The organism is Leifsonia sp. Soil_N53 (assembly GCF_057655165.1).
Map to the genome: position 1 here is coordinate 1 of NZ_JBDGMM010000057.1, position 57,517 is coordinate 57,517.

Annotated in this window: 52 protein-coding genes and 2 tRNA genes (1 of these 54 cut by a window edge); 41 read left to right on the forward strand and 13 right to left on the reverse strand. The window is 69.9% G+C overall.

From position 1 onward, the window contains the following. From AC3A3H_RS08295 to AC3A3H_RS08310, 4 genes are all read left to right on the forward strand, one after another. Positions 1 to 1,136: DNA polymerase III subunit gamma/tau domain-containing protein (locus AC3A3H_RS08295; RefSeq protein WP_487614085.1), on the forward strand; the 1,136-nt coding region annotated here is incomplete at its 5' end. Positions 1,137 to 1,140: 4 nt separating this feature from the next. Next, positions 1,141 to 1,737, forward strand: coding sequence for a recombination mediator RecR (recR, locus tag AC3A3H_RS08300; protein ID WP_370056432.1), 597 nt, complete (start codon positions 1,141 to 1,143; stop codon positions 1,735 to 1,737). 95 nt (positions 1,738 to 1,832) lie between these two features. Next, positions 1,833 to 3,119: an aspartate kinase gene (locus tag AC3A3H_RS08305; protein WP_487614174.1), complete on the forward strand. Its 1,287-nt coding sequence runs from the start codon at positions 1,833 to 1,835 to the stop codon at positions 3,117 to 3,119. Positions 3,120 to 3,200: 81 nt separating this feature from the next. After that, entirely contained in the window at positions 3,201 to 4,274 is a 1,074-nt protein-coding gene (locus AC3A3H_RS08310; RefSeq protein ID WP_487614086.1) for an aspartate-semialdehyde dehydrogenase, read from the forward strand. Positions 4,275 to 4,348: 74 nt separating this feature from the next. On the opposite strand, the gene AC3A3H_RS08315 is transcribed toward AC3A3H_RS08310, so the two are convergent. Next, a complete protein-coding gene (locus AC3A3H_RS08315) occupies positions 4,349 to 4,531 on the reverse strand; it encodes a hypothetical protein (RefSeq protein WP_487614087.1) in 183 nt (60 codons plus the stop codon). A 212-nt stretch (positions 4,532 to 4,743) separates the two neighbouring features. Here AC3A3H_RS08315 and AC3A3H_RS08320 point away from each other — a divergent pair, with 212 nt between their 5' ends. The 12 genes from AC3A3H_RS08320 (at position 4,744) to msuE (ending at position 18,870) form a co-directional block, all read left to right on the forward strand. Further along, the gene (locus AC3A3H_RS08320) at positions 4,744 to 6,246 is read left to right on the forward strand and encodes a malate:quinone oxidoreductase (protein ID WP_487614088.1); all 1,503 of its coding nucleotides are present in this window, start codon (positions 4,744 to 4,746) and stop codon (positions 6,244 to 6,246) included. Positions 6,247 to 6,503: 257 nt separating this feature from the next. Next, a complete protein-coding gene (locus AC3A3H_RS08325; protein WP_487614089.1) occupies positions 6,504 to 8,138 on the forward strand; it encodes an ABC-F family ATP-binding cassette domain-containing protein in 1,635 nt (544 codons plus the stop codon). Positions 8,139 to 8,183: 45 nt separating this feature from the next. Then, positions 8,184 to 9,335, forward strand: a complete 1,152-nt coding sequence (locus AC3A3H_RS08330) for an Rv2578c family radical SAM protein (RefSeq protein ID WP_487614090.1) — start codon at positions 8,184 to 8,186, stop codon at positions 9,333 to 9,335. 171 nt (positions 9,336 to 9,506) lie between these two features. Beyond that, positions 9,507 to 10,694: a sensor histidine kinase gene (locus AC3A3H_RS08335; RefSeq protein ID WP_487614091.1), complete on the forward strand. Its 1,188-nt coding sequence runs from the start codon at positions 9,507 to 9,509 to the stop codon at positions 10,692 to 10,694. Next, positions 10,691 to 11,896, forward strand: a complete 1,206-nt coding sequence (locus AC3A3H_RS08340) for a hypothetical protein (protein ID WP_487614092.1) — start codon at positions 10,691 to 10,693, stop codon at positions 11,894 to 11,896. Before AC3A3H_RS08335 ends, AC3A3H_RS08340 begins: the two co-directional genes overlap by 4 nt. Continuing rightward, a complete protein-coding gene (locus tag AC3A3H_RS08345; protein ID WP_487614093.1) occupies positions 11,893 to 12,573 on the forward strand; it encodes a response regulator transcription factor in 681 nt (226 codons plus the stop codon). The genes AC3A3H_RS08340 and AC3A3H_RS08345 overlap by 4 nt, the downstream gene beginning before the upstream one ends. Before the next feature lie 28 nt (positions 12,574 to 12,601). Next, positions 12,602 to 13,276, forward strand: coding sequence for a thymidine kinase (locus AC3A3H_RS08350; protein ID WP_487614094.1), 675 nt, complete (start codon positions 12,602 to 12,604; stop codon positions 13,274 to 13,276). Further along, entirely contained in the window at positions 13,276 to 14,583 is a 1,308-nt protein-coding gene (locus AC3A3H_RS08355; protein ID WP_487614095.1) for a UDP-glucose dehydrogenase family protein, read from the forward strand. Before AC3A3H_RS08350 ends, AC3A3H_RS08355 begins: the two co-directional genes overlap by 1 nt. Positions 14,584 to 14,657: 74 nt before the next feature. After that, on the forward strand, positions 14,658 to 16,508 hold the full coding sequence (locus AC3A3H_RS08360) for a DUF4012 domain-containing protein (protein WP_487614096.1): 1,851 nt from the start codon (positions 14,658 to 14,660) through the stop codon (positions 16,506 to 16,508). A gap of 49 nt (positions 16,509 to 16,557) precedes the next feature. Beyond that, complete coding sequence (locus tag AC3A3H_RS08365) at positions 16,558 to 17,103, forward strand: hypothetical protein (RefSeq protein WP_487614097.1); 546 nt, start codon at positions 16,558 to 16,560, stop codon at positions 17,101 to 17,103. 45 nt (positions 17,104 to 17,148) lie between these two features. Beyond that, a complete protein-coding gene (locus AC3A3H_RS08370; RefSeq protein ID WP_487614098.1) occupies positions 17,149 to 18,165 on the forward strand; it encodes an LLM class flavin-dependent oxidoreductase in 1,017 nt (338 codons plus the stop codon). Between the two features lie 111 nt (positions 18,166 to 18,276). Further along, entirely contained in the window at positions 18,277 to 18,870 is a 594-nt protein-coding gene (gene msuE, locus AC3A3H_RS08375; protein ID WP_487614099.1) for an FMN reductase, read from the forward strand. A 29-nt stretch (positions 18,871 to 18,899) separates the two neighbouring features. On the opposite strand, the gene AC3A3H_RS08380 is transcribed toward msuE, so the two are convergent. The 5 genes from AC3A3H_RS08380 to AC3A3H_RS08400 form a co-directional block, all read right to left on the reverse strand. Continuing rightward, positions 18,900 to 19,397 (reverse strand): hypothetical protein, encoded by a 498-nt coding sequence (locus AC3A3H_RS08380; RefSeq protein ID WP_487614100.1) that lies wholly within the window; start codon positions 19,395 to 19,397, stop codon positions 18,900 to 18,902. Continuing rightward, on the reverse strand, positions 19,397 to 19,552 hold the full coding sequence (locus AC3A3H_RS08385) for a hypothetical protein (protein WP_487614101.1): 156 nt from the start codon (positions 19,550 to 19,552) through the stop codon (positions 19,397 to 19,399). Before AC3A3H_RS08385 ends, AC3A3H_RS08380 begins: the two co-directional genes overlap by 1 nt. Before the next feature lie 73 nt (positions 19,553 to 19,625). Then, positions 19,626 to 20,123 carry a hypothetical protein gene (locus AC3A3H_RS08390; protein ID WP_487614102.1) on the reverse strand — a complete coding sequence of 166 codons (498 nt, stop codon included), beginning with the start codon at positions 20,121 to 20,123 and terminating at the stop codon, positions 19,626 to 19,628. Between the two features lie 11 nt (positions 20,124 to 20,134). Beyond that, a complete protein-coding gene (locus AC3A3H_RS08395; RefSeq protein WP_487614103.1) occupies positions 20,135 to 22,561 on the reverse strand; it encodes a glycoside hydrolase domain-containing protein in 2,427 nt (808 codons plus the stop codon). Further along, on the reverse strand, positions 22,561 to 23,502 hold the full coding sequence (locus AC3A3H_RS08400; protein WP_487614104.1) for a hypothetical protein: 942 nt from the start codon (positions 23,500 to 23,502) through the stop codon (positions 22,561 to 22,563). Before AC3A3H_RS08400 ends, AC3A3H_RS08395 begins: the two co-directional genes overlap by 1 nt. Before the next feature lie 152 nt (positions 23,503 to 23,654). On the opposite strand from AC3A3H_RS08400, the gene AC3A3H_RS08405 reads away from it, so the two are divergent. After that, positions 23,655 to 24,788, forward strand: a complete 1,134-nt coding sequence (locus tag AC3A3H_RS08405) for a sensor histidine kinase (RefSeq protein ID WP_487614105.1) — start codon at positions 23,655 to 23,657, stop codon at positions 24,786 to 24,788. Further along, positions 24,785 to 25,402 carry a response regulator transcription factor gene (locus AC3A3H_RS08410; RefSeq protein ID WP_487614106.1) on the forward strand — a complete coding sequence of 206 codons (618 nt, stop codon included), beginning with the start codon at positions 24,785 to 24,787 and terminating at the stop codon, positions 25,400 to 25,402. The genes AC3A3H_RS08405 and AC3A3H_RS08410 overlap by 4 nt, the downstream gene beginning before the upstream one ends. A gap of 39 nt (positions 25,403 to 25,441) precedes the next feature. Here AC3A3H_RS08410 and AC3A3H_RS08415 read toward each other — a convergent pair. The 4 genes from AC3A3H_RS08415 to AC3A3H_RS08430 form a co-directional block, all read right to left on the reverse strand. Further along, a tRNA-Pro gene (locus AC3A3H_RS08415) sits at positions 25,442 to 25,518 on the reverse strand. Positions 25,519 to 25,608: 90 nt separating this feature from the next. Next, positions 25,609 to 26,043, reverse strand: coding sequence for a hypothetical protein (locus tag AC3A3H_RS08420; protein ID WP_487614107.1), 435 nt, complete (start codon positions 26,041 to 26,043; stop codon positions 25,609 to 25,611). Positions 26,044 to 26,132: 89 nt separating this feature from the next. Beyond that, on the reverse strand, positions 26,133 to 27,116 hold the full coding sequence (locus tag AC3A3H_RS08425; protein ID WP_487614108.1) for a metallophosphoesterase: 984 nt from the start codon (positions 27,114 to 27,116) through the stop codon (positions 26,133 to 26,135). Further along, the gene (locus AC3A3H_RS08430; RefSeq protein WP_487614109.1) at positions 27,116 to 29,656 is read right to left on the reverse strand and encodes a transglycosylase domain-containing protein; all 2,541 of its coding nucleotides are present in this window, start codon (positions 29,654 to 29,656) and stop codon (positions 27,116 to 27,118) included. The genes AC3A3H_RS08425 and AC3A3H_RS08430 overlap by 1 nt, the downstream gene beginning before the upstream one ends. An 82-nt stretch (positions 29,657 to 29,738) precedes the next feature. Between AC3A3H_RS08430 and sp36 the strand changes: the two genes are divergently transcribed. Next, positions 29,739 to 29,906, forward strand: coding sequence for a Sp36 family protein (gene sp36 / locus AC3A3H_RS08435; RefSeq protein WP_487614110.1), 168 nt, complete (start codon positions 29,739 to 29,741; stop codon positions 29,904 to 29,906). Next, entirely contained in the window at positions 29,906 to 30,376 is a 471-nt protein-coding gene (locus tag AC3A3H_RS08440) for a RidA family protein (protein ID WP_487614111.1), read from the forward strand. The genes sp36 and AC3A3H_RS08440 overlap by 1 nt, the downstream gene beginning before the upstream one ends. Before the next feature lie 81 nt (positions 30,377 to 30,457). Here the strand turns inward: AC3A3H_RS08440 and acs are convergent, their stop codons facing one another. After that, complete coding sequence (gene acs, locus AC3A3H_RS08445) at positions 30,458 to 32,407, reverse strand: acetate--CoA ligase (RefSeq protein WP_487614112.1); 1,950 nt, start codon at positions 32,405 to 32,407, stop codon at positions 30,458 to 30,460. A gap of 463 nt (positions 32,408 to 32,870) precedes the next feature. Between acs and AC3A3H_RS08450 the strand changes: the two genes are divergently transcribed. The 5 genes from AC3A3H_RS08450 (at position 32,871) to AC3A3H_RS08470 (ending at position 36,524) form a co-directional block, all read left to right on the forward strand. Then, complete coding sequence (locus AC3A3H_RS08450) at positions 32,871 to 33,899, forward strand: TadA family conjugal transfer-associated ATPase (protein ID WP_487614113.1); 1,029 nt, start codon at positions 32,871 to 32,873, stop codon at positions 33,897 to 33,899. Between the two features lie 742 nt (positions 33,900 to 34,641). Further along, on the forward strand, positions 34,642 to 35,343 hold the full coding sequence (locus tag AC3A3H_RS08455) for a type II secretion system F family protein (RefSeq protein WP_487614114.1): 702 nt from the start codon (positions 34,642 to 34,644) through the stop codon (positions 35,341 to 35,343). A 118-nt stretch (positions 35,344 to 35,461) separates the two neighbouring features. Beyond that, complete coding sequence (locus AC3A3H_RS08460; protein ID WP_487614115.1) at positions 35,462 to 35,641, forward strand: DUF4244 domain-containing protein; 180 nt, start codon at positions 35,462 to 35,464, stop codon at positions 35,639 to 35,641. Between the two features lie 157 nt (positions 35,642 to 35,798). Next, the gene (locus AC3A3H_RS08465; protein WP_487614116.1) at positions 35,799 to 36,101 is read left to right on the forward strand and encodes a TadE family type IV pilus minor pilin; all 303 of its coding nucleotides are present in this window, start codon (positions 35,799 to 35,801) and stop codon (positions 36,099 to 36,101) included. Between the two features lie 60 nt (positions 36,102 to 36,161). Then, complete coding sequence (locus tag AC3A3H_RS08470) at positions 36,162 to 36,524, forward strand: Rv3654c family TadE-like protein (protein ID WP_487614117.1); 363 nt, start codon at positions 36,162 to 36,164, stop codon at positions 36,522 to 36,524. A 63-nt stretch (positions 36,525 to 36,587) separates the two neighbouring features. Here the strand turns inward: AC3A3H_RS08470 and AC3A3H_RS08475 are convergent, their stop codons facing one another. Then, positions 36,588 to 36,839, reverse strand: a complete 252-nt coding sequence (locus tag AC3A3H_RS08475) for a hypothetical protein (protein ID WP_487614118.1) — start codon at positions 36,837 to 36,839, stop codon at positions 36,588 to 36,590. Positions 36,840 to 37,068: 229 nt separating this feature from the next. Between AC3A3H_RS08475 and topA the strand changes: the two genes are divergently transcribed. From topA to AC3A3H_RS08550, 15 genes are all read left to right on the forward strand, one after another. Next, positions 37,069 to 39,900, forward strand: coding sequence for a type I DNA topoisomerase (gene topA / locus AC3A3H_RS08480; RefSeq protein ID WP_487614119.1), 2,832 nt, complete (start codon positions 37,069 to 37,071; stop codon positions 39,898 to 39,900). Then, positions 39,897 to 40,526: a dTMP kinase gene (gene tmk / locus AC3A3H_RS08485; protein ID WP_487614120.1), complete on the forward strand. Its 630-nt coding sequence runs from the start codon at positions 39,897 to 39,899 to the stop codon at positions 40,524 to 40,526. The genes topA and tmk overlap by 4 nt, the downstream gene beginning before the upstream one ends. A gap of 80 nt (positions 40,527 to 40,606) precedes the next feature. Next, positions 40,607 to 41,794, forward strand: coding sequence for a DNA polymerase III subunit delta' (locus AC3A3H_RS08490; RefSeq protein WP_487614121.1), 1,188 nt, complete (start codon positions 40,607 to 40,609; stop codon positions 41,792 to 41,794). Further along, positions 41,791 to 43,347: an alpha/beta hydrolase gene (locus tag AC3A3H_RS08495; RefSeq protein WP_487614122.1), complete on the forward strand. Its 1,557-nt coding sequence runs from the start codon at positions 41,791 to 41,793 to the stop codon at positions 43,345 to 43,347. The genes AC3A3H_RS08490 and AC3A3H_RS08495 overlap by 4 nt, the downstream gene beginning before the upstream one ends. A gap of 94 nt (positions 43,348 to 43,441) precedes the next feature. Then, positions 43,442 to 44,134 carry a TetR family transcriptional regulator gene (locus tag AC3A3H_RS08500; RefSeq protein WP_487614123.1) on the forward strand — a complete coding sequence of 231 codons (693 nt, stop codon included), beginning with the start codon at positions 43,442 to 43,444 and terminating at the stop codon, positions 44,132 to 44,134. A gap of 87 nt (positions 44,135 to 44,221) precedes the next feature. Further along, a tRNA-Thr gene (locus AC3A3H_RS08505) sits at positions 44,222 to 44,297 on the forward strand. Positions 44,298 to 44,408: 111 nt separating this feature from the next. Continuing rightward, positions 44,409 to 46,043 carry a D-alanyl-D-alanine carboxypeptidase/D-alanyl-D-alanine-endopeptidase gene (locus tag AC3A3H_RS08510; protein WP_487614124.1) on the forward strand — a complete coding sequence of 545 codons (1,635 nt, stop codon included), beginning with the start codon at positions 44,409 to 44,411 and terminating at the stop codon, positions 46,041 to 46,043. A 31-nt stretch (positions 46,044 to 46,074) separates the two neighbouring features. Then, entirely contained in the window at positions 46,075 to 46,647 is a 573-nt protein-coding gene (locus tag AC3A3H_RS08515) for an isochorismatase family protein (RefSeq protein ID WP_487614125.1), read from the forward strand. Between the two features lie 107 nt (positions 46,648 to 46,754). Then, positions 46,755 to 48,917, forward strand: a complete 2,163-nt coding sequence (locus AC3A3H_RS08520) for an MMPL family transporter (RefSeq protein ID WP_487614126.1) — start codon at positions 46,755 to 46,757, stop codon at positions 48,915 to 48,917. A gap of 155 nt (positions 48,918 to 49,072) precedes the next feature. After that, complete coding sequence (locus tag AC3A3H_RS08525) at positions 49,073 to 49,867, forward strand: thiamine pyrophosphate-dependent enzyme (protein ID WP_487614127.1); 795 nt, start codon at positions 49,073 to 49,075, stop codon at positions 49,865 to 49,867. Between the two features lie 29 nt (positions 49,868 to 49,896). Beyond that, entirely contained in the window at positions 49,897 to 50,622 is a 726-nt protein-coding gene (locus tag AC3A3H_RS08530) for an alpha/beta fold hydrolase (protein WP_487614128.1), read from the forward strand. A 51-nt stretch (positions 50,623 to 50,673) separates the two neighbouring features. After that, entirely contained in the window at positions 50,674 to 51,135 is a 462-nt protein-coding gene (locus AC3A3H_RS08535; protein ID WP_487614129.1) for an Lrp/AsnC family transcriptional regulator, read from the forward strand. 37 nt (positions 51,136 to 51,172) lie between these two features. Beyond that, complete coding sequence (locus tag AC3A3H_RS08540; protein WP_487614130.1) at positions 51,173 to 52,648, forward strand: NAD-dependent succinate-semialdehyde dehydrogenase; 1,476 nt, start codon at positions 51,173 to 51,175, stop codon at positions 52,646 to 52,648. A gap of 53 nt (positions 52,649 to 52,701) precedes the next feature. Then, positions 52,702 to 53,886: a thiolase family protein gene (locus tag AC3A3H_RS08545; protein ID WP_487614131.1), complete on the forward strand. Its 1,185-nt coding sequence runs from the start codon at positions 52,702 to 52,704 to the stop codon at positions 53,884 to 53,886. A 32-nt stretch (positions 53,887 to 53,918) separates the two neighbouring features. Beyond that, complete coding sequence (locus AC3A3H_RS08550; RefSeq protein WP_487614132.1) at positions 53,919 to 54,680, forward strand: 3-hydroxyacyl-CoA dehydrogenase; 762 nt, start codon at positions 53,919 to 53,921, stop codon at positions 54,678 to 54,680. A 3-nt stretch (positions 54,681 to 54,683) separates the two neighbouring features. Here the strand turns inward: AC3A3H_RS08550 and AC3A3H_RS08555 are convergent, their stop codons facing one another. Then, positions 54,684 to 56,141, reverse strand: a complete 1,458-nt coding sequence (locus AC3A3H_RS08555) for a helix-turn-helix domain-containing protein (protein WP_487614133.1) — start codon at positions 56,139 to 56,141, stop codon at positions 54,684 to 54,686. Positions 56,142 to 56,280: 139 nt separating this feature from the next. Here AC3A3H_RS08555 and AC3A3H_RS08560 point away from each other — a divergent pair, with 139 nt between their 5' ends. Further along, a protein-coding gene (locus tag AC3A3H_RS08560) for a phosphoenolpyruvate carboxykinase (GTP) (RefSeq protein ID WP_487614175.1) crosses the window boundary here: on the forward strand, positions 56,281 to 57,517 show its 5' portion. Its footprint extends 665 nt past the window's final position; the window shows 1,237 of its 1,902 coding nt (coding positions 1–1,237); the start codon lies at positions 56,281 to 56,283; the stop codon falls past the right edge of the window.

Genomic DNA, 57,517 nt, shown 5'->3' on the forward strand with positions numbered 1-57,517 from the left:
CAGCCGAGCCGGTCGCGCCCGCCGCGGAGCCGGTCGCCGAGCCGGCGCCGGCAGCCTCCGCTCCGGCTCCCGCCCCCGCGGCTCCCGCTCCTGACCCGACTCCCGTCGCTCCGGCTCCCGTCGGCGCCGTCAGCACGCAGCAGGTCAAGGACTCCTGGCCGCAGATCCTCGACGCCGTGCAGCGCGCCAAGCGCAGCGCGTGGATGGTCGTGTTCACGGCCCAGGTCCGCTCGCTCAACGGTGACGTGCTCACGCTGTCGTTCCCGAGCGACAACGACGTGCAGAGCTTCCGCCAGCCGCAGACCCCGGGCGGCCAGGGCGTGAGCGAGTACCTGCGTCAGGCGATCATCGACATCCTGGGCATCAGGGTCAAGTTCATCGCGCGCGCCGACGGCACCCCGTCCGACGGTGGCCCGGCCCGTCCCTCCGGGGGCGCGCCCTCGGCGCCCGGGGCCCCGACCTGGCCCGGCGCCGACGGAGACGGCACGGCTGCCGCTCGCCCCGCTTCATCGGAGGGCTCGGCCGCGCCGTCGTCGGCGTCCCGGCCTGCCGGTGGTGTGCCGTCCGCCGCGCCCGCCTCGGCACCGTCGGCCGCGGCGCCCTCGGCCTCGGTCACGGAGTGGGCGACAGTCACCATCCCCGCGTCCGTGTCGGTGGCGGCGCCCGCCGCAGTGGCCACGCTGGAGCGTCCTGATGCTCCAGCGGCGCGCGTTGCCGCTCCGGCCCCGGCTGCACCCGCGCCCTCCACTGCCGGGCTGCCCGACGACCTCCCGCCCGACGACCTCGAGCCGCCGGAGGAGATCGAGCCGCCCTACGAGTCCGCCGTCCCCGAAGAGCCGGCCGGCGACTGGGCCGCAGCCCCGCCCGAGCCCGACGTCGAGGTCGCACCCGAGCGCACGGCTCCGCAGCAGCGCGCCCCCGAGCGCCCCGCCCCCGCGCGGCAGGCTCCCGAGCGCCAGGCTCCCGAGCGCCAGACCGCTGAGCGCCCGGCTCCCGAACGCTCCGCCCCCGCCTCCGGCGCCCGCACGCCCACCTTCCAGGCCCCGCAGCGCTACGGCGAGGCGGTGGTCCGCGAGATCCTCGGCGCGCGCTTCCTCGAGGAGCAGCCCGCGCCTCCCACGATGGGCATGAGGTAGCGGCGTGTACGAAGGCATCGTTCAGGAGCTGATCGACGAGCTCGGCCGGCTGCCCGGCATCGGGCCGAAGTCGGCGCAGCGGATCGCGTTCCACATCCTGCAGACCGAGAGCTTCGACGTCACCCGGCTGGCCGAGGTGCTGCTGGAGGTGCGGGACAAGGTGCGGTTCTGCGAGATCTGCGGCAACGTCTCCGAGCAGCCGACCTGCACCATCTGCCGCGACCCCCGTCGCTCGCCCGACACGATCTGCGTGGTCGAGGAGGCCAAGGACGTCGTCGCCATCGAGCGCACCCGCGAGTTCCGCGGGCTCTACCACGTGCTCGGCGGCGCGATCAGCCCGATCGACGGCGTCGGCCCCGACGACCTCCGCATCCGCCAGCTCATGCAGCGCCTCGCGGACGGCACGGTCCAGGAGGTCATCATCGCCACCGACCCCAACCTGGAGGGCGAGGCGACGGCCACCTACCTCAGCCGGCTGCTGACCACGCTCGAGATCCGCGTCACCCGGCTCGCCTCCGGCCTCCCGGTCGGCGGCGACCTGGAGTACGCCGACGAGGTCACCCTCGGCCGCGCCTTCGAGGGCCGCCGCCAAGTCTCCTGACCCAGCTCGACTGAGGGCTCGGGGTTACGTCACATGACCGGGGCGGCATATCTCCGGCCGGTAGAATGGTCACTCCCGTGAGTTCTGGAGTGCCTGTGGCCCTGATCGTTCAGAAATACGGCGGTTCGTCCGTCGCCGACGCCGAGAGCATCAAGCGCGTCGCCAAGCGCATCGTCGAGACGCGCAAGGCGGGCAACGAGGTCGTCGTAGCAGTCTCGGCCATGGGTGACACCACCGACGAGCTGGTCGATCTGGCGCACGAGGTCACCCCCATCCCCGCTCCCCGCGAGCTGGACATGCTGCTGACCGCCGGCGAGCGCATCTCGATGGCGCTGCTGGCGATGTCGATCAAGAGCATGGGCTACGACGCCCGCTCCTTCACGGGCAGCCAGGCCGGCATGATCACCGACGCGCAGCACGGCGCCGCGCGCATTGTGGACGTCACCCCCGGCCGCATCAAGGAGGCGCTCGACGAGGGCGCCATCGCCATCGTCGCCGGCTTCCAGGGCTTCAACCGCGACACGCGCGACATCACGACGCTCGGCCGCGGCGGCTCCGACACCACCGCCGTCGCCCTCGCCGCCGCCCTCGGTGCCGAGGTCTGCGAGATCTACACGGACGTCGACGGCGTGTTCACCTCCGACCCCCGGCAGGTTCCGCTCGCGCGCAAGATCGACCGCATCACCAGCGAGGAGATGCTGGAGCTCGCGGCCGCCGGCGCGAAGGTCCTGCACATCCGCGCGGTGGAGTACGCCCGCCGCCACAACGTGACCCTGCACGTGCGCTCCTCGTTCTCGAACCGGGTGGGAACGTACGTCCTCAACGAAGCAGCAGCGGCCGAGGCCGCGAAGAAGGATGGAACAGTGGAAGAGCCCATCATCTCCGGAGTCGCCACCGACCTGAGCGAGGCGAAGATCACCGTCGTCGGCGTGCCCGACGTCCCGGGCAAGGCCGCGCAGATCTTCAAGATCGTCGCGAAGGCCAACGCCAACGTCGACATGATCGTCCAGAACGTGTCCGCCGCCGCCACCAGCCTCACCGACATCTCGTTCACCCTCCCGAAGTCGGAGGGCCAGCGCGTGCTGACCGCGCTGAGCAGCGAGCGCGACGAGGTCGGCTACCAGGCCCTCCAGTACGACGACCAGATCGGCAAGCTGGCGCTCGTCGGCGCCGGGATGCGCACCAACTCCGGCGTCTCCGCGAAGCTGTTCGAGGCGCTGTACGAGGCCGGGATCAACATCGAGATGATCTCCACCAGCGAGATCCGCATCTCCGTCGTCACCCGCGCCGACACCGTGGCGGAGGCCGCCCGCGTCGTGCACACCGCCTTCGGGCTGGACGGCGGCGAGAAGGCCATCGTCTACGCCGGCACCGGCCGCTGAGCAACCCGACCCGGCGTGCGGGAATGGCCGCCGTCGCCATCCCGTTCACCTCTTCAGACCAGACCTACGAAGGGCAACACCATGAGCGAGACCACTCCCGGCCTTGACATCGCCGTCGTCGGCGCCACCGGCCAGGTCGGCGGCGTGATGCGGCAGCTGCTGGAGGAGCGCGACTTCCCGGTCAAGAGCATCCGCTTCTTCGCCTCGTCGCGCTCGGCCGGCACGAAGCTGCCGTTCCGCGGCGAGGAGATCACGGTCGAGGACGTCGCGACCGCGGACGTCTCCGGCATCGACATCGCACTGTTCTCCGCAGGCGCCACCGGCTCCAAGGCGCAGGCGCCCCGGTTCGCCGAGGCCGGCGCGATCGTCATCGACAACTCCAGCGGCTGGCGGATGGACCCGGACGTCCCCTTGGTGGTCTCCGAGGTCAACCCCGAGGCCATCGCCGAGGCGCGCAAGGGCATCATCGCGAACCCGAACTGCACCACGATGGCGGCCATGCCGGTGCTGAAGGTCCTGCACGAGGAGGCCGGCCTCCAGCGGCTCATCGTGAGCACCTACCAGGCGGTCTCCGGCTCCGGTCTGGCCGGCGCCGAAGAGCTCGCCGGGCAGGTCCGCGCCGCGGTCGCCGACGAGAACCTGCTCGAGCTCGTGCACGACGGCTCGGCCGTCACGCTTCCCGAGCCGGTCAAGTACGTCCGCCCGATCGCGTTCGACGTCATCCCGCTCGCCGGCTCGATCGTCGACGACGGGTTCAACGAGACGGACGAGGAGAAGAAGCTCCGCAACGAGAGCCGCAAGATCCTCGGCCTCCCGGACCTGCTGGTGAGCGGCACCTGCGTGCGCGTGCCGGTGTTCACCGGCCACTCGCTGTCGATCAACGCCGAGTTCGCCTCGCCGCTCAGCCCCGAGCGCGCGACCGAGCTGCTCGCGAACGCCCCGGGCGTGAAGCTGACGGACGTCCCCACCCCGCTGGAGGCCGCCGGCCAGGACCCGAGCTTCGTCGGCCGCATCCGCGCCGACGAGGGCGCGCCGGAGGGCCGCGGCCTCGCGCTGTTCATCAGCAACGACAACCTCCGCAAGGGTGCCGCGCTCAACGCGGTGCAGATCGCGGAACTGGTCGCCGAGCGCCTCGCCACCCGCGTCGCCGGCTGACCCACCTCGCCGAGGGGCACGTCGTTGTCACTTTCGCACCCCGAAAGTGACAACGATGTGCCCCTCGTTCTGGTTTAAGGTGCTGCGGGAGCGTCGGGTGCGGCGGCGCCGAGGCGGCGCGCCGCCGCGTCCTGGTGCGCCAGGCGGCGCAGCGCCGCGACCACGGGGTCGTACAGGGCCGTCCCGAGCACCGCGTACGCGAGGGCCCCTCCGCGGCCGCCGTCCTCCGGCATCCGGCTGACGTCGAACTCCGCCATCGCGCGCCTCGCCGCTCGGCCGCGACCCGCAGAAGCCCAACGGCGCCATCGCGCTGGTCTGGATCGGCTTCGGCGTGCTGCTGGTCAGCCTGGTCGTCTCCGGCATCGCGCTGATCGTCGCCGGGGCGTCGGCGGCCTGAGGGATGTCTCGATATCGAGACAGATAACCGTGCAACGACGGCCCCCGACCCCACTCACCGTAGGATTGTCTGGTGAGCACTGACCCCATCGACGTCGTCCTGATCGGCGGCGGAATCATGAGCGCGACGCTGGGCTCCATGATCCAGCGCGTGCAGCCCGACTGGAGCATCCGCATCTACGAGTCCCTGGGCGAGGTGGCCCAGGAGAGCTCGAACCCGTGGAACAACGCGGGCACCGGCCACGCCGCCCTCTGCGAGCTCAACTACATGCCGGAGGCCGCCGACGGCAGCGTCGACCCGGCCAAGGCGATCAGCATCAACGAGCAGTTCCAGCTCAGCCGGCAGTACTGGGCCTCCCTCGTCGCCGCCGGCCACCTGCCCGACCCGCGCACCTTCATCAACGCGACGCCGCACATGACGTTCGTCCGCGGCCGCGACAACGTGCGCTACCTCCGCAAGCGCTACGAGGCTCTCAAGGACCAACCGCTCTTCGAGGGCATGGAGTACTCCGAGGACCCCGCCACCATCGGCGAGTGGACCCCGCTGCTCACCAAGAAGCGCAACGCCAAGCAGCGGATCGCGGCCACGCGGCAGACGGCGGGCACCGACGTCGACTTCGGCGCGCTGACCCGCGCGCTGGTGGACGACCTGGTCGCCAACGGCGCCGACCTGGCGCTCAACCACAAGGTCCTCGGCATCAAGCGCACCTCCGACGGGCTCTGGAAGCTGCGCGTCCGGCACGAGGTCGGTCACACGCCGCACGAGGCCCTCGCGCGCTTCGTGTTCGTCGGCGCGGGCGGCGGCGCCCTGCACCTGCTGCAGAAGTCCGGCATCCCCGAGATCAAGGGCTTCGGCGGCTTCCCGATCTCCGGGCAGTTCCTCCGCACCAGCGACCCGAAGATCGTCGCGCAGCACCAGGCGAAGGTCTACGGCAAGGCCGCGGTCGGCGCCCCGCCGATGTCGGTCCCGCACCTCGACACACGCGTGGTCGACGGCGAGACCTCCCTGCTGTTCGGCCCCTATGCGGGCTTCAGCCCCAAGTTCCTCAAGAGCGGCAGCTGGTGGGACCTGCCCGGTTCGGTCCGCGCCGGCAACCTCGGCCCGATGCTGGCGGTCGCCCGCGACAACTTCTCCCTCATCAAGTACCTGGTCGGCGAGGTGCTCGCCAACCGCGCCAAGAAGATGAAGGCGCTGCAGGAGTTCATGCCCACCGCGAAGTCGGAGGACTGGGAGCTCATCACCGCCGGCCAGCGCGTGCAGGTGATGAAGAAGGATCCGAAGAAGGGCGGCGTGCTGCAGTTCGGCACCGAGGTGATCGCCTCCGAGGACGGCTCGATCGCCGGTCTGCTCGGTGCCTCTCCGGGCGCCTCGACGGCCGTGCCGATCATGGTCGACCTGCTGAAGCGCTGCTTCCCCGACCGCTACGAGGGCTGGCTGCCGACGCTGAAGCAGCTCATCCCGACCGTGGGCAGCACCCTCAACGACCGGCCCGCGGAGGCCGAGCGCGTGCTGGCCGAGACCGCGGCCGTGCTCGACCTGGCGGAGAGCCCCGCCGGCCAGGTCGTCCGGGCCTGACGCCCGGTCGTCCGCAGCCGATCCATGCCCGAGGTGCGGATCGGCTGGACAGCCGTGCCCGCGACCTGTTATGGTCGTCCACGCTATGAAGTGAACCCCTCCTCTCGTCCCGCGCCCGAGGCGCCGTCGATCGAGTGAGCGACCCATAGGTCCTGCGCCGCCTGGTCATCCAGCACCGGGCGCTCCGGCGCACTCGTGACGGAAGTCCGCCCGGCGGGAGCCTGCTCCGTGATGGAGCGCCCGGAAGGTGGTTCACAATGCCAACACTCACACTCACCCCACTGCGCGCCGACGGTGTCTCCGTCCGCTACGGCGAACGGCGCGTGCTCTCGGACGTGTCCCTCACGGTGCCTCCCGGCGCCCGCGTCGGCCTGATCGGCGAGAACGGCGCGGGAAAGTCCACGCTGCTGCGCGTGCTCGCCGGCGCGGAGACCCCGGACTCCGGGGTCGTCGCGCGGCCGAGGCGCGTCGGCTTCCTCTGGCAGGAGGTCCGGTTCCGGCCCGACGACACGCTGGCCACACTGATCGAGGACGCCCTCGCCGAGGTGCGCGCCATCGAGCGCGAGCTGGAGGTCGCGGCTGCGGCGCTCGCGGTGGACGACCCCGCCGCCCACGCACGGTACGACGCCGCCCTCGCGGCGGCCGAGCTCGCCGAAATCTGGTCGATCGAGTCGCGTCGCGACGCGCTCCTCGACGGCCTCGGAGTGGGCGCCATCCCGCTGGCCCGGCGGCTGGACGAGGTCTCCGGAGGCCAGCGCAGCCGGTTCGCACTGGCCGCGCTGCTCCTCGGCCGGCCGGAGGCGCTGCTGCTCGACGAGCCGACGAACCACCTGGACGACGCGGCCGCGACGTTCCTGGAGTCGCAGCTCCTCGGCTGGCACGGCCCCGTGCTCTTCGCGAGCCACGACCGTGCGTTCCTCGACTCGGCGGCAACCGGCCTCCTCGACCTGGATCCGACGCGCACCGGCACGACGGTGTTCGGCGGCGGGTACAGCGCGTACCTCGCCGAGAAGGCGGCCGAGCGGCAGCGCTGGGAGAAGCAGTATGCGGATGAGCAGGCCGAGCTCGCGGCGCTGAAGCACGCGGTCGACGTGACCGCGCGCTCCATCGCGTGGTCGGGCAAGGTGCGCGACAACGACAAGTTCGTCAAGTCGTACAAGGGCAACACCCTCGACCGGCAGATCAGCAGGCGCGTCCGCAACGCGGACGGCCGGCTGGACGAACTGACGAAGTCGCAGGTGCGCAAGCCTCCCAAGCCGCTGGGCTTCTCCGGGATCCCCGCGGGGTTCCAGCGCCTGGGCGACGAGGCCGGGTCGTTGCTGCAGGCGGACGACCTCCACGTGCCAGGGCGGCTGAGTCTCGGCCGGTTCGCCGTGGAGGCCGACTCGCGCGTGCTCGTCACCGGGCCCAACGGGGCGGGCAAGTCGACGCTGCTCTCCGTGCTCGCGGGGCGGATCGTGCCGCTCGCCGGCACGGTGCACCGCCGGCGCGGGCTGCGGGTGGAGCTGCTGGAGCAGGACGTGCGCTTCGCGGACCCGACGCAGACGCCGCGGCGGATCTACGAGCTGGCACTGGGGGAGCGGCGCGCGGAGGCGGTCCCGCTGGCCGGGCTCGGTCTCATCGCGCCGCGCGACCTCGACCGCGAGGTCGGTGCGCTGTCCGTCGGGCAGCAGCGCCGGCTCGCGCTGGCGCTGATCATGGCGCGGCCGCCGCACGTGTTCCTGCTCGACGAGCCCACCAACCACCTGTCGCTCAGCCTCGCCACCGAGCTGGAGGCCGCCCTCGGCGGCTACCCGGGCGCGGTGGTCGTGGCGAGCCACGACCGGTGGTTGCGCGAGCGCTGGTCGGGGGAGGTGGTGTCGCTGCGCAGCGCCACGCTGGGCGACGCGTGACGGGCGTCGCTTGACGTTGATTCGAACGTATGTTCGAATAGACGCATGAGGTGGAGCGGGCAGGAGCTGGCGGTGGAGACGCCGTCGGCCCTGCCCGGTCTCGCCCGGCTGAACAACCTGGTGCGGTCGGTGCGCACGCCGGAGTTCGCGGGCATCACGTTCCACGAGGTGCTCGCCAAGTCGGCGCTCAACAAGATCCCGGGCGGGGGAGGGCCGATGCCCTTCGGCTGGACCATCAACCCGTACCGCGGCTGCTCGCACGCGTGCGTGTACTGTTTCGCGCGCCCCACGCACAGCTATCTCGAGCTCGACCAGGGCAAGGACTTCGATCAGGAGATCATCGTCAAGGTCAATGTGGCCGACGTGCTGCGCAAGGAGCTGACGAAGCCGAGCTGGGGACATCATCCCGTCGCGCTCGGCACGAACACCGACCCGTATCAGCGGGCGGAGGGGCGCTATGCGCTCATGCCGGGCATCATCGACGCGCTGACCGACTCGGGCACGCCGTTCAGCATCCTCACCAAGGGGTCGCTGCTGCGCCGCGACCTCGATCGGCTGGCAGACGCGGCGGGGAAGGTCCCGGTCGACCTGGCCATGTCGATCGCCGTCTACGACGACGAGTTACAGCAGTCGGTCGAGCCGGGCACGCCCACAACCAAGGCACGGCTGGCGACCGTGACCGCCGTGCGCGAGCACGGCCTCGACTGTGGGGTGTTCCTGATGCCGATCCTCCCGTACCTCACCGATACGCGCGCCCACCTCGACGAGGCCCTGCGCCAGGCGAAGGAGGCGGGCGCGACGAGCGTGCTGTACACCGCCCTGCACCTGAAGCCAGGCGTGAAGGAGTGGTACTACCTGTGGCTGGGGCGGGAGCATCCCGAGCTGCTCGCGCAGTACCGCAGCATGTACGGCCGCGGCACCTACGCCCCCAAGGAGTACCGCGCCTGGCTCGCCGCGCGCATCAAGCCGCTCATCCGGGCCCACGGCCTCGAGCGCGGGCAGGAGGATCCGCTCACCGGTGGCGTGCGGTCGTCGGCACTGGGGATGCTGCGCGACGGGGAGGGCGAGCGCCGGGTGCTGGACCGGTATGGGCCGGGCGGCGGCTCGGGCGGCGGCTCGGCGGAGCGGGTGGCTCCGGAGGAGGTGGCGCCGGAGAACGCGCTGGTGAGGTTGGGGGTGCAGCCGACGCTGTTCTGAGCGGGGTGGGATGGTCGTTGCGGACCCGCAAATCCCACGGGGTACAGCGCGCCGCCCCTCCCGGGGTACACAGCGGGCCGGGTTGCTGCCATAATCCCCTCTGGGACGCCGCGGACGGGTGGCGCCCACCGACGTCCTCGGCGTCGGTCCGTCTCGCGCCGAAGGAGTCTGGTGTCGCTCGGCCTTCCCAGCCACCTCTCCAGGGCGGCGAACTCCCGCGCGCTGGCCACCGCCGCCCGCTGGGCGGCACTGGTCTGCCTCGTGATGGCGGCGGTGAACGTCGCGGTCTCGACGGTCGGCGGGACGACCGGGCCGACCTCCTGGATCAGCACCCTTGTCCTGCTCCCCATGATGGCCTTGCTGGTCCTGCTGTCGCGCGGCCGGACCGTCGCGCTCACCGTGGCCTACCTGCTGGTCGGTGCGGTCTGCACCTTCTTCTACATCTACCTGCTGTTCGAGAGCACCCCCGAGTACCGGGACACCAATCTGCTCGTCGTCGCCCTCCCGGTCGTCGCGATGACCCTGGTCGGGGGCACGGGCACCGGGTCCCTCGTCGGCGTGCTGTGGGCCACGCTCGGGTTCGCGCTCGCGGAGGCGGCCGTCTTCCTGGGGGCGACCGCGGCCGGGCGCGTGTTCCGGCCCGACGCGGTATCGCTGAGCGCGTATCTCCTGCTGGTCGGGGTGCTCGCCTTCGACGGGCTCACCCGGGGCTCGCGCTCGCGGACCCAGGGCGCCATCCATCGGGCGGTCCGGGACGCGCGCCTCGTCGACCTGCGGCGCGAGCTGCTGGCGGAGTCCACCGCCGACCTCCATGACACCGTGCTGAGCGAGTTGGTGGCCGTCGCCACCGTGGAGCCGGGCGAGCTGCCCGCGCGCCTCCGCCAGCGCATCGAGTCCGACCTCCTCCGGCTCGGCGCCGCCGGTCTGCCGCCCGACGACGTCCCGACGGGCGACGACGACCCCTGGTATGAGAGCGAACTGCGCAGGGCCATCGAGGACGCCCGCGACGAGGGACTCGCCGTCGACGTCTCGGGCGAGCGGGAGGCGATCGGCCGGCTGAGCGCCGACGCGCGCCGTGCCGTCGGCCTCGCCGTGCGGCAGTGCCTGGTCAACGTGCTCCGGCACTCCGGCAGCGCGACGGCAGAGGTCGCCTTCTCCTGCGGGGACGCGTCCGTCTCCGTCATGGTCGTCGACGGCGGCCGCGGCTTCGCGGTCGGATCCGCGAGCAGCGACCGCCTGGGTCTGCGGCAGTCCGTGCACGAGCGCATCAGCAAGGCCGGCGGAACGGTGACCGTCTACTCCGCCGAAGACGTCGGGACCACCGTGATCATGACCCTCCCCGTCGAGGAGGCCGCATGAGCAAGGTGCTGTCCGAGACGATCGTGCACTACCGTTCGCTGCCGGTCGAGCGCACGCCCCAGCGGCTGGACCCGCTCGGCGTGCAGTCCGCGTGGCTCCTGGTCCCGCTGCTCGGCGCCGTAGCGGTGGCCTACGCGGTGTTCTCGACGGTCGTGCACCGCGATCAGCTCCGCGATCCCGCCCTCGCGGGGTGGGCCCTCGCCGTGCTGGTCGTGGCGGTCGTGGTCGCGGCGGTCCGGACGCATCCCGGCCTCCCTCCGGTCGGACTGTGGTCGCATCTGGCGATCATCGGCGTCGCCCTCGCCGCCGCGTGCCTGTTCGCCGCAGCGGTCTGGGGGCGCAACGAGCGCATCCAGGACGACTGGGGGCAGATCGCGGTCGCGCTGCTGCTGACGGCGATGCCGCTGTACCGGCCGGTCGCTGAAGTCCTCACCGTCGCCGGGGTGGCCGCCGTCGTGCTGGGCGGTCTCGCCTCGGCGCAGAGCCCGTCGCTGCAGATCGCCAACCACCCGCTCGTCTTCGCGACCGTCGCCGCGACGCCGGTGCTCGCCCTCGCGTGCGGGGGAGCGGGCTACGCGTGGACCATGACCGGCGAGACGCTCCGCTGGCGTGAGGTCGCACGGGCGGGACAGCTGCGGCTCGACGGCGAGCTGCGCCAGGTCGCAGCGCGGATGGTCGCGCAGGAGCGCGCGACCGCGCTGAACGCTGAGGCCGTGCCGTTCCTGACCGCACTGGCCGCGCGCGGCGTCATCACCGACGAGGACCGGGTGCAGGCCAGGAGGATCGCCGAGACGCTGCGCGCGGCGGCCGTGGAGGCGGTCCGGCGGAGCTGGCTGGCGGAGACCGTCGCGCTCGCCCTCTCGCGCCGCGGCGTGGACGCGGGCGGCGCGCCCCGCGTGGACGATCCGGACCGGCTCGAAGAGGTGCTGAGCGACGAACAGCGCGCGATCGTCGGGGCCCTCATCGCGACCGTCGCCGCCTTCCCCGGACTGGAGCCGGGCAGCCTCTCCGTGTCGGTCACCCGGCCCGGCTCGCCGGTCTTCCTGCTCACCGCCCGCACGAGCGAGCGCCGGCGGGCGCTGCGCTCCGAGCTCGTCCCGTTCCTCAGCGCGCTGCAGTCGGTGTCCATGGTGGCGTCGATGCGCGTGAGAGCGGACGGGCTCACCGTCCGATTCGCCTATCCTGAGAGGCGAGCACCATGAGCACCAGCACAGCACATCCCGGATCCTCCGCGCCCCCGATCCGACTCGCGATCCTCGACGACCACGAGATCCTCCTCGACAGCCTCGCCGCCTGGATCGACAAGAACGCCCCCGACTTCGACCTCGTCGTCCGCGCGGGCAGCTGGCTCGAACTCGTCCACAGCGACGCGTTCCCGACCGACCTGGTCATCATGGACCTCCAGCTGCGGGAGTCCGTGTCGATCGGCGCCCGGGTGCGCACCTGCCGCGCCGCCGGCGCGAAGGTCGTGGTGCTGAGCGCGGTCGACACGCAGGAGGACCGCGACGCCGCGCTCGCTGCCGGCGCGGTCGCCTACGTCACGAAGACGCAGCCGATGGCCGAGCTGATCGCTGCAGCGCTCGCCGCCGTCGGCAGGGACGGCGCCGCGCCCGAGCGTGAGTCGGTCCCGGTCTGGCGGCCGCGGCCGACCGTGCCGGAGGCCTCCCGCCCCAAGCTCAGCGACGGCGAACGGCAGGCGCTGGTGCTCTACGCCGACGGCCGGACGACCTCCGAGGTCGCCCGCGCGATGAACGTGCAGTACGAGACCGCCAAGACCTACCTGCGCCGGGTGCGCGAGAAGTACGGCAAGGCCGGCCGGCCGACGAGCTCGCGCGCCGACCTCATCCGCCGCGCCGCGGAGGACGGCTACCTCACCTGAGCCTCCGCCGCCCGCATAGGATTGCTCCGTGGCAAAACTGTATTTCCGCTACGGCGCGATGAACAGCGGCAAGAGCACCGCCATGCTGCAGGCCGCGTACAACTACGAGGAGCGCGGGCACCGGGTGCTGCTCGCCAAGCCGGCGATCGACACCAAGGGCGACATGGGCATCCTGTCGCGGCTCGGGGTGACCCGGCAGGTCGATTTCCTCATCGCTCCGGAGACCGACGCGTACGGCCGGTTCCAGCAGCATCGCGAGCGCACCGTGAAGCGCTTCGGCCGCGATGTGAGCGCGCTCCTCGTCGACGAGGCGCAGTTCCTCAGCGAGGCGCAGATCGACGACCTGCTCCGGATCGCGCTGCTCGATGACGTCCCCGTGCTCGCCTACGGCATCCGCACCGACTTCCAGACGGTCGCGTTCCCCGGCAGCCGGCGTCTGCTGGAGGTCGCCCACAGCCTCGAGGAGCTGAAGACGATCTGCCGCTGCGGCCGCAAGGCGATCTTCAACGCGCGCAAGATCGACGGCGTCTTCGTCTTCGACGGCGACCAGGTCGCCATCGACGGCGCCTCGGTCAGCTACGAGGCGCTGTGCGGCAACTGCTACCTTGACGAGAGCCAGGGCGTCCTGAACAACGGACGCCGGCGCTGGCCCGTCTCCTCACCCACCGTGTACGACAGCGAACCGGATCCGGACTTCACCTGATGCGCATCTCCGTCATCGGCGTCGGCTACCTCGGAGCCGTGCACGCCGCAGCCATGGCCGACCTGGGCCACACCGTCGTCGGCGTCGATGTCGACGAGGCCAAGATCGCCGCCCTCTCCGAGGCGCGCGCGCCGTTCTTCGAGCCGGGCCTCCCGGACGTCCTCGCCTCGGCCACCGCCAGCGGGCGACTGCGGTTCACCACGGATTTCGCCGCCGTCGCCGACGCGGACGTGCACTTCGTCGCCGTCGGCACGCCGCAGTCGGCGGACGGCGACGCCGCCGACATGCGCTTCGTGGATGCGGCGTTCGCCTCGCTGCTGGAGCACGTCTCGCCCCGTGACGTGATCGTCGGCAAGAGCACCGTGCCGGTGGGGACCGCCTCCCGGCTCGCGGAGCTGGTCGCCGAGCGGGTGCCCGGCGCGACGCTCGCGTGGAACCCGGAATTCCTCCGCGAGGGCTTCGCCGTCCAGGACACGGTGAGCCCCGACCGGCTCGTCTACGGAGTCCCGGAGGGCGAGCAGGGCGCGCGCGCCGCCCGCATCCTCGACGAGGTGTACGCGAGCGCGGTCGCCGCCGGGACGCCCGTCATCGTCACCGACTACGCCACGGCGGAGCTGGTGAAGGTCGCGGCGAACGCGTTCCTCGCTACGAAGATCTCGTTCATCAACGCGATGGCGGAGATCGCGGAGGTGACGGGCGCGGATGTGACGCAGCTCGCGGACGCGATCGGTCACGACGCCCGGATCGGGCGCCGCTTCCTGAACGCGGGGGTCGGCTTCGGCGGCGGCTGCCTGCCCAAGGACATCCGCGCGTTCAGCGCGCGTGCGCGGGAGCTCGGCCGTGGCGAGTCCGTGCGGTTCCTGGACGAGGTGGACAAGATCAACCTGCGCCGCCGGGAACGCGTCGTCGACCTGGTGCGCGAGGAGGCCGGCGGCCTCGACGGCGTGCGGGTCGCGGTTCTCGGGCTCGCCTTCAAGCCGCACTCGGACGACATCCGCGACTCTCCGGCTCTCGACATCGCGATCCGCCTGGCCGAGGGCGGCGCCGTCGTCACCGCGACCGATCCGGAGGCCGTCCCGAACGCGCGCCGGCGTGCCCCGCAGCTCGGCTACGTGGGGTCGGCGGCCGAGGCCGCGGCTGACGCGGACATCGTGGTGCTGATCACCGAGTGGCCCGAGTTCACCGCGCTCGATCCGGAGGAGCTGGGCGCGCTCGTCACGCAGCGCGTGGTCATCGACGGCCGCAACGCGCTCGACGCCGACCGGTGGCGCGCCGCAGGCTGGCGGTTCCGCGGGCTCGGCCGCTGATACGTCGGCGCCGCCCTCGTTCGGGGGGTCCCACAGGCCTGGGGTAAAAAGTGAGGATTTGTTATCTTTAGGTCATGTCGAACGGTCTCGCGGAGGACGACGACTCGACGCCTCCGGTTCGCGCAACAGAGCAGCGGCGCCGGCGCCCGGTGCTTATCGCCGTGCTCATCGTCGTCCTCATCCTCCTGCTCGGCGCCGGCTGGATCGGCTGGCGCGCGTACCTGGCGCGCCAGGAGCTGAAGGCCGCGCTCTACGACGTCGACGCCGCCCGCTCCGCCGTGGAGACGGGCGACACCGCCAAAGCGCGGGCGGCCGCCGCCGATCTCTCGCGGCACGCCCGAACAGCCGCCGACCTCACCAGCGACCCGGTCTGGCGAGCGGGGGAGGTTGTGCCGTGGCTGGGCGACGACCTGGCGGCCTTCCGCACCGTCGCCGCCGCGACCCAGACGCTCTCGACCCAGGTCGTCCAGCCGCTCGCCACGGTCGCGGGCTCGGTGGACCCCCGCCAGCTCCGGCTGTCCCACGGCAAGATCGACCTCGCGCCCCTCATCGCGGCCGCTCCGGCCGTCGAGAAGGCCCAGCGCGGGTTCGAAGCGGCACAGCGCCAGGTGGACGCGATCGACGAGGGTCGCCTCATCGAGCCGGTCGATCGGGCGGTCACCCGGATGCGGACGATGCTCGACAAAGCGGGCGGCCAGCTGGAGGCCGTCGCGAACACCGCGCGGCTGCTGCCGGGGATGCTCGGCGCGGACGGGCCGCGCACCTATCTCGTGGTCGCGCAGAATCCCGCCGAGCTGCGTGCTACCGGCGGTCTCATCGGCTCGGTCACGGAGTTCAGGACCGATCACGGCGTCATCACCATGGCCGCCCAGTCGCCGGCGTTCGGACCGTGGGCGGAGCCCGTGTTCGACGTGCCGGCGCCCACCACGGCCCTCTTCGGGACCGTGGTCGGACGCTACCTCCAGGATGCCAACGTCACCCCCGACTTCCCGCTGGCCGCGCGCACCGCGTCGGCGATGTGGGTCCACGATCACGGCGGAGTCGTCGACGGCGTCATCGCCCTCGATCCGGTCGTGCTCAGTGGCCTGCTGGGTGCGACCGGCCCGGTCTCGCTGCCGACCGGCGACACGCTCACGGCCGACAACGCCGTCCAGCTGCTGCTGAGCGAGGTCTACCGCCACTACGCGGATCCCGCGGATCAGGACCTGTTCTTCGCCTCCGCGGCCGCTGCCGTCTTCGGCAAGGTCGCCGAGGGCGGCGTCAACGGCTCGGCCCTCGTCGGCGTGCTCGCCGACGCCGGCCAGTCCGACCGCGTGCGCATCTGGAGCTCACGCCCCGCGGAGCAGCGCATCCTGGCGGGCACGACGCTCGCCGGCGGCCTCCCGGTCTCGACGCCGGACAACACGGCGCTCGGCGTCTACTTCAACGACGCCACCGGCGGGAAGATGGACTACTACCTCGGCAGCTCGGTCTCGGCCGGGGCGAAGGTCTGCCGGGCCGACGGCAAGGTGACGTCGCTCGTCGAGGTGACGCTGAGCAACCGTGCTCCGGCGGACGCCGCCACGACGCTGTCGACGTACGTCACCGGAGGCGACCTGTTCGGCGTCCCGCGCGGGTCCATCCTGACCAGGATCGCGTTCTACGGTCCTGAGGCGGGGCTGCTGGCCGGTGTGCGCAGCGGGGGTGCGAGCATGTCCTCCGTCACGGGCACGGATGGCGGCCGTCCGGTCGCGGTCGTGGAGGTCGAGCTCAAGCCGGGCGAGTCGAAGACGGTCGACGTCGAGTTTCTCGGCACGACGCAGAAGCGTGCGGGGGTGACGGTGGCCGTGACCCCCACTCTCGACGGCGACGGCACTACCCCCGTTATGGGGGCACCGAAGAAGGTCGGGACCATCGCGGTCCCGTGCGGCCCGGGTGTAAAGTGAGAATTAATCATTAATGCCACGTACGTCGGCCGAGGGGAACGTGAGCACAATGCTGAAGAGGATTCTGGCGGCTGCGGTCGTCACCGCAGGTCTCCTGCTCGCCGCACCCATGGCGGCGAACGCGGACGAGTACACGAACGGCGCGCCGTGCAGCGTCGACGTGAGCACCATCCAGGCGGGAGGCACCGCGGTCGTCACCTGTATCCCGGGGACCTGGGCGCCGAGTGAGCTCATCACCTGGACCGGCAGCGGCTTCGACGGGGCGAACATCCACATGGCGAGTTCGGTGACGTTCACGAAGCACGCCAACGCCGACGGGAGCGACCTCCTCCACGTGACCCTGCCGTCGAGCGCGAACGGCCTGTACACGATCACCGGTGTCGGGGCCGCGAGCGGCCACGTCTGCTCGGTGTCGATCACGGTGCTCCCGGCTGACACCACCGCGACGACTGTCAGCGACCCGGGCAGCTCCGGCCTGGCCGACACCGGCTCCGTGATCGCCGAATGGTCGCTCTGGGCCGGCGGGGGACTCCTGGTCGTCGGCGTGGTGGCCGTCGCCATCGCCGCGTGGGTGCGCAAGGTCCGCTCGTCCTGACGGGCTCGCCGGAATGGCGGGAGGGCGGCCGCGGTTGACCTCGGCGTGACCTCCTCCAGCATCCCCCTCAACGTCCTCGACCTCGCCAGCAGGCCCGCCGGCGGCAGCAACGCCGACGCCGTAGCCGGGACGGTCCGCCTCGCACAGCAGGCGGAACGTCTCGGCTACCGGCGGTTCTGGGTGGCGGAGCACCACGGGATGCCCGCGATCGCGTCCAGCGCGCCGGCGATCCTGATCGCGGGCGTGGCGGCGGCGACCGAGCGCATCCGGGTCGGCTCGGGCGGCGTGATGCTGCCCAACCACGCTCCGCTGGTGGTCGCGGAGCAGTTCGGCACCCTGCGCGCCCTGTATGGCGACCGCATCGATCTGGGCATCGGCCGCGCGCCGGGCACCGACGGCGCGACGGCGATGGCGCTCCGCCGCAGCGCGGAGGGCCTCGGCGTGGACGACTTCCCGCAGCAGCTCCTCGACCTCTTCGGCCTCTTCTACGGCGGCATGAGCGACGCGAACCCGCTGCACGGCATCACCGCCGTGCCCGGGCTGGGCGACGCCCCGCAGGTGTGGCTGCTCGGCTCGAGCGGGTACAGCGCCCAGGTCGCGGCCGCCCTCGGCCTCCCGTTCGCCTTCGCGCACCACTTCGCGGGCGAGAACACGGAGGCTGCGCTGGACCTCTACCGTTCGCGCTTCGAGCCGGGGGAGCAGCTCGCCCAGCCGCACTCGATGATCGCCGTGAACGTCGTGTCCGACGACGACCCCGACCAGGTGCGTGCGCTCTCGCTGCCCGGGCAGCTGTCGTTCCTGCGGATGCGGCGCGGCCTCAAACCGCAGCCGGTGAGCGTCGAGGAAGCGCTCGCCTACGACTTCTCCGCGGCGGAGGAGGAGTTCATCGCCGCCCGCAACGCCCGGCAGGCGATCGGGACGCCGGACGAGGTGAAGGCGCGACTGGACGCGCTGATCGCCTCCACCGGGGTCGACGAGCTGATGATCTCCTCCGGCGCCGCAACGGTGGAGGGCCGCATCCGCTCGCTGGAGATCGTGGCGGGGCTGTATCCGCAGGCGTGACGGGGCGGTGGCGGCTCCGTGACGGACCATGACGGCCGCAGGCGCGATCCGTGGGAGCCGGGGGTAGCGTTGGCCGCGTTCCCGACCCCACCCAGCGAAGGCGGTACCCGCATGGCACACGCACCCCACGTCGTCGGCGTGAGCGGCAGCCCGACCGCGCCCTCCCGCACCACGGTCCTCGTCGACGCGGTCGCCCGCTCGTTCGCGGAGGCGACCGGCGGGTCCGCCACGACCATCGAGCTCGCGCCGCTGCTCGGGGAGCTCGGGGCGGCGCCGTTCCGCAGCGGCCTGAGCCCGCGGGTCCAGGAGGCGCTGCAGAGGGTGGAGGCCGCCGACGTCATCGTGGTCGGCTCGCCCGCCTACCGGGCCACCTACACCGGGCTGTTCAAGCTCTTCTTCGACCACATCGGCCAGTACGCCCTCGTGGACAAGCCGATCGTGCTCACGGCGACGGGCGGAAGCGACCGCCACGCGCTGCTGGTCGAGCACCAGATGCGCCCGCTGTTCGGCTTCTTCCAGTCGCTCACGCTGCCGCTCGGCATCTACGCGAGCGAATCCGACTTCGAGGACTACGCAATCAGCTCCGACGACCTCCGCGAACGGATCAACACCACGGTCTCGCGCACCCTGCCCCTGATCCGCTCGCACATCGACCCGGAGTCGCTGTATGCGACGGCGGACTTCTCCCGGCCTGACGCGTTCTGAGAGGGGCGGTGGGGCGACGTTCGATGGCCTCAGCGCGAGCCGCAAACTCCTGTCGCAACGAGGAAGTTGACGACTATCCAGAGTGCCGGCAGGCCGAAAACGCCAACGCAGAGCATCATGATCTGGCGGCGTCGCCGTCGCCCGAATCCAAGCGTGGCAACCGTCACCGACCCTTGCAGAAAAGGAATGACCGTCGGTGAGCTCAGCACTACGGGAGCATCCGAACTCAGCAATACCGCCACACCGCCCCAGAGTCCCACCCAGAGTGTTGTCGCGCTGACGACAACCAAAGAGGCGATTCCAAAGAAGCCCCTCGCCGGCAGCTTGAGCAGGAGGTGCAGGGTCGAAAGTCCGAGCAGAGCCCCTGAAAGTAGTGCCGCCTGCAGCCAGCCGGTCCAGGGTTCGGTGATTGTGCACCAGGTGTAGTAGAAGGTCTGTGAGTAGATCGCGCGAAGGTTTTGTTCGAGTAGCAGGAAATAGCCGATGGCGAATCCGAAAAGTGCGACTATGCGCAACCAACGACCCACTACAAACCCTTGAAGAGCATGCCGGCAAACGCTTCGGCCACCGCATCCAGTTCCGTTTGACGCTCAGTCGCGCTCGGGCCATTGGATTTCTCTTCGCCAGGGTGCCTTACGGTGCCTCCGCCAAGTTCGATCGCGTGCGTCAGATCGACAGGCATGCTTATCCAGGCGTTGGCCGTGGTGAAGAGGTTGGGTCTCAGGAAACCTCGGTACGAGCCTGAACGATGCAACTCAACCACAGATCCATCGGGTCACTAGGTAGTTGATGACCAGCCACACCGCTGGAACGACGACGATCACAAGGATCAACACAACGAATTGAATACGCGTCGACCGGCGCCTGCAAAGCGTGTGGACTGCAACTATCCCGAGTCCTTGGAGCAGGGGAATCGCAGTTGGCGAGTTGAGAAAGTGGTCATCTGAGAGGCCGAACGCGTAGGCGATCAACGTGAGTACGCCCACCCAGAGCGAGTAGACGGCGACCACAAGTAGCGCAATGACGCCGACCACACCCCAGGTTGCTTTGCGTGCTTTGACGCTCACGGTGGCGCTGGCGAGCATCAAGAGAGAGAACAGGGCAAACCGTACCCATCCATCGGTGGGGTCGGAGACCAAACAACCCTGATAGGGAGTGGTCTGGTTGAAGATTTCCCTCGCGTTCAGATCGAGCAACACGCACAACAAGAGCGCGGATGCGGAGACAATGAACAACCCAAGGCCGCGCTTCACAAGGCGCTTCACTAGAGGTTGCGGAATATCATGTCTGCAAATCCCTTTGCGACGAGGCCCAGCTCTGCTTCATTGGGCCGACGGACATCGTCGAGAGTGAGACTTGTCGGTCCTTGAACCCAGAATGCCTGGGTGGTTGTGAAGAGGTGTCGCACGGCTCGGACTGCGACATTGGGGTCGAGGTTGAAGCGTTCTGCGGCAAACCGTCGCCGGCGAAAGAGGGGATCGCGCGAATTGGCCGCCCACAGTTCGCGCATGATCGACGGTAGCGAACCTCCCCGATCCTTGAACTGAATCGCCGCAAGGTACGCATCCAAGTCAGCGACGAGGTCTGCGAGACCAAATCCGCTTGCATTGCCTTCGGCTGATTCGGTCCCGATCCTCGTGAACCACGCCGAAACACCGGAGGAGTAACCGTTGAGGCGATCCTTCTCGTAGGCGCGCCAGGCCTGCACGAGATCGAGAGCCCAGGCTCCGAGGTCGCCTACCTGCACATCAGGAGAGCCGCCGTATGTTCCCCACTGTAGGTAGCCGCGGAGTGACGCTGCAAAGTGCGCAATGTCGTAGGCCCGGTCGTTCAACATCGTCTGCATTGTCGAGGCGCGAGCGGCAAGTTCGTCCGGGTCCTCACCGCGTTGAGGTCGCGATTCGGCTCTGGGCAACTGCGATTCGAAGAGGGACTGCGGATGCACGAGATTCGGTCGCAGCGGAGTGTATGCCATGAACTTGATGTCCCACTCGCCGGGCCGCTGCATGGTGTTGAGGACGATCTGGGCCAAATCGTCGTCGCTCAATCCCGCGAACTCCTCGGCCCGGAACACTTCTGCCTGGAAGCAGTATTCCTCGAATGCCCAGTGCAGCTTCTTTTCAAATGCTCCGCCGACGGTGGGAACCTGCAGCATCGACTTCATCCCCACCGGCTTGGCACGGCTCGATGATGCGTTCCGATCGATTTCGATGAACCGCGAACCGCTCCCGGTCGAGGTCTCGTTGATCTGGTCGTACGCCCAGTTCTTCGGCAACGGAAAACCGAGGTTTGCACTCCACCCCGTCGAAAGCCCAGCCACGAACGTGGATTCGGCGAGGCCGGCTTCGGTCACCTGGATGCCGACATTTCGGGGGCCGTAGCATCCGACCTTGTACGTGACAGTGCTGGAAAGTGCGATGCCTTTCTGGACTCCGCGGTAGTAGTCGAGAACGAGCGCTTCGATCTCGTCTGCAGTGGCGTCCGCATCAATGGGGAAGTAGATGGTCGTGCCAGCGGGGAAGCCGATCTGACGTGCTCTGAGCGACGCTGCTCGCCCTTGCCGATAGCCGAAGGTCTCAGCGCCATACTCCCGAAGCTCTTCGAGGCTGTTCCACTCTTGATAGATCGGGAAGATCGAGAGTCCCGCCTCTGCCGCGACCGTGAGCTCGCTCGCCTGTAATCCCTTGCCTGATCCGTTCAGGTAGCGCCCAACTGTTCGAAACCCTGCGGCCGCGAGCTGAGCAGCCGTGTCCTTTGTCAGTGGCGTGCTTGTATCGCAGGCGGTGACTGGTCGATCTGGGTCACCTGTCGAGACGAGCAGCGACGCCCAGGTCGCGAAGTCGGCCGAGCCATGCACGGGAAGCTCGCAGAACGACTGGAACGCCTTCGCGGCCGCCTGCGTCTTGCTCGAGTACTTCCCGTTGAAGTCGCTGTCGTAACCGTTGAATATCAACGCGCCTTGGAACAGCGAGACGAAGCGGCGCTCATCGTCGGACGAGCCGACGGAGAGGTTGGCTTTGGACTTGATGCCAGACTGCGTGCCCGGGCCGAAGTTGCCGTTGGCTGTGCCGTCCGCCATTCCCAGACCGTACTGAATCGCGTACATGAGGCCCTGCTGCACGTCGCGCGAGTACTGGCCGTCGCACGGCATGATCCGGAAATCCTCGCGCTCCCAGTACTTGCCGTTGAGGAACTGCTGAACGGTTCGGACCGTGGAGCTTCCGCCGTTCACGGTGACATACGCGTCCATGTTCAGAAGGCTCTTGAATACTTTGGGCGGGACGGAAGGCGAAGCTCCGAGACCCATGTCCGCTCGGATGGACGCCATCGCGGCGCCCACCTCGCTCGTGAACGCCCCGACGTTCTTCGCTGGGTTCGTCTCGCCGAAGGGGACAATAGTGCCGCCGGCGTATCCCTTGCACCACAGGGCGCATTGGATGATGGTCACGACGTTCTTGTTCTTGGTGAAGCCAACACCGATGGTGCCGAATTTCGATTCGAGCGTCGACATCGTCGTGGGGCCGAAGCTATCCGATGGTGTCGCGATGCCGAGCTCGATCTGAAGGGCTCGTGTGAGGGCGTACATCGTCTGCCACCCTGTTGAGCCGTCTTCGCCGATCCGCGCGAATCCGGGTTTGCCGGCATAGGTCGCGTTCAGCCACTTCTGGGATTGAAGGACGAGGAGGTCCATCAGATCGTTCCTTTCGCTGCATCAGGCTGTTCGACAGTCCCGGAGTCCGTGACATCGATGAAGGTCCCGCGGCCAGTTCGTCGTCGCGGACGCTCGGACACGGATTCGGCGATGAATTCAGCGCGCGCGAACACGAGGCCCTCAGAGACAGTGGCCTGCGCGGCTTTCTCGATCGGCTGAGCGAAGACCTCCAGTACGCTCCCACTCGGTAGTTCGATTCCCGGGCCCACCTCTACACGCATTTCGTTGCCGACCCGGGTCTCTCTGACAGGAATCCCAGCGAGGTCGACCGAGGTGCCGTCCAGCGAAACGCCCTCGATCCCGACCTGCTCGATGAGAGAGCCATCGACGGTGATCGACACGGTCCCGGCCGGGGCGGGATGTGGTCCTATGCTCGTGACGCGAACCAAACTTGGGGCGCGGTAGAAGCGCGTTTTCGACTTCTCTCGAACTTCGGTGCTGGCCCACGCGCCCGAGACCTCGACGCCCCATGGAGCGACCGTCCGGGTGGCCGTCGGCCCGAGAAGGTCGAACCGCTCCGGAGCATCGCTTCCCGGCGCCGCGAGCGAGAGGATTGCCGGCGTGAAGTCGCCGATGTTCTCCGTGGGATAAAGCGGACGCGGTGTCATCGGCAGCCCGATTCCGACCGTTTTCGACTTCGGTCCGAATTCGCGATCGATCTCGAATGACACCTGCGTTCGCCCGTCCGCCGTCTTGGCCGAACTGGAGACCGACCGGACCGTGGCACCAGCGAACAGGACCGCTTTGCCGGCTGCGAAGAGCCTGTCGTCAAACTGCACTACCGCGCGAGTGCCCGCATCGACCGGCGCTTCTGCGGCCAGCTCGATGACTGCCGCCCAGTCGACCGAGTTCTCAGCCGAGAAGTCCTGGCTGAAGCATTCCAGCCTGTGCGTAGCGAGATGTGAAACGCTGACGGGCACTGGCCCGCCTGGCTCGGTGACCGCCCAAGCGGCTCTCGACTGGAGCAACTCGCTGAGAACTGCACCGCCGCCACCCGCGACCAGCATCCGCCTACTGACAGTGAACACACGACCTCCGAAGCTGACGATCCTGAAATGTATAGTCCTACAGTATGGATGCCAATTTCGAACAACAATGTGTCGATAGGGACATGCCCGAGCCCGACGAGTGGATCGACCGCGAGGAGCGAGCGATCGGGGTCGATGGCCGTGTTTTGGATGCCGTTGGCATTCTTGACCAGACGCTGCAGCGCTTGAGCACGCTCGAGCTTCCCGTCCCTGTGGCCGTGGACGATCGGTGTCGGACGATGGTCGAGGCGATCATTCTGGAGGTCGTTGAAGAATTGTCCGCGCAGTGCTCGGCGAGAGCATCTCGGGGACCGTTCTTGAGCTACGACACCGAGAGTGAGCATCTCGATTTCGGCGAGCATCAGGCCGAGCGCAGGGCCCACCCTGCCGAGGCGCTGGTCGTCGCCGACGTTCTCTTCGATGTGGCGCTACCGCAGTTCGTCGCATGGGGGTCTTCTGGGTTCAGCCTCAGCTCGGTCGATGTCGTCCGTGTGCTTCACCATGTGATCTGGCGGCGATTTCCAGCGGGCGCGGTCGGGTACACGGAGGGACTTCGTCAGCGCTTGTTGGAGGCCGACCGAGAGTCGCGTCTACGGGTTTCGCGAGATCTCCACGATCGAGTCGCGCATGGGATCGCCGCCGGTATCCAGCGAGTCGAACTGGCTGCGGCCGAATGGGGACCCGACGATCTTTTCGCGGGAGCCGTCGATATACTCCGAGACTCCCTCGACCAGGTTCGTGGGATCGCGACCGACCTGCGTCGGCACGTCGGCACGGGAACGCTGGAAGCATCCCTGCGTGAACTGGCGGTGGAATCCGGTGGGGACGCACCTGCGTTCGACGTTCACGCAGAGGGGACGAGGCGCGTGATCCCTCCTTCGGTTGAGGAAGAGGCGTTCCTCGTCGCCCTGGAAGCGGTCAGAAACGCACGCGAACACGCGGTATCTGCCCGCGCCATTCGCGTGGCGATCGTCTGGGATGACCGCGACGTCGTGATCTCTGTGACAGACGACGGGGAGGGGTTCGACCCACACGCGAGCGCCACGCTGCGAGGGCTTGGCATCCACAGTATGGAGGAGCGCGCGCTGAACCTCGGGGGAGTCCTCGTGATCGAATCCGAGGCGGGCCGGGGAACGACGGTGCAACTGACCGTCCCGCACCTCGGTGTCGCTGCGTGACCCGCGTCAGCGTCGTCGTCGCTGATGACCACTCGCTTTTCAGAGAGGGGCTGACGGCGATCTTCGAAAGGCACGGCGCCCTCGAGATGGTGGGTGAGTCGTCGAGCGGCGACGAGGTGATAGCCGTCGTCGGTCAGACCTTGCCGGACGTCCTGCTGCTCGACGTCAGCATGCCCGGCCCTCCCGTGGCTGCGACGATCGCCGCCGTCAGACGTCGCAGTCCGTCGACGCGGATCGCGATCCTGACGATGTACGACGAACAGGCGCTCCGCGCGAGTTTGATCGGGGCCGGCGCACATGCATTCTGGTCGAAGTCCATGCCGAGCTCAGAGGTGATCGCACATATCCTCGCTCTTGCGGTCATTCCGAAACGTGATCTGGTGGAGTGCTCGCGCGGCCGGCGTTCACGCTTCAGCGTGCTCTCTGCGCGGGAAGCCGAGGTCGTGCACCTCATAGGTACCGCTCTCACGAACCGGGAGATCGCGACGCGTCTCGGCATCGCCGAAGGAACGGTCAAACGGCATCTCAGCAGCATCTTCGAGAAGCTCGGCGCGACGAGTCGCCTGGATGCGGCACGAAAGGCCGCACGGCTCGGAATCGGCAGTCTGGAATAGCGAAGGCCCCCCTCAGACATTCTGAGGGGAGCCTTCCGATGGTCGGGGTGACAGGATTTGAACCTGCGGCCTCTTCGTCCCGAACGAAGCGCGCTACCAAGCTGCGCCACACCCCGATGGCCAACGGCCTCAACAAGAATACACGAGCCGGAGGGGTGGTCGTGACCATGGCATCGCTCAGTTCGTCCGGACGCGCCCGCTTGTGCTCACGATGCGAACATCGTCCAGTTTCGGTTGTAGTTGCGAACCCACGAAGGCAAGTTGAAACAGGCGCCGGTGGTGTACGGCAACTGCCATGCTTGATTGGAGTCGTAGTTGATCGTGAACCATCCGTACCGCACGTACACGGATGCCGCGTTGTGCGAAATGTTTTGGTTATACCCGGCTGAGCCGAAGTTCTTGTTGTCGAACTTGTCGTTGATCCAGCGCTCTCCTGAGTTCGCCCCGAGGTAGACCTTGGACGCCGACTTGCCAGCACCGCAATTCGGTGAGTAGAAAATCTCGAACCAGGGTGTGGCGGCCTGAGCCGGCGATGCGCCCACGAGGATCGCGCACACAGTCACAATCGTCGTCGCAGCTGCGATAGTCGCCCGCTTCACGCGTTTCGTGATCTTCATTCTTGCGCGCACGAACAGTGTCATCAGACCTCCTATGATTTGAACAGTGGTTCAAACATACGAAGGACGTAAAGTGTTAGCTATGGAACCTTAGGCACATTGCAAATGACTGGTCACTCCGACGCCGTCAGCGTGACCAGGGTCGCCTCCGGCCGGCACGCGAAGCGCACGGGCGCGTAGATCGACGTGCCGAGCCCCGCGGACACGTTCAGGTAGGCCGCGCGGAACGCGTGCCGCCAGATGCTGAGTCCCTTGACCTGCGCGCGGGGGATGTCGCAGTTCGTGACCAGCGCACCGAAACCCGGGACGCACACCTGGCCGCCGTGCGTGTGCCCGGCGAAGATCATCGACGCCCCGTAGGTGACGAACGCGTCGAGCACCCGGCGGTACGGTGCATGCACGACGCCGAGCGTGACCGTGGGCCGCTCGGAGCGCGGCTTGTCCGCCGGCCAGGTCGCGTCGTCGGAGTACGGGTCGTTCTCGCGCAGCTCGTCCAGGGCGCCAGGGATCGACTCTACGCGGTCCGCGCCGATGTGCGGGTCGTTCACACCGAAGAACTCGAGGTGCGTGCCGCGGATGTCGAGCGCTCCCGCCGCGTTGTTGAGGTTCAGCCAGCCGAGGCCCTGCAGGTACGCGGTGAGCGCCTTGTCGTCCAGGCGGGGCGCCGTCGACGAGGTGCGCTTCGAGGGGCCGCGGAAGTACTTGAGCGGGTTCTTCAGCTGCGGGCCGTAGTAGTCGTTCGAGCCGTGCACGAAGACCCCCGGGATGCCGTCGAACGCGTCGAACGCGTCGCGGATCCCCTCCAGGCCGTCCTCGTGGCTGAGATTGTCTCCGGTGTCCACGATGAGGTCGGGCTGGAACCGGGCGAGCGCGCGCACCCACTCCTGCTTGTCGGTCTGCCACGGCGCCATATGCAGATCGGACAGGTGCAGCACCCGGATCGGCTGGGCTCCCGCGGGCAGCACCGGGACGCTCACCTCGCGCAGCGTGAACGCACGGCGCTCCACGAGCGAACCGTACGCGAACGCGGCCGCGCCCGCGCCGGCGAGCACCGCGAGTGCGGTGCCCACCGGGTGGAAGCGCGAGCTGCGCGCCACTAGCCGCCCGCTCCCGGTCCGGGAGTCGGGGTGCTCTTCTGAACGGTCAGGTTCACTTGGGTGCCGGCCTTCGCGGCCGTGCCTGCGCCCGGATCCATCGCCTGCACGATGTCGTCGGGGGAGGCGCCGCCTCCGACCTTCGCGACGAAACCGGCGGCGGTCAGCGCGGCCTGGGCGTCGGAGAGCTTCTGCCCTACGACGTTCGGGATGGCCACGAGCGCGCCGTTGCTGGTGTACAGCGTCACGACGGTGCCCTTGCCGACCGAGGATCCGGCCGCGGGGTTGGACGACGAGACGGTGCCGGCGGGAGCGGCGGAGTCCTGCGGGCCGCCGTCGGCGCTGTCGAGGCCGAGGCTGGTCAGGATCGACTTGGCCTCGTCCGGGGACTTGCCGGTGAGGTCGGGAACGGTCACTTGGACGCCGCGCATGAGTTTGTCGTTCACAGACGGGAAATTGTCGCCGCCGTACTTCGAGACTGCTGCCATCATCATGGCGTTCTGAACATTTACTCGCGCATTTGCAACGGTCTTGCCGTGCGACGGTCGAATGGAACGCATCGAGGTCGCGCCTTCGACATTGCCGGCCCAGTACGCTCCGGCGACCTTCGTTGTGGCGGCCACGAGCCACACATGTTCGGCGTTGTCGGTCGTGCCCGTCTTGCCGAGCATGTCGACGCTCGAAGTATTCACGCCGCTGGCTGTGCCACCAGGGCCGAGAGGCTGCTGGAGGGCGTAGTCCATTGCCGCGGCGACGTTCTCGTCGACAGCCTGCGAGCACGCTGACTTCGGTGCCGCCACCTCGTGTCCTGTGCCGTCGACGATCTTGTCGATGGCGATGGGCGTGCAGACGACTCCCTTGTTCGCGACCCCCGCGAATGCCGTCGCCATGGAGAGCGGAGCGACTTCGTTGGTGCCGAGAACGCTCGCCGCAGTCGACCCGAGCTCCTTGCCGGGGACGGCGGAGTGGACGCCGAAGGCCTGGGCGTCGTTCTTGATGTTGCATAGATCGAGCTGCTTCGCCATGCCGACGAACGCCGTGTTGACAGAACCACGAGTCGCCTGAATAGCGTTCATCGTTCCAGGGTTGCTGCCGTCATCGTTGGTCGGTTTCCAGGGGCCGGACCCCGACGACGTACACGAGTTCTTGAACGGCCAGTTCGAACCGCCGTAGGTCTGCACCCGCGCGTTCACCGTCTCGTTCAGCGTGTGCCCCTGCTTGAGCCACTCGGCGAGGGTGAAAACCTTGTACGTCGACCCGGGCTGGAAGCCACTGGATCCTCCGTACTGGTAGTCCGTGTTGAAATTGATGCCCGTGTAGACCGTCGGATTGCTCGCGACCACGTCAGGATCCTGCGTGTAGTCCTTGTTCTGAGCCATGTACAGCACACGGCCCGTTCCCGGCTGGACACCGACAAGGGATGCCCCGATGTTCTGGTTGTAGTCTTTGGGCATCCAGTTGTTCAGGGTGGCTTCCGCGACATTCTGAAGGTCGATGTCGAGGGTCGTATAGATCTTGTAGCCGCCGCGATTGAACGCGGCCGTGCGGGTGTCTCGATCCTTGCCGAAGGACGGGTCGTTCAAGAAGATCTTCTGCACGTAGTCGCAGAAGTAGGCCGAGCCTCCCGCCGTCTGGCAGCCGCGCACGGACTGCGTGATCACGGGCTGGATCGGGGTCTTGATCGCCTCGTCGTACTGCGCTTTGGTCAGCTTCTTGTACTCGTACATCTTGCCGAGGATGTAGTCGCGGCGATCTTTGTTCTTGGCGTAGCCGTTGGCCGCACCGTTGGTCTTCGAGTCGGGGTTGTCGATCTTGAGGCCGGTCGGCTCGTTGACGATCGCGACCAGGCTCGCGGCCTGCGCGGGGGTCAGCGCGGCGGCGGTGGTGTTGTAGTAGTAGCGCGCGGCCGCCTCGATGCCGTAGACGGATCCGCCGAAGCCGGCGATGTTGAGGTAGCCCTCGAGGATCTGGTCCTTGGTGTACTTCTTCTCGAGCCCGATGGCGTACTTCATCTCCTTGACCTTGCGGTCGGGGGTGACGCCTGTCGAGTCGTCGACGCAGCTCTGGTACTTGGCCTTCTCCGCGGTGGTCTTGACCGGCATCGCCTCGCACTTCTGCAGCAGCACGTTCTTGACGTACTGCTGGGTGATCGAGGAGCCGCCCTGCACGCCGCCGCCGGAGACCGTCGACAGCACACCGCGCATGGTGCCCTGGATGTCGACGCCGCCGTGGCTGTAGAAGCGTGGGTCCTCACCGGCGATCGCGGCGTCCTTGACGGCCTGCGACATCTGGTCGAAGCCGACAGGGAGGCGGTTCTGGGAGTAGAAGGTCGCGAGCGGGACGTCCTGGTCGCCGTTCTTCGCGTAAATGGTGGTGGGCTGGGCGAGCTGACCGATCTGGAGGTACTCGGGAAGACCCTCGAACACGCCGATGCCGTTGTTGGCGGCCATGCCTGTCACGGCGATGGCGGGGGTGACGGCAGCGGTGACCAGAAGACCGGCCACGGCACTCATGCCGACGAAAGCGCCGACTGCTCCGAGCACACCTCTAGCCTGTGGTTTTTGCGCAGACATAGGATCAGCGTAGGCGATGAAGCTGATAAACCCCCCGAATGAAAAGAGCACCATGCTGCGCTGGGAATACCTTACGACTCCTCTCATGATCCACAACACGGCCGCCATCCTGAACAACTGGGGGTCGGAGGGATGGGAGCTGGTGCAGGTCGTGACCGGTCCGGAGGGCGGCCTGGTCGCCTACCTCAAGCGCCAGGTGCAGAACGAGGACGCCGCCTGATGGTCGCGATCGAAGCGCGCCTGGCCGAGCTGGGCATCGACCTCCCCGACGTCGTGCCGCCCGTCGCTGCATACACCCCGGCCGTCGCGGACGGCGGCCGCGTCTACACCTCGGGCCAGCTGCCGATGGTGTCGGGCGCCCTCCCGGAGACCGGCAAGGTCGGCGACGGCCACGGGCTCGTCCCGGCCGACGACGCCAAGGCGTACGCCCGCATCTGCGCGCTCAACGCGCTGGCGGCGGTCAAGAGCGTCATCGGCTCGCTCGACCGGGTGACCCGGGTCGTGAAGGTCGTGGGCTTCGTCGCGTCCGACCCGTCTTTCACGGGCCAGCCCGGCGTAATAAACGGAGCCTCAGAGGTCCTTGGCGAAATCTTCGGCGACGCCGGCATCCACGCCCGCTCCGCCGTCGGCGTAGCCGTCCTCCCCCTAGACGCCCCCGTAGAAGTCGAACTCATCGTCGCCTACGAGTAACCCCCCCCGCCCCCGAGCACAGGAAAAACGTCGCAAATCGAGCAGATTTGCGACGTTTTTCCTGTGCTCGGGGGCCAGGGGTCAGGTGAGCTTGGCTTGGATGGAGCTCATTACTGCGGTGTCGGCGAGCGTGGTGGTGTCGCCGACTTCGCGGCCCTCGGCGACGTCCCGCAGGAGGCGGCGCATGATTTTGCCGGAGCGGGTCTTGGGCAGCTCGGTGACGATGAAGATGTCGCGCGGGCGGGCGATCGCGCCGATCTGCGCGGAGACGTGCTTACGCAGCTCCGCCGCCACATCGATCGACTCCGCGGTCTCGAGCTGGTTCTGCTTGATGATGACGAACGCCACCACGGCCTGCCCCGTCGTCTCGTCGGCGGCCCCGACCACCGCGGCCTCCGCGGTCAGGGGATGCGCCACCAGCGCCGACTCGATCTCGGCCGTCGAGAGGCGGTGGCCGGACACGTTCATCACGTCGTCCACGCGGCCCATGAGCCAGATCTCGCCGTCCATGTCGTAGCGCGCGCCGTCGCCGGCGAAGTACTTGTCGCCGAACTTCGACCAGTAGGTCTCCACGAAGCGGTCCGGGTCGCCCCAGATGCCGCGCAGCATGCTCGGCCACGGCTCGGTGACGACCAGGAGGCCGCCCTGGTCCTTGCCGACCGGCACACCGGCCTCGTCGAGGATGTCGATCGAGATGCCCGGCAGCGGCACCTGGGCGCTGCCCGGCTTCAGCGTGGTCACGCCCGGCAGCGCGGACACCATGATCGCGCCGGTCTCGGTCTGCCACCAGGTGTCGACGACCGGGGTGCCGCCGCCGCCGATGACGTCGCGGTACCACATCCACGCCTCGGGGTTGATCGGCTCGCCCACCGAGCCGAGCACGCGCAGGCTCGACAGGTCGAACTTCTGCGGGTGCTGGCGCCCGATCTTCATGAACGAACGGATCGCGGTGGGCGCGGTGTAGAAGATCGAGACCTTGTACTTCTCGATGATCTCCCACCAGCGGCCGGGGTGCGGCGTCTCCGGGGTGCCCTCGTACAGCACCTGGGTCGCGCCGTTCGCGAGCGGACCGTAGACGACGTACGTGTGGCCGGTGATCCACCCGACGTCGGCGCTGCACCAGTAGACGTCCGACTCCGGGTGGAGGTCGAAGACGTTCTTGTGCGTGAACGCGGCCTGCGTCAGGTAGCCGCCCGAGGTGTGCAGGATGCCCTTCGGCTTCCCGGTCGTGCCGGACGTGTAGAGGATGAAGAGCGGGTTCTCGGCGGGGAAGGCCTTGGCGACGTGGTCGGCGTCGACGAGGGCGATCTCGTCCTGCCACCACAGGTCGCGGCCCTCGGTCCAGGCGACCTCGTTCTCGCCGCGCTTGACCACGAGCACGTGCTCGACGGTGGACTCGCCGTTCGCGAGGGCAGCGTCGACGGCGTCCTTGAGCGGGAAGACCCGGCCCTTGCGCCAGCCGCCGTCGGCCGTGATGACGAGTTTGGCCTCCGCGTCATCGATGCGCGACCGGAGGCTCTCGGCGCTGAAGCCGCCGAAGACCACCGAGTGGACGGCGCCGATCCGGGCGACCGCGAGCATCGCGATGACGGCCTCCGGGATCATCGGCAGGTAGATGGCGATGCGGTCACCGGCCTGGATGCCGAGGCTCGTGAGCAGGTTGGCGGCTTTCTTGACCTCCGCGGTCAGCTCCGCATAGGTGATGCTGCGGGTGTCGCCGGGCTCGCCCTCCCAGTGGATGGCGACGCGGTCGCCGTTGCCCGCGAGCACATGACGGTCGAGGCAGTTGTACGCCACGTTGAGCTCGCCGTCGTCGAACCACTTCGCGAACGGAGGGTTCGTCCAGTCCAGCGTCCGGGTGAACGGCGTGTGCCAGTGCAGGAGGTCGCGTGACTGGTCGGCCCAGAATCCGAGCCGGTCGGCCGCCGCGCGGTCGTACAGCTCAGCCGTCGCGACCGCGTTCGCAGCGAACTCGTCGCTGGGCGCGAACCGCCGGGCTTCGTGCAGCAGGTTGTCGATTGTGTTGCTCATGGGGAGTCTTTTCGCTCCTTTGCGATGCGGTTGGTCGAGTCGTGGCGCGACAATCCATGACTCTACAACCACCGGGTGACGGCCTCCGAGAAGACTTGCGTTTGCATCTATTCTGCGTAAACTAGTCAACGGCCGAATGATAATTCTGGCGTGCGGCGCAATCGATTCCCCCCAATCATGCGCCGCAGTGGCCGCACCTGTTCCCCCCAATAGGTGCGGCCCCCCTCTTTTTAACGCGTTGGCTCGATGCGGTGGCTCGTCAGCGCGTGTGGCGGCGGTGGTCGGGTTGGTCCGGTTTGTCCGTCGCGGGGGTGTGGAGGACGCGGTTCTCCACAGATTATCGCCGACGGCGCACGGGCCCTCCCGGGCTTCGTAGCGTCGGTGCATGAGGAACACGAGTACTTGGGCGGCACTGCCGCCGACATCGGCGCAAAATATGTCGACGTCAGCGGTATCACCGCTTGTGGAGTCGTCACCTGGGATATCGCCCCCGCAGGCATTGCGCGCACGGGCATCGCCCCCAGAAGTATCACCACCGTCACCCTCGCCGACCTTCGCGCCCGACGCCTGGGACACGTTCGGCCCGCTGGCCCCGTACTTGATGAGGGAGGGCGTGACCGATCTCTTCGTCACCGGTGACGGTGTCCTGTGGTCTGACGGCGGCCCACGTGGGCTGCACCGTGTCGACGGCTGGCGGCCCGACGTGCATGCCACGCGCCGTCTGGCCGCCCGGCTGATCGCCACCGGCGGCAGGCACATCGACGAGGCCACGCCGTTCATCGATGTGCGGCTGTCCGGGGGAGTGCGCGTCCACGCGGTGCTCCCGCCGATCTCGACCGGAGGCACCTTGCTTTCGATCCGCATCCCGGCGCCCATCGCTCTCACGCTCGACGACCTGGTCCGGAGCGGCTCGCTGTCCACCGACGGCGCAGCCCTGCTCCGCACCGCCGTGTCGGCGCGGACCAACATCCTGGTGACCGGGGCGGGCGGCGCGGGCAAGACGACCCTGCTCGCGGCGATCCTGGCGCACGCCCCGCCCGGCGAGCGCATCGTGCTCATCGAGGACGTCGCCGAGCTCCGAATCCCGCACCCGCACGTCGTCGGATTGCAGGCGCGTCAGCCGAACCTGGAGGGCGCGGGCGGCGTCGGGCTGCGGCGGCTGGTCCGGGAGGCGCTGCGGATGCGGCCGGACAGGCTCGTCCTGGGCGAGTGCCGCGGCGAGGAAGTCGCCGACCTGCTGTCCGCTTTGAACACCGGACACGACGGAGGCGCCGGCACACTGCACGCGAACTCCCTCGCCGATGTGCCCGCACGCATGGAGGCGCTCGGAGCGCTCGCCGGCATGGACGACATCGCCACCGCCCGTCAGACGATCAGCGCGATCGGTCTGATCGTCCACGTCGAGCGTTCCCACGACCAGCGTCGCGTCGCCGGCTTCGGGAGGTTCACGACATCCGAAGATGGGCGACTGGCGGTGATCCCTCATGCCTGAGCGGAGCCGGTCGACTCGCGTTCGCGGGGAACCCACCGACGACCTGCTGGCAAGTTCGGTCGAGGCGCTGGCCGTGCTCCTGGACGCCGGGATCGCGCCCACGTCGGCGTGGCACTATGTGGCCGCAGAAGCTACGCATCCGGCGGTTATCCGCGCGGCGGCGCTTGTGGCGGCGGGGATCCCGCCCGCCGAGGCGCTCGGGGAAGCAGCGGACGGCGGCGCCGGTGCTGGTCGAGGTTCGGGAGTTGAGCGGGCCGCATCGGCGTCACGTGATGGAGGTGCTGAAGGCGACTCGGGAGCTGGGCCGGTCTCCGCGGCGGTCTGGCGTGGTGAGGGAGCTGGTGACGGTTGGGGAGGTGGGTCTGCCCCGACGTCGGCATGGCGAGGTGAGGGAGCTGGTGACGGTTGGGGAGGAGGGTCGGCGGCCGCGGTGCCATGGCGCGGTGAAGGATCTGGTGGCGACTATGCAGCGGAGTCGCACGCCGCGTCGGCGTATGGCGGCGAAGGCGCTGGTGTCGACATCGGGGTGGAGTCGCTCGCCTCGTCCGAGCGAAGTGGCGGAGGTGTTGGTGCCGCTTTTGGGGTGGAGTCGCTGGCCCCGCAGGCGCGAACCGGCCGAGGCGCCGGCGGCGGATTCGCAGTGAGGTCGCCCGCCGAGTCCGTGCGACGTCGCAGATTTGCCCCCGACCGCTCGAAGACGGCCGCGAATCCCGAGCGGGGGCGGGGTAACGGGAGCGACGGCGTGGCGGCGGTCGCCGCCGCCTGGATCGTGGCCGAGTACGCTGGTGCAGCGCTCGCGCCCGCGTTGCGCGGCGCCTCGGAAGCTCTGCGCGATCGTGCCGATGCCGAGCGCGACGTCGCCACCGCGCTCGCCGGTCCTCGGGCCACGGCACGACTGATGACGTGGCTCCCCGCCGTCGGCGTCGCCATGGCATACGTGATCGGCGTCGACGTCGCCGGCACGTTGGTCACGAACCCGCTCGGCTGGGCCGCGGCCGTCCTCGGCGGGGGACTCCTCTTCGCCGGCCGGGCCTGGACGCGCAGGCTCGTCGCCTCCGTGTCCCGGGCGGGACCGGTCGCGGGGATCGGGCACGATCTGACGGCCATCGCACTGGCCGGTGGGATGTCGGTCCCGGCGGCGCGCGAGACGATCCAGTACGCCGCTCGTCGTCTGGGGCTGAACGCCGTCGCGGAGGGCGACACGTCTGTCGACAGGGTGCTCCGCGTCGCGGAGCGAGCGGGCGCCCCCGCGATCGAACTGCTGGCCGCCGAGGCCAGGCAGGAGCGCCGGACGGCCCGCGCGATGGCTCGGCGCCGCGCGGAGCTCCTGGCCGTGCGTCTGCTGCTTCCGCTCGGCGTCTGCGTGCTCCCCGCGTTCGTCCTCCTCGGGGTGGTGCCCGTGATCCTGGCGATGTTGTCCTCCACCTTCTCGAGCCTCACGTGAGTTGTTCACGGATTCAGGAGAGGCGCCCATCGCCGCAACGCCGGACGGCACGATCGAACTACCCGCCGGTCATCGGCGGAACCCGGCGAACACGTCGGTACGAAACGAAGGAGACACCATGCGGAAGATCATCCACCGGCTGCGCCGGGAGGAGCGGGGAGCGAGCACCGCGGAGTACGCCGTCACCACGATGGCCGCGGTCGGCTTCGCCGGAGTGCTGCTGATGCTGCTGCGCGGCGACGAGGTCAAATCCGTCCTCACCGACCTCGTGCGACGCGCGCTCACGGTCGATGGCTGACGACCGCGGACGGCGAGGAGGGCGCGGATCGCTCGCAGGGCGCGACGATCGTGTGCGGTCGCCCACCGGTAACGGGCGTCCGGGTTCGCGCGGCCAACGCACACCCGTAGCGGAACGCCGCCTCGGCGTGCTCGACGAGTGGGCTGAGCGGGGGAGCGTGACGGCCGAGTTCGCGGCAGCCCTTCCTGCGGTGCTGTTGTGCCTGGCGCTCTGCGTCGGGGCGATCCAAGCGACCGCGCAGCAGGCACGGCTGCTCGATCACGCGGCTACGGCGGCCCGGCTCATCGGACGCGGCGACGCGGCGCCCCGAGCGCCGGACGGCGCCATCCGACGGGTCGGCGTTGACGACGGGCTCGTGTGCGTGACGGTCACCGCCCCGAGCGGGGGCGCGGTCCTCGGTGTGCTCGGACTCACGGTCTCGGCGCGCTCGTGTGTGCTCGATGACACGGAGGACCGATGAACCGCGCAATTGGAGGAGGGAGAGGGTGATGGGTCGACGCCAGGTCGGGAGGTGGACGACGTGAAAGGAGAGCCTTCATTTCACCGTCCGCGCGAGCACGGTGCCGGGTCGGTTCTCGCGCTCGCTGCCGTGGCGGTCACCGTGACGCTCACGACCGCGGCGGTCGCCGTGGCGGGGGCCTGGGGCGCGCGTCAGCTGGCGGGGGTCGCTGCCGACGCCGCAGCTCTGGCTGCAGCGGACGTCGCCGTGGGCAGGGCGAGCGGGGACCCGTGCGATCGAGCCGCGGCAGTGGCCGGCGCCAGCGGCGCGAGCGTGACCGGGTGCGCCGTCAACGGTGTCATCGTGACGATCGACGTCTCCGTGCCCTACCACGGGTGGCAGACGCACGCGTCCGCTCGGGCGGGGCCGCCGGGGTCGCCGTGACCGCGGTGGCGGCCAGTCCTACGAAGCCCTACGCCTCGTGGTCAGTATGGTGCGGCGCCCGCCTCAGTCGAACACGGTCTCCACGTACCGGTACGCCACCGCGCTCGGCAGTGACGCGGTCGGGTCGCCGACCGCATACTCGGTCTCCGCGGCCGAGCCGCGCACGTAGAGGTAGTGTTTGCCGCCGGACGCGGCGGGGATCTCGAGGCGGGGTTGCGGGTCGCCCGAGTCGAGGAAGGACGTCGAGATCGTCTTGCCCTCCAGAGGGCCGTCGATGAGCTTGGCGGTGTACGTCGTCATTGAGGTCGTTGCCATGATCCCATTGTCCTCCAGGGTGTCGGCGTGCAACAGAGCCGATGCCGTGACCCGTCCGCCCGCCGCGAACGGGAGGGTCGGCGATTAGGCACACAAGCGGCCTAGGTGTGTATGGTTTGCCTGTTGGGCCGTGCGGCCCACGCTCGCCGCCTTCTGCGCGGCGCTCGGGGGAGCGCGCTTCGGACCAGTGAGGTCCCTGCGAACACAGTTGCTATATAAGAGGAGTCAAGTGCCTGGCACCAAGAAGCTCGTCATCGTCGAGTCTCCGAACAAGGTGAAGTCCATCGCCCAGTACCTGGGCGACGGCTACGAGGTGATGGCATCCGTCGGACACATCCGCGACCTGATCGAGCCCAAGAACCTCCCGCCGGAGCTGAAGAAGGGCTCGCTGGGCAAGTTCTCCGTCGACGTCGAGAACGAGTTCGCTCCGTACTACGTGGTCTCCGACCAGAAGAAGAAGACGGTCGCCGACCTCAAGCGGGCGCTCAAGAACGCCGACGAACTCCTCCTCGCCACTGATGAGGACCGCGAAGGGGAGGCCATCGCCTGGCACCTGGTGGAGGTCCTCAAGCCCAAGGTCCCCGTCAAGCGCATGGTGTTCCACGAGATCACCCGGGAGGCCATCGAGCAGGCGCGCGACAACACGCGGGAGATCGACACGGCCCTGGTCGACGCGCAGGAGACTCGCCGCATCCTCGACCGCCTCTACGGGTACGAGGTGTCGCCGGTGCTGTGGCGCAAGGTCGGCCCCGGGCTCTCGGCCGGACGCGTCCAGTCGGCGGCGACCCGGCTCGTCGTTGACCGCGAGCGCGAGCGTCTGGCGTTCGTGGCGGCCTCCTACTGGGGCCTCACGGCGCAGCTCCTCCCGGAGGACGCCAGCGCGTTCGAGTCGCGGCTCGCGCGGCTGAACGGCGAGCGCGTCGCGACCGGACGCGACTTCGACGACCACGGCCTGCTCACGTCCGGCGCCACGATCCTCGACGAGGCGTCGGCTCAGGCCCTCGCCGACGCCGTGCGGGCGCAGAGCACCGTCGTCACCGTCGCGAAGGTCGACTCCAAGCCCTACTCCCGTCGCCCGGCGGCGCCGTTCACGACCTCCACCATGCAGCAGGAGGCCGCCCGCAAGCTCCGCTTCTCGGCCCGGCAGACGATGAGCGTCGCCCAGACCCTCTACGAGAACGGGTACATCACCTATATGCGCACCGACTCCGCGTCGCTGTCGCAGCAGGCGACGAACGCGGCGCGCGCTCAGGCGGCGAAGCTGTACGGCCCGGAGACCGTCCCGGACAAGCCCCGCACCTATGCGTCCAAGAGCAAGAACGCGCAGGAGGCGCACGAGGCGATCCGCCCCGCGGGCGAGGTCTTCCGCACGCCGGCCGAGCTCGAGAAGTCGCTCCGCGGCCCCGAGCTCCGGCTCTACGACCTGATCTGGAAGCGGACCGTCGCCTCCCAGATGGCCGACGCCAAGGGCCAGACCGCCTCGGTCACCGTCGAGGCGCGGATCACCGATGGACCGCTCGACGGCACGATCGCCGAGTTCACGGCCAGCGGCACGGTCATCACGTTCCGCGGCTTCCTCAACGCCTACGAGGAGGGACGCGACGAGGAGCGCAACACCGACGCCGCAGGCGACGCGAAGCTCCCGCCGCTCACGGTGGGTCAGGCGCTCGGCGTCGAGGACGTCGCCGCGGACGGTCACGAGACCACCCCGCCGCCGCGCTACACCGAGGCCAGCCTCGTGAAGGCGTTGGAGGAGCTGGGCATCGGACGTCCGTCGACGTTCGCGAGCATCATCTCCACGATCATCGACCGCGGCTACGTCACGCAGCGCGGGCAGGCCCTCGTGCCGAGCTGGGTGGCGTTCTCGGTGGTGCGCCTGCTGGAGGACTACTTCGGCGACCTCGTGCAGTACGACTTCACGGCCGAGATGGAGGACGACCTCGACCGGATCGCCGACGGCGAAGCCGAGCGCGTCGACTGGCTGAACAGCTTCTACTTCGGCAGCGACAAGCACAAGGGTCTGCGCAGGGTCATCGACAACCTCGGCGAGATCGACGCGCGCAGCATCAACTCGATCGCGATCACCGACGACGTCACGCTGCGCATCGGCAAGTACGGCCCGTACCTCGAAGTGCAGGAGCCCGGAGCCGCCGAGGACGCCACTCCGCGCCGCGTGAACCTCCCGCCGGAGCTCGCCCCGGACGAGCTCACGCCGGCGAAGGCCAAGGAGCTCATCGAGGCACCGGTCCAGACCGACCGCGAGCTCGGCACGAACCCGGAGAGCGGCAAGCTCGTCCTGGCCAAGGACGGCCGCTTCGGTCCGTACGTGACCGAGGCCGACCCGGAGCCCGAGCCCCAGGTGGACCCGCAGACCGGCGAGGTCGTCGAGCCGAAGAAGACGGCGAAGAAGGCTGCGGCCAAGCCGCGCACGGCATCCCTGTTCAAGACGATGGACCTCGCGACCATCGACCTCGGCACGGCGCTGCAGCTGCTCGACCTGCCGCGCACGGTCGGAGCGGACCCCGAGACGGGTACGGAGATCCAGGCGGCGAACGGCCGCTACGGCCCGTACCTGAAGAAGGGCACGGACACGCGCTCGCTCCCGAGCGAGGACGACATCTTCGGGATCGACCTCCCCGGCGCCCTCGAGCTGTTCGCGCAGCCGAAGTACGGCAACCGCCGTGCCTCCAGCGCGCTCAAGGAGTTCGACGCCGACCCGGTCAGCGGCAAGCCGATCAAGATCAAGGACGGCCGGTTCGGCGCCTACGTGACCGACGGCGAGACCAACGCGACCATCCCGCGGGGTGAGACGGTGGATGAGGTCGACTTCGACCGCGCGGTGCAGCTCCTGGCAGACAAGCGCGCCAAGGGGCCGGCCGCCAAGAAGCCGGCGGCCAAGCGGGCGACGGCGGCGAAGACCACGAAGACCACGGCGGCGAAGACCACGGCCGCCAAGACCACCGCCGCGAAGACCACGGCCGCGAAGACCACCGCTGCCAGGTCGAAGGCCGCCCCGAAGACCGGCACGCCGCGCGCCGCGGCGAAGAAGACCGCCGAGTGAGCGAGCCGACCCGCGGGCTGTTCATCACTCTGGAGGGCGGCGACGGTGTCGGGAAGTCGACGCAGGCCGCCCTCCTGGAGGAGTGGCTGAGCACGCGCGGCCGCACCGTCCTGCGCACCAGGGAGCCCGGCGGCACGGCGGCCGGGGTGGAGATCCGCGAGATCGTCCTCCACCACCGCGGGGACATCGCGCCCCGGGCGGAGGCGCTGCTCTACGCCGCGGACCGCGCCCACCACATCGCGACCGTCGTCCGCCCGGCTCTGCAGCGCGGCGACGTGGTCGTGCAGGACCGGTACATCGACTCGTCCGTCGCCTACCAGGGCGCCGGCCGTGTGCTGGACGCCGACCAGGTGCGCGACTTGTCGCTCTGGGCCGCCGAAGGTCTCCTCCCTGACCTGACGATCCTGCTGGATCTGGACGAGACGACAGCTCGCGCGCGGCTCGACACCTCCCGCACGCGGTACGACCGGCTGGAGGCCGAGCGCTCCGAGTTCCACGCCCGGGTGCGCGCCGCCTACCTCGCTCTCGCCGACGCCGAGCCGGAGCGGTTCCTCGTCGTGGACGCCGCACGGCCCGTCGACGAGATCGCCGCCGACATCCGCCGCCGGCTCGAGGACCGGGTCTGACCGGGGCGCCGGCCCCGGCCGCCACCGGAGTCCCGGCCGCGCCCGCCGCGCTGTCCCCGGTGCGCACTACCCTGGAAGCCATGGCGGTGTGGGACGACCTGACGGGTCAGGACGAGGCGATCGCCGTCGTCCGCTCCGCCGCCGAGTCGGCCACCGCCTCCGGGCCGGACGCCGCAGCGCGCGGGATGACCCACTCCTGGCTCATCACCGGCCCTCCGGGCTCGGGACGCTCCAACCTCGCCTACGCCTTCGCCACCGCCCTGCTCAGCCCCGGCGACCCGGAGGGCGACCTGGCGGCGCGGCGGCAGGTGGAGGCGCGCACGCACCCCGACCTCGCCGTCCTCAGCACCGAGCGCGTCATCATCTCGATCGAGGAGGTGCGGTCGCTGGTCGCGAGCTCGCAGTTCTCGCCGTCGGTCGGGCGCTTCCGGGTCATGGTGATCGAGGACGCCGACCGGATGACCGAGCGCACCTCCAACGTGCTTCTCAAGGCCCTGGAGGAGCCGCCGGAGCGCACGGTCTGGATCCTGTGCGCGCCGAGCGACGCCGACCTGCTGCCCACGATCCGTTCGCGCGTGCGCACCGTGCGGCTCAAGGTGCCGGACGTCGCCGACGTCGCGCGGCTGATCGAGCGCCGCGACGGCGTAGACAGCGCCGCCGCCGAGCGCGCGGCGCGCCACGCCCAGAGCCACATCGGGATGGCGCACCGGCTCGCCACCAACGAGGAGGCCAGGCGCCGGCGCGAGCAGACCCTCGAACTTGCGCTCGGAATCCGTTCGGTCTCCGACGCTGTGCTCGCCGCCGCGACCCTGCTGGAGGTCGCCGGCGCCGACGCCAAGGCCATCACGGAGGAGCGCGACGCCGAGGAGCGCGAGCACGCCCTGCGCTCGCTCGGCATCGAGCCGGGCGGGGCCATCCCGCCCGCCCTGCGCGGCCAGCTCCGCCAGCTGGAGGAGGACCAGAAGCGCCGGGCGACGCGCAGCCTCCGCGACGGGATCGACCGGATCCTCACCGACCTCCTGTCGCTCTACCGCGATGTGATGATGCTGCAGCTCGGCAGCGGCAGCGGCCTCGTCAACGTCGAGCTCGGCGACCGCCTGACCGCTCTCAGCGCGCACACGAGTCCCGCCGCTACGCTCTCGGCGATGGATGCGGTCGCGACCGCCCGTCAGCGGATCGACGGAAACGTCGCTCCGGCCCTGGCCCTGGAGGCCATGCTCACGACAATCCTTCGCGGCGGAGCCGCGCGAAAGGGGACAGACCTGTGACCATCCGAGAGGGCCGTCCGGCCCGCCGGCGGGCCGCTCGCACCGTCTTCGTCGCGATCGCCGCGGTCGCCGCACTGACGTTGACCGGCTGCGTCACCTGGTTCCTCCCCGCGAAGACGGCCACGACCTCCACCCCCGCACCGGAGAAGGTCGCGGCCGCGCTGAAGCCGTTCTACGAGCAGCGGCTGGTCTGGACCGACTGCTCCAGCGGCAAGCAGTGCGCGACCGCGAAGGCTCCGCTGACCTGGAACGAGCCGTCCGCCGGCGAGATCTCGCTGGCGCTCATCCGCCAGCAGGCGAAGGGCACCAAGCAGGGCTCGCTCCTGGTCAACCCCGGCGGTCCGGGCGGATCCGGCTACGACTTCGTCAAGGACTCCGTCGACTATGCGACGGACAAGACCCTGCAGAGCCATTTCGACATCGTGGGCTTCGACCCGCGCGGAGTCGGCCACTCGACCGCGGTGAAGTGCTACGACGCGAAGCAGATGGACGACTACCTCTACGGCATCACGCCGGGCCAGCGCGGCTCCGACCAGTGGATCGCCGCCAACACGACCGTCTCGCAGGACTTCGGCGCCGCCTGCGCCAAGAACACCGGCGCCCTCCTCAGCCACGTCGACACCGTGAGCGCTGCGCGCGACCTCGACCTGCTGCGCGCGGTCCTGGGCGACACGAAGCTGAACTACCTGGGCTACTCGTACGGCACGTATCTCGGCGCGGTCTACGCCGACCTCTACCCGGGCAAGACCGGTCGGCTCGTCCTCGACGGCGCGCTCGACCCGGCCGCGAGCAACTTCGATGTCACGAAGGTGCAGGCGCAAGGCTTCGAGAGCGCGCTCCGTGCCTACCTGAAGAGCTGCCTCACCCAGAAGAACTGCCCGTTCACCGGGACGGTGGACGACGGGATGAAGACGATCTCCGACCTGCTGGCCGCCGTGGAGCGCAGTCCGATCCGCAACTCCGACGGCCGCGAGCTCGGCGCCAACACCCTGGTCACCGCGATCATCTACCCGCTCTACGACGCGACGGCGTGGTCGTACCTCAGCAGCATGTTCGTGGACGTGATGAAGGGCGACGCCTCGGTCGCGTTCTCCCTGGCGGACGCCTACAACAGCCGCAACAGCGACGGTACCTACTCGGACAACTCCACCGAGGCGTTCATGGCGATCAACTGCCTCGACTACAGTTACGACGCCGACCCGTCCGCCATGCGGGCGCAGGCGGCCGAACTCGCGGCGGCGGCGCCCGTGATCGGCCCGTACATGGCGTACGGCGACATCGGCTGCGCCACCTGGCCGTACAAGACCACGGTGGATCGCGGCCCGATCGCGGCGAAGGGGTCGGCGCCCATCCTCGTCGTCGGCACCACGAACGACCCGGCGACACCGTACGTGTGGGCGAAGAACCTGGCGTCGGAGCTGCAGAACGGGCACCTGCTGACCTACAAGGGCGAGGGCCACACGGCGTACAACAAGTCGAACTCGTGCGTGAACAACGCGGTGGACGACTTCCTCGTCGGCGGCACCATCCCGCCCGCGGGCACGACGTGCTGACGTCCGGACCCGGGGTGCCGACCTCGCCAGAGCGGTGAGCGGCGAGCGGTGAGTGGTGCAATTTTGCAGACGGTGAAATAATCGACTCGTGACTATGGACACCGAGACGACCGACAGCGAGTTGGGCCTGCGTGAGCGCAAGCGCATCGCGACACGGCGCGCCATCCAACTCGCGGCGCTCGAGCTGGCGAGCGAGCGCGGCTTCGACCGGGTGACGGTCGACGAGATCAGCCATGCCGCCAACGTCTCGCCGCGCACGTTCTTCAACTACTTCCCGTCGAAGGAGTCCGCGATCATCGGCGAGCTCCCGGAACTCCCGGACGAGGAGAGCATCGAGCGCTTCATCGAGGCGGGGCCGACGGAGCCCATCCTCGACGGGATGGGCAGGCTCCTCATCGCCGCGATCGAGACCGGCGACCTCGACGGCGACCTCGGCGGGACCGCAAGCACCGGCGAGAACCCGGCCACAGCGAAGGAGCTGCACGTCCTGCGGCGCACGCTCCTCAAGGGCAACCCCGAGCTCTTCGCGCAGCGGATGGCGAGCATGCACAAGTTCGAGGACGCCCTGAGCGCCGTCGTGCAGCGCCGGCTGGCGCACGACGACCCGGAGCTGGCGGCCGACGAGGAAGCCCTCCACCAGCGCGCGCGACTCGTCACCTACGTGGCGTTCGCGGGGATGCGGCACGCCTGGTCGTGCTGGGCCGACCACGGCGGCGTCGAGCCCCTCTCGGAGCGTCTCCGCAGCTCGTTCGCACAGCTCCAGGCCCTCGGCGGCCAGCTCAACTGAGCCGCGCCGCCGCCCCGAGCGTGGTCGAAACCACACCGCGGGATCGGGTAAGCTATCTGACTGTGCCCGGGCGCGAAGCCCGGCCACGCCGCCCTAGCTCAGTCGGCAGAGCATCTCACTCGTAATGAGAAGGTCAAGGGTTCGATTCCCTTGGGCGGCTCCAGAAAAACCCCTCTCCCGCCTGGGCTCTTCCTGGCGCGTCGTGTACCTGTGCGGGCTTCTCCCGCGTGCCCCCCGAATTGGCGCTCCCAGGGAACGCCGGTACTATACCCGGATGCGCGAATCGGACCAGCGCGACTCCGGCGCCCCCGACGGCACCGAGTCTGAATCGACGAACATCCCGACAACTGTTCTCCCCACCGGGGACTCCTCTGCGACGAGTGAGCCCGGCGGAGCGGCGACCCCTTCCGGGCGTCGCGCGGCGCGTCAGGAGGGCGCGCAGCAAAACGCCCGCGGTGCGCTCGCCGGAGCCGCCGCCGGCGTCCTGTCGGCCATCCGCACCCACCCGAAGGCGTGGATCGCCGCCGGCGCCGCCGTCGCGTTCGTGATCCTCGGCACGGGCAGCGTGGCGCTCGGAGCCACCGTCGGCTCGGCACCGGCCGGCGCCGCCGTCGCCGTCCCGCCGAGCCACTCGGCCAGCCGCACGCCCACTCCGACTCCCACGCCCACCGCCGATCCGGCGCGGCCGGTTCCCGGCGCGCTGCCGGCCGCCAGCCGCGTCCGCACCTGCTCGGTGGCCTCCCTCGCGCAGGACGGCCGGCTCGGCAACCTGGAGGCCCAGGTCGTCAACGCGAAGACCGGCCAGGTGCTCTTCGACCGCAACGGCGGCAAGCCCGGCCCGACCGCGTCCGTGCTCAAGACCCTCACCTCGGCGGCGGCCCTCGCGACGCTCGGACCCGACTACCGCGTGCAGACCACGGTCGTCGCGGGCAGCGTCCCCGGCCAGGTCGTCCTCGTCGGCGGCGGTGACGTGACCCTGTCGCGCCTGCCAGGAGGGCAGGGCGCCTTCTACACCGGAGCGCCATCCATCCAGGACCTCGCGACGCAGACCAAGCAGGCGCTCGGCGGCCAGCCGGTGACCTCCATCGTGGTCGACACCTCGCTGTTCGGCGGTCCGCTGTGGCAGCCGAGCTGGGACGAGCACGAGGAGCGCGTCGTGGAGGGCTCCACGCCGTACATGTCCGCCCTGATGGTGGACGGCGATCGCGACGACCCCGGCGCGGTCGAGTCCCCGCGCAGCACCGATCCGACCGGGCGTGCGGTCCAGTACTTCCAGCAGTACCTCGGCACCAACGTGCCGGTGACCTCCGGCGCGGCCCCGGCGGGCGCCCGCCAGCTCGCGGCGGTGCAGTCCCAGCCGGTCACCACGCTGATCGAGCAGGCGATGAAGTACTCCGACAACACGATCATGGAGGAGCTGGCCAGGCTCGTCGCGATCAAAGCCGGCGCCGGCAACACCTTCGACGCCGAGAACGCGGGCGTGCTCGCCGGGCTGAAGGGCTACGGCATCGACACGACCGGCATCCACATCGCGGACGGATCCGGGCTCAGCGCCGACAACGCCGTGCCGCCGTCGTACCTGACGCAGCTCTTCATCAAGGTGCTGAACCGGCAGAACGGGCTGGGCGTCGTCTACGACGGGCTGCCGGTCTCCGGCCAGTCCGGGACCCTCGGGCCGGGCTACAGCCGGTTCACCGGCTCGAACTCCGTCGCGCGCGGCGCCGTGCACGCCAAGACCGGGTGGATCGACAACGGCTACACCCTGTCGGGCATCGTCAACGCGGCCGACGGCACGCCGCTGACCTTCGCTGTGTTCGCTCTCGGCCCGGTGAGCGACAATGCCAAGCAGGCGATCGACACGCTGACGACCGGTTTCTACAAGTGCGGTGACAACCTCACCAACGGGTGAGCCGGGCGGCGGCCGAGCGGAGGGGACCTGGATGGGCAAGGCACTGTTCATCATCGACGTGCAGAACGACTTCACCGAGGGCGGAGCGCTCGGTGTCGACGGGGGAGCCGCGGTGGCGGCCGCCATCACCGAGCACCTGCGCGAGCACGCCGACGAGTACGCGGTCATCCTCGCGAGCCGCGATTGGCACGACCGCGACAACGACAACGGCGGCCACTTCGCGACGGACGCCGAGCCGGACTTCGTGGAGACGTGGCCCGTGCACTGCGTGGCGGGCACGAACGGGGCGGCATACCATCCCGCGCTCGACACCTCGCGCGTCGGCTACCACATCCTCAAAGGGCAGGGGGTGCCGGCGTACTCGATCTTCGAGGGGAGGACGGAGGCGGGCTCGACCGTCCACAATCTCCTCGACGAGCACGGGATCGACGTCATCGACATGGTGGGGATCGCGACCGACTACTGCGTGCGCGCCTCCGCGCTCGACGCGCTCGAGCACGGCCAGCACGTCCGCGTGCTCACCGCGCTCGTCGCCGGGGTCGCCCCCACGTCGTCGGAGGCCGCCCTCGCCGAGCTCGCGCATGCGGGCGCCGAGCTGGTGTAGGCGACCCGACCGCCGCCTCCTGCCATCCCGCCTCGCGCCCGTGGCAAGATAGGCACTATGCTGATTGCTAGCTTAGTTAGCTAATCGGCTCGGACGGGAGAGTGCGGATGTCGGGGAAGCCGTCGGTGTGGCTGCGAGTGGTGGTGCCGGTCGCGCTCATCCTGGTCTGGCTCGTGCTGGCCGGGATCGGCGGGCCGACATTCGGCAAGCTCTCCGGCGTGTCCAGCAACGACCAGGCCGCCTTCCTGCCGGCCAGCGCGGAGTCGACCGCGGTGCAGGACTGGCAGAAGCGGTTCACCGACTCGCAGGCCGTGCCCGCGATCGTCGTCGTCCAGTCCGGCTCGGCCATCCCGCGGAGCGAGCTCGCCTCCTACGCCGCGCTCGCCGCGAAGCTCGGCGCGGTGGACGGCGTCCAGGCTCCTGAGGCCGGGCAGAGCACGAGCGTGGCCGGGCCGATCCCCTCGCAGGACGGCAGGGCGGTCGAATTCATCGTCCCGGTGGCCGACACGGAGAACGTGAAGACCGTCGTCGCCGACCTGCGGGATGTCCTGAAGAGCGAAGTGCCCGCGGATGCCCAAGGCTGGGTCACGGGCCCGGCCGGCCTCACCGCGGACCTGGTCAATGCGTTCGGGGGTATCGACGGCATCCTGCTGCTCGTCGCCGTCGGCGCGGTCTTCGTCATCCTGCTGCTGGTCTACCGCGCGCTGCTGCTGCCGTTCCTGGTGCTGCTCACCTCGGTGTTCGCGCTGTGCGCGGCGATCCTCGTCGTCTACCTCTTCGCGCTCTGGGGCTGGATCAAGCTCAGCGGACAGAGCCAGGGCATCCTCTCCATCCTGGTGATCGGCGCCGCCACCGACTACTCGCTGCTGCTGGTCGCCCGCTACCGGGAGGCGCTGGAGCAGAACGAGTCGCGCTGGACCGCGATCGTGAAGGCGTGGCGGGCGGCCTTCGAGCCGATCCTGGCCTCGGGTGCGACGGTCATCCTGGCGCTGCTGTGCCTGCTGTTCTCCGACCTCAACTCGAACAAGAGCCTCGGGCCGATCGCCGCGATCGGCATCGTGTTCTCGCTGCTGTCGGCTCTGACGCTGCTGCCGACGCTGCTGGCCGTGGTCGGGCGCGCCGCGTTCTGGCCGTTCCGGCCGAGGTTCGCGGGCGAGCACGCGCAGCCTAAGCACGAGGGCGCAGAGCGCGTTCCCGGCCTGGAGGGCATCCGCGGCCTCTGGCTGCGCGTGGGCCTCCTGATCGCGCACCGGCCGCGGCTGACCTGGATCGTGTCGCTCGTCGTGCTCGTCGCGTGCGCGTTCGGGCTGACGCAGCTGAAGGCCAACGGCGTCGAGCAGACCGCCCTGGTGCTCTCGCAGTCGGACGCGGCCGACGGGCAGAAGATCCTCGCGAAGCACTTCGACGCCGGATCGGGCGCGCCTGTGCTGGTCGTCGCGAAGGAGGCCGACGGGGACGCCGTGCTGGCCGCCACCAAGGAGAACGACGGGATCGCGACGGCGACGCTCTACGCCGGAAATGTCCGGCCCGCCGAGCCGGGACAGAGCGCACAGCCGCCGGTCGTGAAGGACGGCCGGGTCCTCATCCAGGCGACGCTGAAGGCCCAGCCGGACTCACCGGCGGCCGAGCAGGTGGTCCGGGAGCTGCGCCGTGACCTCCCGGCCTCCGGGTTGGACGTGCTCGTCGGCGGCGTCACCGCGATCGCACTCGACACCAACGACACGGCTCAGAGCGACCTGCTGCGGATCATCCCGATCGTGCTGCTCGTCATCCTGCTGGTGCTCATGCTGCTGCTGCGCTCGATCCTGGCCCCGGTGCTGCTGATCGGCAGCGTCGTGCTGTCGTATGCCGCCGCGCTGGGCGTGTCGGCGCTCGTGTTCAATCACCTGTTCGGCTTCCCTGGAGCGGACGCGAGCGTACCGCTGTTCGGCTTCGTGTTCCTGGTCGCCCTCGGTGTGGACTACAACATCTTCCTCATGACGCGCGTGCGGGAGGAGTCGCTGCGGCTCGGCACGCGGCCGGGCATCCTGCGCGGGCTGGGGATGACCGGCAGTGTCATCACGTCGGCCGGCGTCGTGCTGGCGGCGACGTTCGCGGCGCTCGCGGTCATCCCGATCCTGTTCCTGGTCCAGATCGCGTTCATCGTCGCGTTCGGGGTGCTGCTCGACACCGTCCTGGTGCGCTCGCTGCTCGTTCCCGCGGTGTCGTACGACGTGGGGCGTGCCATCTGGTGGCCCTCGAAGCTGTGGCGGTCTGCCGTCGAACGCTGAGCCGCGCGCAGGCCGACGCAACGTGAGTGCACTCGCAGTAGGCGGACATGCAGTCTGTACAGTCGGAGGCCGTGTCAGGCCGCCGAGATGAGCAGAATGCGCGGCCGATCGCCCGCGCGTTGCCGCGTCTTCACCCGTCGGTCAGAGTGGCATCCATGACCCCCACGATGCTCGAGCCGGTCCTGGGCGCGTCGATCGACGGAGCGGACGCCGACGTTGCGGCCCTGCTCCGCCGCCTCTACCGGACCATGGCGACCGTCCGCCGCATCGACCGGGAGGCGGTCGTCCTGCGCGGCCGAGGGATCCTCCCCGGTTACCTCGACTCGCGCGGTCGGGAGGCCGTGCAGGTCGGCGCGGTGCTCGCCCTGCAGACCTCGCGCGACCGCGCCTTTCCCGCCCGCCACGAGCCCGGCATGATGATCGCGCTCGGCGCCGACCCCGCCGCCGCGCTGCACGCCGGTCGCGCCCGGATCGACGCGGCGCTCGAAGGCTCGGTCACCCACGCCGTCGGCTGGGCGCTCGGCGCCAAGCTCGACCGCACGGGCGGGTGCGCGCTCAGCACGCTCGGCGCCGGGAGCGGAACCGCTGCCGAGCTGCGCACCGCGGTGTCGACGGCACGCGACTCCGCGCTCCCCGTCGTCTTCCTGTCCGGCACGGGCCGCACCGAGGGCGCGGGGATGCCCGTCCTGCTCGTCGACGGCGCCGACGCCTTGGCCGTCCACGCGGCGACCGTGGAGGCGCTGGACCTCGCGCGCTCCGGCTCCGGACCGGTCCTCATCGACGCCGTCCTCCCCGGCCCGTCCGCGTGGCCCGCCCGAGACCCGCTCGTCGTCTGCGAGCAGCGGCTGCGCGCCACCGGCACGGTCGACGACGGCTACTTCGCCGAGGTGGCCGACATCGCGGACGCGCTCGCCGACCGGCTGCGCACCCGGTTCACGATCGGAGCCTGAACCGGGCCGCGATCGGCGAGGATGGGACCATGCGCATCCACGTCGAACGGCATCCCGGAGCCGACCCGGTCCTGCTCGTCCACGGGTTCGCCACCACGGGCGCGCTGACCTGGGAGGCCACCGGCTGGGTCGCCGCGCTCGCCGAAGCCGGCCGTGGCGCGCTCGTCCCCGACCTCCGCGGTCACGGCGCGAGCGAGGCTCCGCACGACCCGTCGGCCTACTCGCCCGACCTGCTCGCCGGAGACCTGCTCGCCGTGCTCGACGAGCAGGGCCTCGACCGCGTCGACGTCATCGGGTACTCGATGGGCAGCTGGGTCGCGCTCGCCCTCGTCGGACTGGCGCCGGAGCGGGTGCGGCGGGTCGTCGTCGGCGGCGTCGGCACGGTCGAGCAGTTCGCCCACTGGGGCGTGGAGGCCGTGCGCGAGGCGATCCTGGAGGGTGCGGACACCCTGCCGGCCGACGCCCCGCTCACCCCGCTCCTGGCCTCCCTGCGCCAGGCCCCCGGCGTCGATCGCGAGGCGCTCGCCGCCTGCGCGACCGGCATGGCGCAGCATCCGCTGCCGCTGGCCTCCACCGTGCCCACCCTGCTGGTCGCCGGCGACGCGGACCCGGTGGCCGCGGACGCGGACGCGGCGGCGCGGCTGCTCGGCGCCGAGCTGGTGCTGCTGCCGCGCCGCAACCACATCACGGCGCTCAGCGCCCGCGGCTTCAAGCAGGCTGCGCTTCCCTTCCTGGGAGCTTCGGTCAGCCTGTAGGTGCGGCGGTTTCCTGGTCGTACGATGTGCGAGGAGCAAAGGAGTGCCCGCATGATCGACAGGCTGGACGCCGACCTCATCGCCCTGCTGACGGAGGAACCCCGCCTCGGCGTCTTCGAGGCGTCGCGCCGTCTCGGAGTCGCGCGCGGCACCGTGCAGGCCCGGCTCGACCGGCTACAGCGCACCGGGGTGATCAAGGACTTCGCTCCGACGATCGACAGCAACCGGCTCGGCTTCCCGGTGACGGCGTTCATCACAGCCGAGATCACCCAGAGCGACCTCTCGGTGATCGAGCACCTGCGCGGCATCCCGGAGGTGCTGGAGGTGCACACCGTGACCGGTGCGGGAGACCTGCTGATCCGGGTCGTCGCACGCTCGAACGCCGACCTCCAGCGGGTGATCTCCGGCATCCTGAGCGAGCCGGGGATCAGTCGCACCTCCACAGTGATCGCGCTGGAGACCACGATCGAGCACCGCAGCGTGCCGCTCGTGGAGTCCGCGGTGGAGGAATGAGGCGCATGATGAACGGACAGCACGAGGAGGAGTGATCGTGGACCAGAAGACCGACGAGAAGACCCTGTTGGAGCGCGTGCCCGACGGCCTGTTCATCGGCGGCGAGTGGCTGCCGGGCTCGAACGGCACCCTGAAGGTGTTCGACCCGGCGACCGGCGACCTCATCCGCGAGATCGCCGACGCGTCGGTGGAGGACGGCACGCGCGCGCTGGACGCCGCGGTGGCCGCCGCCGACGCCTGGGCGGCGACGCCGCCGCGCACCCGGGGCGAGATCCTGCGCCGCGCGTTCGACCTGCTGCAGGAGCGCCGAGACGAGTTCGCGCTGCTGATGACGCTGGAGATGGGCAAGCCGCTGGCGGAGGCGAACGGGGAGGTCACCTACGGCGGCGAGTTCCTGCGCTGGTTCTCCGAGGAGGCCGTGCGCATCTCCGGCCGTTACGCGACCAACCCCGAGGGCACCGGCCGGATGATCGTGTCGCAGCATCCCGTCGGACCCTGCTTCCTGATCACGCCATGGAACTTCCCCCTCGCGATGGCGACGCGCAAGATCGCGCCGGCGCTCGCCGCGGGCTGCACGGTGGTCGTGAAGCCCGCCGAGCTCACGCCGCTGACCACGCTGTACTTCGCTCGCCTGCTGGAGGACGCGGGCCTGCCGGCCGGTGTGCTCAACGTCATCACGACCTCCACCTCGGGCAAGGTCTCGGCGCCGATCATCGCCGACCCGCGGCTGCGGAAGCTGTCGTTCACCGGCTCCACCGAGGTCGGCCGCAAACTGCTGCAGCAGGCGTCGGAGAACGTGCTGCGCACGTCGATGGAGCTCGGCGGCAACGCCCCGTTCGTGGTCTTCGAGGACGCCGACCTCGACCGGGCGGTGGAGGGCGCGCTGCTGGCGAAGTTCCGAAACATCGGGGAGGCCTGCACCGCGGCCAACCGGTTCATCGTCCACGAGGACGTCGCGGACGAGTTCGCCCGACGCGTCGCCGACCGCGTGAAGGCGATGAAGATCGGCCGCGGCACGGAGGAGGGCGTCACGATCGGCCCGCTCATCAACGAGGACGCCGTGGACAAGGCCGCCGAGCTGCTGGAGGACGCCGTATCGCGCGGAGCGCTCGTCCTCGCCGGCGGATCCCGGGTCTCCGGCCCGGGCACGTTCTTCGAGCCCACCGTCGTCACCGACGTGCGCGCCGGCAGTGAGATCCTGCGGCAGGAGATCTTCGGCCCTGTGCTGTCGATCGTCCGCTTCCGCGACGAGGACGAGGCGGTGCGCATCGCGAACGACACCGAGTTCGGGCTGGTGTCGTACGTCTTCACGAAGGACCTGGCGCGCGGCCAGCGGATGATCGAACGCCTGCAGACCGGGATGATGGGGCTCAACGTGGGCGTCGTGTCCAACGCCGCGGCGCCCTTCGGCGGGGTCAAGCAGTCGGGCCTCGGCCGCGAGGGAGGCCCGGAGGGCATCCACGAGTACCTCAGCACCAAGTACACCCTGACACCGGACCCGTTCACCGACTGAGCCCGGCCCGCCAGCCACGCCCGCCCACCATCCGAGCCGAGGAGCGCAACACCATGGCCACCGAAGCCGTCATCGTCGATGTCGTCCGTACACCCTCCGGGCGCGGCAAGCCCGGGGGCGAGCTCTCCGACATCCACCCGGCCGACCTCCTCGCCGGGGTGCTGGCCGAGCTCGTGCACCGCAACGGCCTCGACCCGGCGCTGGTCGACGACGTCATCGCCGGCTGCGTCACGCAGGCGGGGGAGCAGGCCGGCAACATCGCGCGCACGGCGCTGCTGAGCGCGGGCTTCCCGGAGAGCGTCCCCGGCGTCACGATCGACCGGCAGTGCGGCTCCAGCCAGCAGGCCGCCGCCTTCGCCGCGCAGGGCGTCATCGCGGGCGCGTACGACATCGTGATCGCCTGCGGAGTGGAGTCGATGAGCCGGGCGCCGATGGGCTCCAACCTGGGTGGCGCATCGCTCGGCGGCGAGCTGCTGCACGCGCGCTACCCGGACGGGCTCGTGAACCAGGGTGTCGCGGCCGAGCTGATCGCCGAGCGCTGGGGGTTCACCCGGGAGGAGCTGGACGCCTTCGCGGCAGAGTCGCACCGGCGCGCGGCCGATACGGCGGCCTCCGGCGCGTTCGACGGCGAGCTGGTGCCGGTGCCGACGCCCGACAGCGGGAGCGTCGCGGGCGACGAGACCATCCGGCCGGGAACGACCGTCGAGAAGCTGGCTGCGCTGCCGCCGTCGTTCCGCACGGACCGGCTCGCGGCACGGTTCCCGCAGCTCGACTGGCGGATCACTCCCGGCAACTCGTCGCCGCTGACCGACGGCGCCTCGGCCGCCCTCGTGATGAGCGCGGAGGCTGCGGCTCGGCTCGGCCTGCGGCCGCGGGCGCGCTTCCACTCGTTCGCCGTCGCCGGCAGCGACCCGTTGTTCATGCTCACCGGCATCCTCCCGGCGACGCGCAAGCTCCTCGACCGCAGCGGGGTGAAGCTCGACGACATCGCGGCGTACGAGGTCAACGAGGCCTTCGCGCCGGTGCCGCTGCTGTGGCTGCGCGAGTTCGGCGCCGACCCCGCCCGGTTGAACCCGCGCGGCGGCGCGATCGCGCTGGGCCACGCACTCGGCTCCTCCGGGACCCGCCTGCTCGGCACCCTGCTCAACGAGTTGGAGGCGTCCGGCGGCAGGTTCGGCCTGCAGACCATGTGCGAGGGCGGCGGCACGGCCAACGCGACCCTCATCGAGCGTCTGTAACCCACCCCACACCCTCCCTCGAAAGGATCACCATGCAGATCGACGGATGTTCGGCGCTCGTCACCGGCGGCGCCAGCGGGCTCGGCAACGCCACCGCGCGCGCCCTCGTGGAGGCCGGCGCGCGCGTCGTGATCCTCGACCTCCCGAGCTCCGAGGGCGAGAAGGCCGCGGTCGCGCTCGGCCCCGGCGCGCGGTTCGTGCCCGCCGACGTCACGGACGAGGAGCAGGTGCAGGCCGCCGTGGACGCCGCGAGCGCGCTCGCCCCGCTGCGCGTCGTCGTGAACTGCGCCGGCATCGCGACGGCCCAGAAGGTGATCGGCCGTGACGGCGTGCTGCCGCTGGAGAGCTTCGAACGCGTCGTCCGGGTGAATCTCATCGGCACGTTCAACGTGGTGCGCCTCGCCGCGGTCGCGATGGCGGAGACCGAGCCGGTCGGGGAGGAGCGCGGCGTCATCGTCAACACGGCCTCCGTCGCCGCGTTCGACGGCCAGATCGGCCAGCCGGCCTATTCGGCCTCGAAGGGCGGCGTCGCGGCGATGACGCTGCCGCTCGCGCGCGAGTTCGCCCGCAGCCTCATCCGCGTGGTCACCATCGCTCCCGGAATCTTCGAGACGCCCATGATGGCGGGGCTCCCGCAGGCCGCGCAGGACTCCCTGGCGGCCCAGGTGCCGCACCCGTCGCGCCTCGGCCGCCCCGCCGAGTACGCGCAGCTCGTGCGCTCCATCGTGGAGAACCCGATGCTCAACGGCGAGACCATCCGCCTCGACGGGGCGATCCGGATGCAGCCGAAGTAGGCGCTAGATCCCCGAGTGCGCCTCCAGGAACGTGTACACATCCGAGTCGTCCACGCCCGGGAAGGACCCCGACGGCAGCGGTGACAGGATGTGCGCGTGCAGGCGGGCGCTCGGCCACGCCTTACCCGACCAGTGCCCGGTCAGCTCGGTCGCGGGTCGCTTGCAGCACGACTCGTCGGGGCAGCGGGATTCGCTGCGCGCCGTGGTCTCCCGGCCGCGGAACCACTTGGCCTGGTCGAACGGCACCCCCACGCTGATCGAGAAGCCGCCCTCGGCCGTGCTTCCGGTCTGGGTCGAGCACCAGTACGTCCCGGCCGGGGTGTCGGTGTACTGGTAGAACTCCGTCGTGCGGTTGGTGCGCGCGAACGCGTTGCGGGCGCCCCACTTGCGGCAGACCACCTGGCCTTCGATCGAGCCGGTGACGTCGGTGGGGAGGGGCAGGCCGTCGTTCTCGTAGCCCTTGTAGAGGGTGCCGTCGTCGCCGACGCGCAGGAAGTGCAGCGGCATGTCGAGGTGGGCGGTGGCCAGGTTCGTCAGCCGCAGCGCCGCGGCCTCGTGGGTGACGCCGAACGCGTCGCGGAAGTCCTCGACGGCGAGGTCCTTCTCCTTCTTCGCCTGCTGCAGGAACGCGGCCGCCGCGGCCTCCGGCATCAGGCAGCACGCCGCGAAGTAGTTGATCTCCAGCCGCTGCCGCAGGAAGTCCGCGTAGCTCGCCGGGCGCTCGTGGCCCAGCAGGCGGTGCGCCATCGCCTGCAGCGCCATGGACCGGAGGCCGTGGCCGCCGGGGATGGAAGCGGGCGGCAGGTAGATCCGGCCGTTCTCCAGATCGGTGATCGAGCGGGTGGACCGCGGGAGGTCGTCCACGTAGATGAGCTCGAACCCAAGCTGCTCGGCCATGACGCTGACCTCGCGGTGGGTGAGCGCGCCGCGCACATGCCCGGAGGCGCGCACGCGCTCCTCCGCGAGCGCTTCGATGTCGGGGATGTAGTTGTTCTGCTCGCGCATCCGCTCGCGCAGCTCGGTGTTCGCCCGCCTGGCCTCCTCGGGCGTCGCGATCGCCTCGCTCGCGCGCCGGGCGAGCTCCCGGTGGAGGCCGACCAGGGCCTCCAGCGTCTCGGTCGGCGTGCCCTTCGTCGGCTTGACGGCGGGCAGGCCGAGCGAGCCGTACAGCGAGCCCTTCTGGGCGCGGGAGAGCTCGATCTCCAGCGCCGCCCGCGCGTCCGGCGGCTCGGCGGACAGCAGCTCCGCGAGCGGGACGCCGAGCGCGGCGGCCAGCGTGCCGAGCAGGGAGACGCGCGGCTCGCGCTTGCCGTTCTCGATGAGCGAGAGCTGGCTGGCGGCGACGCCGGCGGCGGCGCCGAGCTCGTCGAGGGTCAGCCCGCGCTGGGTGCGGAAGTGCCGGATGCGGTGGCCGAGGGTGGCGACGTCGGCGGTCGCCTGCTCGGTGGCGGTGGACTCCATGCCTTCACGATAGCGAAAGAATCGCGATTCTTTACTCGCAATTTCCCGCCCATGAGCCTGAATCCTGCTCGATCCTGGATTCACACCTGATCTTTCCCGAACGAGAGGACCGACGAAAATGTCCGTCGCCGAGCTCCCGATGACCGACCAGTTGCACGCCGCCGCCGACCACGAGACGCATGCGTACCCCGCGGCCGCCACCTCGGCCGCAGGCGTCGCACCCGCCACGACCACAGCCGCCCCCGCCCCGACCGGCCTCGCCGGCCTCCGTGCCTGGGTCGCCGAGATCGCCGACCTCACGCAGCCGGAGACGATCGTCTGGTGCGACGGCTCGCCGGGGGAGGCCGACCGGCTGACCAAGCTGCTCGTCGCCGAGGGCAAGCTGATCCGGCTGAACCCGGAGTGGCGCCCGAACAGCTTCCTGGCGCGCACCGACCCGGGCGACGTCGCTCGCGTCGAGGACCGCACCTTCATCTGCTCGGTCGAGGAGCAGGACGCCGGGCCGACCAACAACTGGCGCGAGCCCGCCGCCATGCGCGCCGAGCTGCGCCAGGTCTTCGCCGGCAGCATGCGCGGCCGCACGATGTACGTCGTCCCGTTCTCGATGGGACCGCTCGGCGGCCCGATCTCGCAGGTCGGCGTCGAGCTGACCGACTCCGCCTACGTCGCCGTGAGCATGGGGATGATGACCCGGGTAACCAGCCAGGTCCTCGACCTCATCGACGCGGGTCAGCCCTGGGTGCCGACCGTGCACAGCGTCGGCGCGCCGCTGATCGACGACGCCGGGGTGCGTTACGACGACGTCGCCTGGCCGTGCAGCGAGACCAAGTACATCGTCCAGTTCCCGGAGACGCGCGAGGTCTGGTCGTACGGCTCCGGCTACGGCGGCAACGCCATCCTCGCCAAGAAGTGCTTCGCGCTCCGGATCGCGTCGGCGATGGCGCGCGATGAGGGCTGGCTGGCCGAGCACATGCTGCTCGTCAAGGTCACCTCGCCGGAGGGCCGCGCCTTCCACTTCGCGGCGGCGTTCCCGTCCGCGTGCGGCAAGACGAACCTCGCGATGCTCAAGCCGACTATCCCGGGCTGGACAGTGGAGACCATCGGAGACGACATCGCCTGGCTCCGGCAGGGCGCTGACGGGAGGCTGCGCGCCATCAACCCCGAGGCGGGCTTCTTCGGCGTCGCGCCGGGGACGGGCGAGCTGACCAACAAGACGGCCGTGGAGACCCTGTGGGGCAACACGATCTTCACCAACGTGGCGCTGCGCGACGACGGCGACGTGTGGTGGGAGGGCCTGACCGAGACGCCGCCCGCGCACCTGATCGACTGGCAGGGCAACGACTGGACGCCCGAGAGCGGTCGCCCCGCGGCGCACC

Excerpts from the sequence above, each read along its gene's own strand:
- AC3A3H_RS08310 (WP_487614086.1), top strand. The coding sequence starts at position 3,201 with ATGAGCGAGACCACTCCCGGCCTTGACATCGCCGTCGTCGGCGCCACC.
- AC3A3H_RS08315 (WP_487614087.1), bottom strand. The coding sequence starts at position 4,531 with ATGGCGGAGTTCGACGTCAGCCGGATGCCGGAGGACGGCGGCCGCGGA.
- AC3A3H_RS08325 (WP_487614089.1), top strand. The coding sequence starts at position 6,504 with ATGCCAACACTCACACTCACCCCACTGCGCGCCGACGGTGTCTCCGTC.
- AC3A3H_RS08330 (WP_487614090.1), top strand. The coding sequence starts at position 8,184 with ATGAGGTGGAGCGGGCAGGAGCTGGCGGTGGAGACGCCGTCGGCCCTG.
- AC3A3H_RS08340 (WP_487614092.1), top strand. The coding sequence starts at position 10,691 with ATGAGCAAGGTGCTGTCCGAGACGATCGTGCACTACCGTTCGCTGCCG.
- AC3A3H_RS08345 (WP_487614093.1), top strand. The coding sequence starts at position 11,893 with ATGAGCACCAGCACAGCACATCCCGGATCCTCCGCGCCCCCGATCCGA.
- AC3A3H_RS08355 (WP_487614095.1), top strand. The coding sequence starts at position 13,276 with ATGCGCATCTCCGTCATCGGCGTCGGCTACCTCGGAGCCGTGCACGCC.
- AC3A3H_RS08360 (WP_487614096.1), top strand. The coding sequence starts at position 14,658 with ATGTCGAACGGTCTCGCGGAGGACGACGACTCGACGCCTCCGGTTCGC.
- AC3A3H_RS08365 (WP_487614097.1), top strand. The coding sequence starts at position 16,558 with ATGCTGAAGAGGATTCTGGCGGCTGCGGTCGTCACCGCAGGTCTCCTG.
- msuE (WP_487614099.1), top strand. The coding sequence starts at position 18,277 with ATGGCACACGCACCCCACGTCGTCGGCGTGAGCGGCAGCCCGACCGCG.
- AC3A3H_RS08385 (WP_487614101.1), bottom strand. The coding sequence starts at position 19,552 with ATGCCTGTCGATCTGACGCACGCGATCGAACTTGGCGGAGGCACCGTA.
- AC3A3H_RS08395 (WP_487614103.1), bottom strand. The coding sequence starts at position 22,561 with ATGGACCTCCTCGTCCTTCAATCCCAGAAGTGGCTGAACGCGACCTAT.
- AC3A3H_RS08405 (WP_487614105.1), top strand. The coding sequence starts at position 23,655 with ATGGATGCCAATTTCGAACAACAATGTGTCGATAGGGACATGCCCGAG.
- AC3A3H_RS08420 (WP_487614107.1), bottom strand. The coding sequence starts at position 26,043 with ATGACACTGTTCGTGCGCGCAAGAATGAAGATCACGAAACGCGTGAAG.
- sp36 (WP_487614110.1), top strand. The coding sequence starts at position 29,739 with ATGCTGCGCTGGGAATACCTTACGACTCCTCTCATGATCCACAACACG.
- AC3A3H_RS08440 (WP_487614111.1), top strand. The coding sequence starts at position 29,906 with ATGGTCGCGATCGAAGCGCGCCTGGCCGAGCTGGGCATCGACCTCCCC.
- acs (WP_487614112.1), bottom strand. The coding sequence starts at position 32,407 with ATGAGCAACACAATCGACAACCTGCTGCACGAAGCCCGGCGGTTCGCG.
- AC3A3H_RS08460 (WP_487614115.1), top strand. The coding sequence starts at position 35,462 with ATGCGGAAGATCATCCACCGGCTGCGCCGGGAGGAGCGGGGAGCGAGC.
- AC3A3H_RS08475 (WP_487614118.1), bottom strand. The coding sequence starts at position 36,839 with ATGGCAACGACCTCAATGACGACGTACACCGCCAAGCTCATCGACGGC.
- AC3A3H_RS08490 (WP_487614121.1), top strand. The coding sequence starts at position 40,607 with ATGGCGGTGTGGGACGACCTGACGGGTCAGGACGAGGCGATCGCCGTC.
- AC3A3H_RS08500 (WP_487614123.1), top strand. The coding sequence starts at position 43,442 with ATGGACACCGAGACGACCGACAGCGAGTTGGGCCTGCGTGAGCGCAAG.
- AC3A3H_RS08510 (WP_487614124.1), top strand. The coding sequence starts at position 44,409 with ATGCGCGAATCGGACCAGCGCGACTCCGGCGCCCCCGACGGCACCGAG.
- AC3A3H_RS08515 (WP_487614125.1), top strand. The coding sequence starts at position 46,075 with ATGGGCAAGGCACTGTTCATCATCGACGTGCAGAACGACTTCACCGAG.
- AC3A3H_RS08520 (WP_487614126.1), top strand. The coding sequence starts at position 46,755 with ATGTCGGGGAAGCCGTCGGTGTGGCTGCGAGTGGTGGTGCCGGTCGCG.
- AC3A3H_RS08525 (WP_487614127.1), top strand. The coding sequence starts at position 49,073 with ATGACCCCCACGATGCTCGAGCCGGTCCTGGGCGCGTCGATCGACGGA.
- AC3A3H_RS08530 (WP_487614128.1), top strand. The coding sequence starts at position 49,897 with ATGCGCATCCACGTCGAACGGCATCCCGGAGCCGACCCGGTCCTGCTC.
- AC3A3H_RS08535 (WP_487614129.1), top strand. The coding sequence starts at position 50,674 with ATGATCGACAGGCTGGACGCCGACCTCATCGCCCTGCTGACGGAGGAA.
- AC3A3H_RS08545 (WP_487614131.1), top strand. The coding sequence starts at position 52,702 with ATGGCCACCGAAGCCGTCATCGTCGATGTCGTCCGTACACCCTCCGGG.
- AC3A3H_RS08550 (WP_487614132.1), top strand. The coding sequence starts at position 53,919 with ATGCAGATCGACGGATGTTCGGCGCTCGTCACCGGCGGCGCCAGCGGG.
- AC3A3H_RS08555 (WP_487614133.1), bottom strand. The coding sequence starts at position 56,141 with ATGGAGTCCACCGCCACCGAGCAGGCGACCGCCGACGTCGCCACCCTC.